This window comes from Streptomyces sp. NRRL F-2580 (assembly GCF_000720115.1).
In the GTDB taxonomy this organism is placed as follows: Bacteria; Actinomycetota; Actinomycetes; order Streptomycetales; family Streptomycetaceae; genus Streptomyces.
In genome coordinates, this window is the sequence record NZ_JOIR01000022.1 from 1 (window position 1) to 55,913 (window position 55,913).

General features: G+C 72.0%; 53 protein-coding genes and 5 pseudogenes. 34 read left to right on the forward strand and 24 right to left on the reverse strand.

Translation table 11 applies throughout. The features are described 5' to 3' along the window. The 3 genes from IF88_RS48105 to IF88_RS0123445 all read right to left on the reverse strand — a co-directional run. A partial coding sequence (locus tag IF88_RS48105; RefSeq protein ID WP_107050616.1) for a hypothetical protein occupies positions 1–324 on the reverse strand: 324 nt, incomplete at its 3' end. A gap of 38 nt (positions 325–362) precedes the next feature. After that, a complete protein-coding gene (locus IF88_RS0123440; protein WP_030715849.1) occupies positions 363–788 on the reverse strand; it encodes a DUF4259 domain-containing protein in 426 nt (141 codons plus the stop codon). A gap of 204 nt (positions 789–992) precedes the next feature. Beyond that, positions 993–1,844 (reverse strand): LysR family transcriptional regulator, encoded by an 852-nt coding sequence (locus IF88_RS0123445; RefSeq protein WP_030715860.1) that lies wholly within the window; start codon positions 1,842–1,844, stop codon positions 993–995. A gap of 95 nt (positions 1,845–1,939) precedes the next feature. On the opposite strand from IF88_RS0123445, the gene IF88_RS0123450 reads away from it, so the two are divergent. The 6 genes and pseudogenes from IF88_RS0123450 to IF88_RS40715 form a co-directional block, all read left to right on the forward strand. Beyond that, on the forward strand, positions 1,940–2,671 hold the full coding sequence (locus tag IF88_RS0123450) for an SDR family NAD(P)-dependent oxidoreductase (RefSeq protein ID WP_030715861.1): 732 nt from the start codon (positions 1,940–1,942) through the stop codon (positions 2,669–2,671). A 218-nt stretch (positions 2,672–2,889) separates the two neighbouring features. Continuing rightward, on the forward strand, positions 2,890–3,342 hold the full coding sequence (locus IF88_RS0123455; RefSeq protein WP_030715862.1) for a hypothetical protein: 453 nt from the start codon (positions 2,890–2,892) through the stop codon (positions 3,340–3,342). A 125-nt stretch (positions 3,343–3,467) separates the two neighbouring features. Continuing rightward, positions 3,468–3,746, forward strand: a complete 279-nt coding sequence (locus tag IF88_RS46640; protein ID WP_158754524.1) for a hypothetical protein — start codon at positions 3,468–3,470, stop codon at positions 3,744–3,746. Between the two features lie 186 nt (positions 3,747–3,932). After that, positions 3,933–4,568, forward strand: a complete 636-nt coding sequence (locus tag IF88_RS0123460) for a VOC family protein (RefSeq protein WP_030715863.1) — start codon at positions 3,933–3,935, stop codon at positions 4,566–4,568. Positions 4,569–4,655: 87 nt separating this feature from the next. Further along, positions 4,656–5,060: pseudogene (locus IF88_RS0123465) on the forward strand (IS5 family transposase); the annotation flags it as partial. A gap of 237 nt (positions 5,061–5,297) precedes the next feature. Further along, positions 5,298–5,954 (forward strand): annotated as a pseudogene (locus tag IF88_RS40715) (transposase); the annotation flags it as partial. Positions 5,955–6,020: 66 nt separating this feature from the next. Here IF88_RS40715 and IF88_RS0123480 read toward each other — a convergent pair. The 6 genes and pseudogenes from IF88_RS0123480 to IF88_RS49385 all read right to left on the reverse strand — a co-directional run bounded on the left by IF88_RS0123480 (position 6,021) and on the right by IF88_RS49385 (position 11,020). Then, on the reverse strand, positions 6,021–6,569 hold the full coding sequence (locus IF88_RS0123480; protein WP_030715871.1) for a GNAT family N-acetyltransferase: 549 nt from the start codon (positions 6,567–6,569) through the stop codon (positions 6,021–6,023). A 166-nt stretch (positions 6,570–6,735) separates the two neighbouring features. Further along, positions 6,736–7,519: pseudogene (locus IF88_RS40720) on the reverse strand (sigma-70 family RNA polymerase sigma factor). A gap of 228 nt (positions 7,520–7,747) precedes the next feature. Beyond that, on the reverse strand, positions 7,748–8,191 hold the full coding sequence (locus tag IF88_RS49380) for an STAS domain-containing protein (RefSeq protein WP_324617207.1): 444 nt from the start codon (positions 8,189–8,191) through the stop codon (positions 7,748–7,750). A gap of 40 nt (positions 8,192–8,231) precedes the next feature. Beyond that, entirely contained in the window at positions 8,232–9,512 is a 1,281-nt protein-coding gene (locus IF88_RS0123500) for a PP2C family protein-serine/threonine phosphatase (protein WP_030715877.1), read from the reverse strand. After that, positions 9,512–10,315 (reverse strand): alpha/beta fold hydrolase, encoded by an 804-nt coding sequence (locus IF88_RS0123505; RefSeq protein WP_030715880.1) that lies wholly within the window; start codon positions 10,313–10,315, stop codon positions 9,512–9,514. The genes IF88_RS0123500 and IF88_RS0123505 overlap by 1 nt, the downstream gene beginning before the upstream one ends. 330 nt (positions 10,316–10,645) lie before the next feature. Beyond that, positions 10,646–11,020: an AAA family ATPase gene (locus tag IF88_RS49385; protein WP_107050617.1), complete on the reverse strand. Its 375-nt coding sequence runs from the start codon at positions 11,018–11,020 to the stop codon at positions 10,646–10,648. Here IF88_RS49385 and IF88_RS49390 point away from each other — a divergent pair. The 9 genes from IF88_RS49390 to IF88_RS0123550 all read left to right on the forward strand — a co-directional run bounded on the left by IF88_RS49390 (position 10,991) and on the right by IF88_RS0123550 (position 24,883). Beyond that, on the forward strand, positions 10,991–11,503 hold the full coding sequence (locus IF88_RS49390; RefSeq protein ID WP_324617208.1) for a putative immunity protein: 513 nt from the start codon (positions 10,991–10,993) through the stop codon (positions 11,501–11,503). The two genes, IF88_RS49385 and IF88_RS49390, sit on opposite strands and share 30 nt — an antisense overlap. A gap of 89 nt (positions 11,504–11,592) precedes the next feature. Continuing rightward, on the forward strand, positions 11,593–12,186 hold the full coding sequence (locus tag IF88_RS0123515; protein WP_030715886.1) for an NAD(P)H-dependent oxidoreductase: 594 nt from the start codon (positions 11,593–11,595) through the stop codon (positions 12,184–12,186). Positions 12,187–12,506: 320 nt separating this feature from the next. Then, entirely contained in the window at positions 12,507–13,775 is a 1,269-nt protein-coding gene (locus IF88_RS0123520; RefSeq protein ID WP_030715888.1) for a phenylacetate--CoA ligase family protein, read from the forward strand. Continuing rightward, on the forward strand, positions 13,772–15,085 hold the full coding sequence (locus tag IF88_RS0123525) for an MFS transporter (protein ID WP_078893073.1): 1,314 nt from the start codon (positions 13,772–13,774) through the stop codon (positions 15,083–15,085). Before IF88_RS0123520 ends, IF88_RS0123525 begins: the two co-directional genes overlap by 4 nt. After that, positions 15,082–16,227 (forward strand): GNAT family N-acetyltransferase, encoded by a 1,146-nt coding sequence (locus IF88_RS0123530; protein ID WP_030715896.1) that lies wholly within the window; start codon positions 15,082–15,084, stop codon positions 16,225–16,227. Before IF88_RS0123525 ends, IF88_RS0123530 begins: the two co-directional genes overlap by 4 nt. 86 nt (positions 16,228–16,313) lie before the next feature. After that, positions 16,314–17,462, forward strand: coding sequence for an acyl-protein synthase (locus IF88_RS0123535; RefSeq protein WP_030715899.1), 1,149 nt, complete (start codon positions 16,314–16,316; stop codon positions 17,460–17,462). Beyond that, entirely contained in the window at positions 17,459–20,011 is a 2,553-nt protein-coding gene (locus IF88_RS0123540) for an acyl-CoA reductase (protein WP_234323667.1), read from the forward strand. The genes IF88_RS0123535 and IF88_RS0123540 overlap by 4 nt, the downstream gene beginning before the upstream one ends. 184 nt (positions 20,012–20,195) lie before the next feature. Further along, a complete protein-coding gene (locus IF88_RS0123545) occupies positions 20,196–21,881 on the forward strand; it encodes a glycosyltransferase family 2 protein (protein ID WP_030715911.1) in 1,686 nt (561 codons plus the stop codon). A 14-nt stretch (positions 21,882–21,895) separates the two neighbouring features. Continuing rightward, on the forward strand, positions 21,896–24,883 hold the full coding sequence (locus IF88_RS0123550) for an SGNH hydrolase domain-containing protein (RefSeq protein ID WP_037806807.1): 2,988 nt from the start codon (positions 21,896–21,898) through the stop codon (positions 24,881–24,883). 84 nt (positions 24,884–24,967) lie between these two features. On the opposite strand, the gene IF88_RS0123555 is transcribed toward IF88_RS0123550, so the two are convergent. Beyond that, positions 24,968–25,390: a subtilase-type protease inhibitor gene (locus IF88_RS0123555; protein WP_030715916.1), complete on the reverse strand. Its 423-nt coding sequence runs from the start codon at positions 25,388–25,390 to the stop codon at positions 24,968–24,970. Positions 25,391–25,896: 506 nt separating this feature from the next. On the opposite strand from IF88_RS0123555, the gene IF88_RS0123560 reads away from it, so the two are divergent. Beyond that, entirely contained in the window at positions 25,897–26,382 is a 486-nt protein-coding gene (locus IF88_RS0123560; RefSeq protein WP_030715918.1) for a lamin tail domain-containing protein, read from the forward strand. A 159-nt stretch (positions 26,383–26,541) separates the two neighbouring features. Here the strand turns inward: IF88_RS0123560 and IF88_RS0123565 are convergent, their stop codons facing one another. Then, positions 26,542–27,579, reverse strand: a complete 1,038-nt coding sequence (locus tag IF88_RS0123565; protein WP_420711000.1) for an alkene reductase — start codon at positions 27,577–27,579, stop codon at positions 26,542–26,544. 185 nt (positions 27,580–27,764) lie between these two features. Between IF88_RS0123565 and IF88_RS0123570 the strand changes: the two genes are divergently transcribed. From IF88_RS0123570 to IF88_RS0123585, 4 genes are all read left to right on the forward strand, one after another. Then, on the forward strand, positions 27,765–28,304 hold the full coding sequence (locus tag IF88_RS0123570; protein WP_051837440.1) for a MarR family winged helix-turn-helix transcriptional regulator: 540 nt from the start codon (positions 27,765–27,767) through the stop codon (positions 28,302–28,304). A gap of 30 nt (positions 28,305–28,334) precedes the next feature. Next, a complete protein-coding gene (locus IF88_RS0123575) occupies positions 28,335–29,069 on the forward strand; it encodes a DUF6193 family natural product biosynthesis protein (RefSeq protein ID WP_030715926.1) in 735 nt (244 codons plus the stop codon). Positions 29,070–29,078: 9 nt separating this feature from the next. After that, positions 29,079–30,299: a cytochrome P450 family protein gene (locus IF88_RS0123580; RefSeq protein WP_037806810.1), complete on the forward strand. Its 1,221-nt coding sequence runs from the start codon at positions 29,079–29,081 to the stop codon at positions 30,297–30,299. Between the two features lie 169 nt (positions 30,300–30,468). Continuing rightward, the gene (locus IF88_RS0123585; RefSeq protein WP_030715933.1) at positions 30,469–31,146 is read left to right on the forward strand and encodes a M15 family metallopeptidase; all 678 of its coding nucleotides are present in this window, start codon (positions 30,469–30,471) and stop codon (positions 31,144–31,146) included. Between the two features lie 21 nt (positions 31,147–31,167). On the opposite strand, the pseudogene IF88_RS40725 reads toward IF88_RS0123585, so the two are convergent. Beyond that, positions 31,168–31,493: pseudogene (locus IF88_RS40725) on the reverse strand (phosphotransferase); the annotation flags it as partial. Positions 31,494–31,675: 182 nt separating this feature from the next. On the opposite strand from IF88_RS40725, the gene IF88_RS47335 reads away from it, so the two are divergent. From IF88_RS47335 to IF88_RS0123610, 4 genes are all read left to right on the forward strand, one after another. Next, positions 31,676–31,831 (forward strand): DUF6131 family protein, encoded by a 156-nt coding sequence (locus IF88_RS47335; RefSeq protein WP_199808123.1) that lies wholly within the window; start codon positions 31,676–31,678, stop codon positions 31,829–31,831. A gap of 211 nt (positions 31,832–32,042) precedes the next feature. Continuing rightward, positions 32,043–33,395, forward strand: coding sequence for an LCP family protein (locus IF88_RS40730; RefSeq protein ID WP_051837443.1), 1,353 nt, complete (start codon positions 32,043–32,045; stop codon positions 33,393–33,395). Positions 33,396–33,595: 200 nt separating this feature from the next. Further along, a complete protein-coding gene (locus IF88_RS0123605; RefSeq protein WP_030715942.1) occupies positions 33,596–35,686 on the forward strand; it encodes a SpoIIE family protein phosphatase in 2,091 nt (696 codons plus the stop codon). A 140-nt stretch (positions 35,687–35,826) separates the two neighbouring features. Continuing rightward, on the forward strand, positions 35,827–36,156 hold the full coding sequence (locus IF88_RS0123610; protein ID WP_030715945.1) for a hypothetical protein: 330 nt from the start codon (positions 35,827–35,829) through the stop codon (positions 36,154–36,156). 758 nt (positions 36,157–36,914) lie between these two features. On the opposite strand, the gene IF88_RS0123615 is transcribed toward IF88_RS0123610, so the two are convergent. Then, a complete protein-coding gene (locus IF88_RS0123615; protein ID WP_030715948.1) occupies positions 36,915–37,898 on the reverse strand; it encodes an aldo/keto reductase in 984 nt (327 codons plus the stop codon). A 112-nt stretch (positions 37,899–38,010) separates the two neighbouring features. Between IF88_RS0123615 and IF88_RS0123620 the strand changes: the two genes are divergently transcribed. Then, entirely contained in the window at positions 38,011–38,628 is a 618-nt protein-coding gene (locus IF88_RS0123620; protein ID WP_030715952.1) for a TetR family transcriptional regulator, read from the forward strand. Between the two features lie 615 nt (positions 38,629–39,243). Here the strand turns inward: IF88_RS0123620 and IF88_RS0123625 are convergent. After that, positions 39,244–39,678, reverse strand: a pseudogene (locus IF88_RS0123625) (DJ-1/PfpI family protein); the annotation flags it as partial. Positions 39,679–39,774: 96 nt separating this feature from the next. Between IF88_RS0123625 and IF88_RS0123630 the strand changes: the two are divergent. Further along, positions 39,775–40,806, forward strand: coding sequence for a saccharopine dehydrogenase NADP-binding domain-containing protein (locus IF88_RS0123630; RefSeq protein ID WP_030715958.1), 1,032 nt, complete (start codon positions 39,775–39,777; stop codon positions 40,804–40,806). A 52-nt stretch (positions 40,807–40,858) separates the two neighbouring features. Here the strand turns inward: IF88_RS0123630 and IF88_RS49395 are convergent, their stop codons facing one another. Both IF88_RS49395 and IF88_RS0123640 read right to left on the reverse strand, forming a co-directional pair. After that, the gene (locus IF88_RS49395) at positions 40,859–41,068 is read right to left on the reverse strand and encodes a SpoIIE family protein phosphatase (protein WP_030715961.1); all 210 of its coding nucleotides are present in this window, start codon (positions 41,066–41,068) and stop codon (positions 40,859–40,861) included. Positions 41,069–41,081: 13 nt separating this feature from the next. Continuing rightward, a complete protein-coding gene (locus tag IF88_RS0123640; RefSeq protein ID WP_030715972.1) occupies positions 41,082–41,528 on the reverse strand; it encodes a VOC family protein in 447 nt (148 codons plus the stop codon). A gap of 181 nt (positions 41,529–41,709) precedes the next feature. Between IF88_RS0123640 and IF88_RS0123645 the strand changes: the two genes are divergently transcribed. After that, entirely contained in the window at positions 41,710–42,225 is a 516-nt protein-coding gene (locus IF88_RS0123645) for a pyridoxamine 5'-phosphate oxidase family protein (RefSeq protein WP_030715975.1), read from the forward strand. 42 nt (positions 42,226–42,267) lie between these two features. Here the strand turns inward: IF88_RS0123645 and IF88_RS0123650 are convergent, their stop codons facing one another. Next, entirely contained in the window at positions 42,268–42,930 is a 663-nt protein-coding gene (locus IF88_RS0123650; protein WP_030715978.1) for a DUF4232 domain-containing protein, read from the reverse strand. Positions 42,931–43,115: 185 nt separating this feature from the next. Here IF88_RS0123650 and IF88_RS0123655 point away from each other — a divergent pair, with 185 nt between their 5' ends. Beyond that, a complete protein-coding gene (locus IF88_RS0123655) occupies positions 43,116–43,988 on the forward strand; it encodes a hypothetical protein (protein WP_030715981.1) in 873 nt (290 codons plus the stop codon). 27 nt (positions 43,989–44,015) lie between these two features. Here the strand turns inward: IF88_RS0123655 and IF88_RS0123660 are convergent, their stop codons facing one another. From IF88_RS0123660 to IF88_RS0123675, 3 genes are all read right to left on the reverse strand, one after another. Further along, on the reverse strand, positions 44,016–45,086 hold the full coding sequence (locus IF88_RS0123660; RefSeq protein WP_030715983.1) for a serine hydrolase domain-containing protein: 1,071 nt from the start codon (positions 45,084–45,086) through the stop codon (positions 44,016–44,018). Between the two features lie 377 nt (positions 45,087–45,463). Further along, positions 45,464–46,237, reverse strand: a complete 774-nt coding sequence (locus IF88_RS0123665) for a GNAT family N-acetyltransferase (protein WP_030715986.1) — start codon at positions 46,235–46,237, stop codon at positions 45,464–45,466. A gap of 422 nt (positions 46,238–46,659) precedes the next feature. Continuing rightward, positions 46,660–47,883 carry a glycosyltransferase gene (locus IF88_RS0123675; RefSeq protein WP_030715988.1) on the reverse strand — a complete coding sequence of 408 codons (1,224 nt, stop codon included), beginning with the start codon at positions 47,881–47,883 and terminating at the stop codon, positions 46,660–46,662. Between the two features lie 305 nt (positions 47,884–48,188). Here IF88_RS0123675 and IF88_RS0123685 point away from each other — a divergent pair, with 305 nt between their 5' ends. Together IF88_RS0123685 and IF88_RS0123690 are read left to right on the forward strand one after the other, a co-directional pair. Continuing rightward, positions 48,189–48,932 carry a hypothetical protein gene (locus tag IF88_RS0123685; protein ID WP_030715990.1) on the forward strand — a complete coding sequence of 248 codons (744 nt, stop codon included), beginning with the start codon at positions 48,189–48,191 and terminating at the stop codon, positions 48,930–48,932. A gap of 174 nt (positions 48,933–49,106) precedes the next feature. Then, positions 49,107–49,445 carry a PadR family transcriptional regulator gene (locus IF88_RS0123690; protein ID WP_030715992.1) on the forward strand — a complete coding sequence of 113 codons (339 nt, stop codon included), beginning with the start codon at positions 49,107–49,109 and terminating at the stop codon, positions 49,443–49,445. Between the two features lie 83 nt (positions 49,446–49,528). On the opposite strand, the gene IF88_RS0123695 is transcribed toward IF88_RS0123690, so the two are convergent. Together IF88_RS0123695 and IF88_RS0123700 are read right to left on the reverse strand one after the other, a co-directional pair. Beyond that, positions 49,529–50,317: a class I SAM-dependent methyltransferase gene (locus tag IF88_RS0123695; protein ID WP_030715994.1), complete on the reverse strand. Its 789-nt coding sequence runs from the start codon at positions 50,315–50,317 to the stop codon at positions 49,529–49,531. Between the two features lie 135 nt (positions 50,318–50,452). Beyond that, positions 50,453–50,872 (reverse strand): hypothetical protein, encoded by a 420-nt coding sequence (locus IF88_RS0123700; protein WP_030715997.1) that lies wholly within the window; start codon positions 50,870–50,872, stop codon positions 50,453–50,455. A 177-nt stretch (positions 50,873–51,049) separates the two neighbouring features. On the opposite strand from IF88_RS0123700, the gene IF88_RS0123705 reads away from it, so the two are divergent. After that, positions 51,050–51,457, forward strand: a complete 408-nt coding sequence (locus tag IF88_RS0123705) for a RidA family protein (protein ID WP_030716000.1) — start codon at positions 51,050–51,052, stop codon at positions 51,455–51,457. A gap of 31 nt (positions 51,458–51,488) precedes the next feature. After that, positions 51,489–51,632 (forward strand): hypothetical protein, encoded by a 144-nt coding sequence (locus IF88_RS46645; protein ID WP_158754526.1) that lies wholly within the window; start codon positions 51,489–51,491, stop codon positions 51,630–51,632. On the opposite strand, the gene IF88_RS0123715 is transcribed toward IF88_RS46645, so the two are convergent. Together IF88_RS0123715 and IF88_RS0123720 are read right to left on the reverse strand one after the other, a co-directional pair. Then, entirely contained in the window at positions 51,622–52,461 is an 840-nt protein-coding gene (locus IF88_RS0123715) for a dienelactone hydrolase family protein (protein ID WP_030716003.1), read from the reverse strand. The genes IF88_RS46645 and IF88_RS0123715 overlap by 11 nt on opposite strands. Before the next feature lie 421 nt (positions 52,462–52,882). After that, a complete protein-coding gene (locus IF88_RS0123720) occupies positions 52,883–53,155 on the reverse strand; it encodes an acyltransferase domain-containing protein (RefSeq protein ID WP_078893078.1) in 273 nt (90 codons plus the stop codon). Positions 53,156–53,441: 286 nt separating this feature from the next. Between IF88_RS0123720 and IF88_RS0123730 the strand changes: the two genes are divergently transcribed. Together IF88_RS0123730 and IF88_RS0123735 are read left to right on the forward strand one after the other, a co-directional pair. Further along, positions 53,442–53,717 carry an isoamylase early set domain-containing protein gene (locus tag IF88_RS0123730; RefSeq protein WP_030716011.1) on the forward strand — a complete coding sequence of 92 codons (276 nt, stop codon included), beginning with the start codon at positions 53,442–53,444 and terminating at the stop codon, positions 53,715–53,717. Positions 53,718–54,044: 327 nt separating this feature from the next. Then, positions 54,045–55,769, forward strand: coding sequence for a PP2C family protein-serine/threonine phosphatase (locus IF88_RS0123735; RefSeq protein WP_030716014.1), 1,725 nt, complete (start codon positions 54,045–54,047; stop codon positions 55,767–55,769). The last annotated feature ends 144 nt before the right edge of the window (positions 55,770–55,913 follow it).

The window sequence follows — 55,913 nt, forward strand, 5'->3', positions numbered from 1 at the left end:
CCCCCCCCCCCGCGACAGCGGGCCCCGGAACTCCCGACATCCGGGGAAGCGAGGGTCCGTCACCGCGTCGCCGCCGGAGCCCCGGATGTGGAGCATGATCGAGTCCACCGGATCTCCCGACCCCATGTTGAGTTCGACGGACCAAGTCGGGCCGAAAAGCTCGCCCCAGGCCGGGTCCGAGAGGTCAGCTTCGGGGCAAGCCTGAGTGACAGCTGCGCGTACGTCGTCGCGCCGGCCGAGCGGGTCCGGGGTGTAGTCGGCGGGGATCTCGTGCACAGAGGTGACTTCGGCGGGCAGACGCATGAGAAGGGCGTCCCGGCTCATGTGACCTTCCGGGCAGGACGGGTGAGGGTCGGGGTGGGTCAGATCAGGCTGAGCTGTTCTCCCGATGGCTGTGGCAGGAGCACGTTCTGCAGGCGGCGGATGTTCGCGCGCCAGGGCCCGCCATCCGACTCGGCCCATAGGTCAAGCAGTTCGGACGGTTCGGTCATGGTGCGGTCGAGGGCCTGAAGGGCGAGATCGCGCAGGCCAGTGAGATCCGGGAGGGTCTCTTCCGGCCCATAAATTGGATCGGCCGGCTCACCCCCGGGGCACTGTGCCGCGACGAGCGCGGCCGCGGCTACGGCTACCTCGGATTCGGGTGCTTCGAGGTAAGCCGCGGTGTCGATCACGCGTGTGAGAGCACTGCGGACGATGCCCTCACGTTCGCCTGCAGCTACCTCATCCAGGTCACCACCAAAGTCCGCTGCGGTGTCGTTGTCGAAGGGGCCGACGTCCCAAGTGCCCATGGTCTCTCCTGATCACGATGTTGACCGGGGCATCCTGACAGAGGCCACTGACAGAAGCCGTGCAGTCCAGAGCGGGGTTTCAGCCGCATGTGACTGGTCGAGACAGGTGTCACCCGGCCTCGATATCCGTCACCCGCGTCAGCTCGGCGGGCTGCCATCATGAGCCGGGCCACGACAGGTGCAACCTGGCCAGGCATGTTGGAACTACTGGAGACGTGTCGCAGTCCGGACCAGGTCGGCGACGGCTCTGGACCGGCTGTGCGGTGGCCAGGCGATCACGGTGGTGACTGTCGGAGCGTCCAGTACGGGCACGGCGGCGAGGTCACCGTGCAGTTGGGCTCGGCACGACTCCGGTGAGACCGCGCAAGCCCGGCCGAGGGCGACGAGCTGCAGCAGCTGCGCGTGGTCGCGGACCTTCGGGCCGGGGCCGGGCGGGTAGGTGCCGGCGGGGCCGGGCCAGCGGGGCAGGGGCAGGCCCGGCAGGTCGGTGATGTCGGCCATGTGCACATGGGGTCGGGCGGTGAGCGGATGCCCGGCCGGCAGGATCGCCAGCTGGCCCTCCGTGCTGAGCACTTCGGTGTGGAACCCGGCCGTCGAGTCGAACGGCCGATGCAGCAACGCCACGTCGGCCCGGCCCTCGCGCAGGAGTCGTTCCTGCTCGGCCGGGCCGCACAGGATGACCTCGACGGGGACCGCGTCGGGTTCGGCGGCGTACGCGTCGAGCAGTTTCGCCAGCAGTTCGCTGGACGCGCTGGCTTTCGTGACCAAGACCAGGCCGGGACGGCCGGGCCCGCAAAGGGCTGCGCGGCGCGTCCGGCGTTCAGCGGCGTCGACCGCCTCCAGGGCCGCCCGGCCCTCGATCAACAGCACCGAGCCGGCCTCGGTCAGCGTGACGGTGCGGCTGGTCCGATCCAGCAGCGCTGCTCCGAGCCGGCGTTCGAGCTGCTGGATCGCCCGTGACAGCGGCGGCTGCGCTATCCCGAGCCGCTGCGCGGCGCGCCCGAAGTGCAGCTCCTCAGCGACAGCGACGAAATATCGCAGTTCCCGGGTCTCCATCCGGCCACGCTACCCCGAATCCATACCCTGACAGTATCGTTGCTTACCCAATCGATCTTGGACTGCCACTGGGGTCCGAGGGCAGCATGGTCCCCATGAGCGAACGAACGATTGCGCTGGTCACCGGCGCCAACAAGGGAATTGGCTACGAGATCGCCGTGGGCCTGGGTGCCCTCGGCTGGGGCGTCGGCGTCGGCGCCCGCGACGATCAGCGCCGTAAGGCCGCGGTGGAGCGGCTGCGCGCGGCCGGCGTCGACGCGTTCGGCGTACCACTGGACGTGACCGACGACGCGAGCGCGAGCGCCGCCGCACGGCTGATCGAGGAACAGGCCGGGCGCCTCGACGTGCTCGTCAACAACGCCGCCATCAGCGGCGGCATGCCGCAGGAGCCCACCCGGGTCGACCCCGTCACCATCAGGACGGTCGTGGAGACCAACGTGATCGGCGTCATCCGCGTCACCAACGCGATGATGCCGCTGCTGCGCCGCTCCGCCTCACCGCGGATCGTGAACATGTCCAGCAGCGTCGGCTCCCTCACTCGGCAGTCAGGACCCGCTGCTGAGCAGACGACGGGTCCGGTGGCCGTGGCGTATGCGCCGTCGAAGTCGTTCCTGAACGCCGTCACCCTCCAGTACGCGCGGGAGCTGAGCGGCACGAACATCCTGATCAACGCCGGCTGCCCCGGCTACGTCGCGACCGACCTCAACGGCTTCCGCGGTGTGCGCACCCCCCAACAGGGCGCGGCGATCGCCATCAAACTGGCGACCCTGCCCGACAACGGCCCCACCGGCCAGTTCTTCGAGGATGCCGGCGTAGTGCCCTGGTGATGTGCACGGCGGGCATCACCCGCCAGGTGAGGCCGCTTCGCCCGCGCGTCTCGAACAGGCTCATCGACTGCGGCGACCGCCCCGGCCGACGCTCTGATGCCTGGGGCAGCGCTCCGCACCGCTACTGGTTCCAACCATCGTGACCCGGGAATCCGAATCGCAAGGTCACCACACCGCCATGGTTCCAACTACCGCGTCCCGTCACACATCATGCTCAGATGGTCCACGACATAGTGTTCTTCCTCGCCGCCGACGACGAGACCGCTGCTGCGACGCGCCTGCGGGGACCTGGTGAGGCTTTTGAGTCAGTGACCTGCCGATTCCTCGAGCCGGACAGTGCCATCGGCGAATGGGACATGTACTTCGAGGAACCTTCGGCCGAGGCCCCGCCGGTTGAGCAGCTCCTTGGGTGGGCGTGGCCGGAGTGGGTCACGCCCCCCTTGAACGACGGCGTTGAGGTGTTCGCTCTGCCCCAGCGGTTGACCCGGGCGCTGGCCAACGCGAGCTCCGCCGAGCTGGAAGAGCTTGCAGCCCGCTGGACCACGCGGGTCCGGTCTGAGGACGGGGACGACATGACCGACGATGATCTACTGGCGGTGCTGCAGGGAGTTGCCCGGCTGGCGGCGTCTGCGGTGGACACGGGTGGCGGCCTCTACAGCTGGAGCTTCTGACCATTCTCCTGCGAGGGACGCTCGTTTTTGAGGCCGCTGCATGCCCAGGAGCTCGGTCCCGGTGCAGTCGAAGTGCAGGGTGAAGAATAAGATCGGTCTGCTGCGACGATGTTGCCGGCACGCAATTGCTCGTCGCGGTGCCGAGCACGGAGGATCGCAACGGTCTCGTCGTGGCCGAGGGTCGTCAGGCCGATCTTCAACGACCGTTTCAGCCTTGTCGCAGCGATGCCGACGACCGTCCACTGTGGCGACTGTCCGTCGCAGAGCACTACCTCGCCGCCGGCGGCGATGGCGTCGCGTGCTCCGGCCAGGAGGCCGAAAACCTGGCCGCCGCGGCGCTCGCGGGTCAGCAGCCTGTCCGCGACGCCGCCGACCGTCAGGGCGCAGGCGAAAAGCTGCCCTGAGCTGCGGGTCTATCGAGCAGGTCGTGGGCCTCGACGAGGCGGCAGCGCTGCTGCCTGGCTCGACCGGGCCTCTCCCGCCGGGATGACGATGATCGATCCGCTCCACGGCTGAATCCACGGCGGACGCCGCCGGGGCGGCGGGCGTGGCGTCGGGATTTGTACGGGTTGTCGGGTGATGATGGCGCAGTGCGACTTGATCACGTGTCCTATGCGGTGGCCCGCGACAGCTTCGTCTCGACCGTTCAGTGGATCGGGTCGGCCCTCGGCGCCGGGTTCGTCGACGGGGGCGTGCACCCGCGATTCGGCACCCGCAACTTTATTCTCCCGCTGAGCGGCGGCACCTACGTCGAGGTCGTCACCACACTCGACCACCCCGCCGCCGACCGCGCACCCTTCGGCCAAGCGGTCGCGCGCCGCGCCGCCGAGGGCGGCGGCTGGCTCGGTTGGGTGGTCTCCGTCGACGACATCGCCCCGGTCGAGGCCCGCCTCGGCCGCACCTCGGCCGAGGGCCACCGTGTCCGCCCCGACGGGTTCGACCTGAGGTGGAAGCAGATCGGCCTGCTGGAACTGCTTGAGGACCCGCAACTGCCCTACTTCCTACAGTGGTTGGTCCCCATCGAGGAGCGCCCGAGCACCGACCCGCGCACCTCCACCACCATCCACGGGGTCTCCATCGCCGGCGACGCCGCCTCCATCGCCGAATTCCTCGGCGAACCGGCCGACCACCCCCTCGAGCAGATCGACGTCACCTGGGTCGAGGATGAGGAGCCGGGCCTGGTCTCGGTTGAGTTCGCCACCGCCCACGGCCCGGTCACGATCTGACCAGGGCCCGACTGCCCCGCGGGAGCAGCCGGCTGGGATCTCCTGGCTAGCGCCTGTCTCTTTGATGGGTTGGTCAGTCGATCGGATGTGTCTGCCCGACCAGTGATCACTGATGCGATGTGGGGCCGGACCGAGCCGCTGATGCCGGCCGATCCGGTCCGTGGACGGCGGTGGGCTGATCACCGCCGAACGCGAGGCCATCGCGTGGAAGTACCGCACCAACTCGCCCTGGCGGGACCTGCCCGACGAGCTCGGCCCGTTCCAGACCGCCCACAAACGGCTGATCAGATGGGCCGTCGACGGAACCTGGCAGAACATCCTGACCGCCGCGCCGTCGGCCGCGGACGCCGGTGACGACATCGGCTGGACCGTCTCGGTCGACTCCACCGTCGTCCGCGCCCACCAGCATTCCGCCGGAGCACGCAAAAAGGGGCCGAAGGCCGCAGCGAGCCCGCCGATCACGCCCTCGGACGCTCACGCGGCGGCCTGAGCCTGACAGCGGTGACGACACGCCTGGCTTCCGATCCGGTTAACCGCTACTGACCTTGAAGGCGGGTTGTCGTAGGGGCTGACGATCGGTGATCGTCGCGGTATGCCGGGTGTATGAGGTATCCGGAGGGTGGGGGTCTGACCGCGGAGAGGCAAGCCTTTCGCGAGCGGATCCGGATGGAAGCAGCGGTGATGTTCGCCGCCGGGCGGGGCAGTACGGACATCGTGTGACGAGGCGGCGGTGGCCGGCTGGGAGAAGGACGTGCGGCCGCACGTGGAAACACCGCGGCGGCGCTCGGGGCCTGGATCGTCTTCGAGGACGAAGCCGGTTTCTCGATGACGCCGCCGACCTCCCGCACCCGGAGCCGGCGCGGCAGCACACCGGTCATCCGGATCCGCGGTCGTTCCCAGCGCCGCTTCTCCATCGCCGCCCTGTGCTGCTACAAACCCGGCGAACCCTCCCGCCTGATTTACCGGCCCAAACGACACACGGATCACAAGGCCCGGGGCCGCAAGAGCTTTGCCTGGACCGAGTACCGCGACCTCCTCATCGCCGCCCACCGGCAACTCGGCGCACCCGTCGTCCTGGTCCGGGACAACTTGAACGTCCACAAAGACCGCCGAATGAGGGCCTTCATCGACGCTCAGGACTGGATCACCGCCTACCACCTGCCGTCTTACGCACCCGACCTCAACCCCGTGGAAAGCATCTGGTCAATCCTTCGCCGGACGACCCAGGCCAACACGGCCTTCGCCGACTCCGACCACCTCATGCGCCGACTCCGACACGGCCTCCGCCAGATCTAATACCGCAGCGACATCATCGACGGATGCCTCACCGCTACCGGCCTCATCCTCACGTCCAGCTCCGATGGGCCATGCTGTGAGCCGCCGTAGCACGCTCCTGTGAAGCCGCGCTCAAGGAACCGGAGGCGGAACCCCGATCGGTGGTCGAGTACGCGCTCAACCAGACCGCGGGACCGAGGACCACACGCCGAACCACTGCTCGGCGCCGAACTCCTCGAACCGCTCCATCTCGGTGAACCCCAGTTTCTCCGCGACACGTACCGAGCGGTCGTTGGCCACCTGGGTGCAGAGCACCACCGGCTCGCTGGGAAACGCGTCGGCGAACCAGCCGAGCGCCGCGGCGCATGCCTCAAGAGCGTACCCACGTCCCCACGCCTCCGGCAGGAACATGTAGCTGAGCTCGGCCTCCCCGGCATCAGGACGGACGTGCCCCGGACGCCCGGCCTCCCGTCGGTCGAGCGTGACAATGCCGATCATCGCCCCGTCGTGATCGACCACGAACACGCCAGGGCGCCGCCCGGGCACGTCAGGCACTGCACTCTCAAGCTCAGCACGTGGTCGGGGGCCACCGAGGTACGTGCGCACCTCTGACGAGGCGAACAGGTCGATGTACGCCGCACGGTCCCGGGCCGCGGGCTCGCGGAGCACGAGCCGCTCGGTCCGCAACGGGACGGGCGGCCAGACCACGGGTCCAAGATCAGCCATGACAGGCAACCTACCGACTCTCCCCCGCGGCGGGAGCATCAGGCCCCGACATCACGCCTTCAACCTCAGTAACCGCTGGTCGACGGCCGCCCCCGCAACGGCCCCTCATCGCTCATACCCTTGTCGAGGACGCCGCCAAGTACTCGGGCTCGAGCGTCGAGTCGGGCTACGCGTCGCCCAGGTGGTCCGGGAGGCCGAAGAGTGGGAAGAGGCGGTCGGTGTCACGGTAGGCCGTAATGCCGCTGATCTGGGCGTCACGGAACTCGAGGACTTGGAGGGCCCAGGGCACGTAGCCGGTGCCGTCGGCGTGGGGGCGGTACTGGCCGAACGCCGGGGAGCCGTTTGCCATGGTCGGGACCAGACGTGAGCCGCGGCAGCCGATCGCGGGGCCGGTGAGCCACGCGTGGATATCGGGGACACCGCGCATCCACTTCGCGTACGGGGGCAGGCACAACGTGGCGTCGACGTGGAGGAGCATGTTCAGCTCCTCCACGTCGTAGCGGGAGAAGGCCGTGGCGTACCGCTCGGCGCTGCCTGGGCGGCAGGTGCTGCAGCGCGGCGACGAACGCCAACCGGACCGACTCGCCCGCCGTCGCGGCCGCCTCCGGGTCGCCGCCGGGGCAGGGTTCCACCCACAGGACGGACTCCTGCGGGGGCTCCGGCGGGGTGCCGCCCCCGCTCGGGCCGGACAGGTCCATCGGCAGCGCCCGCCGCTTGCCCGATGCGAGGGCGTCCAGACACACATGGGTGGCGATCCGGTACACCCACGTCCGCAGTGCTGAGCGGCCCTCGAAGCGGTCGATGTTCCGCCATGCCCGCACCAGCGCCTCCTGCACGGCGTCCTCGGCCTCGCCGTACGACCCCAACATCCGATAGCAGTACCCGGTCAGCTCCCCCCGGTACTCCTCAAGCCCCTCCGCCACTGCGCCCGGCGCCCCGGTATCCCCCATGCCGCACTCCTCCTACAAGACAGTCCCAGGCCGCTGACCTGGCTCTCCACTGTAGGAGCAGCGCCCGTGGTCAAAGCGCGGGGCTCCTCCGAAAACCTGCTTGGGAAACTGAGCACGTAGTTGGCCCGTTGTGCGTTTCACTTGGCTCCCGCACCGCTGCTGGCCAAGTGGTTCGAACCGTTCGCCGTCGAGGACCGGATCGCATGGTAGATCCTGGCCAGCAGCTCCTCACCGGCGATCAGCGAGGAGGGCATGTCCAGGCAGATCTCGCCGGGGTCCGTGATGCCCTTCTGCGAGCCTGCCGCATCGAGCAGGACCTCGACGGGCGGCGGGATGTCGTCGTGGGCATGCCCGAGGCGAGGATGCCAGCCTTGCGGTCAGGTCCCCGACTGCGGACTCGGCGTCGGGATGGAGCGGGAAGAGCTGGTCGAGTCCGATGACGCGCAGGACGCGCAGCGTGTTGGCCGGGACCGCAGCGAGTGTGAGGTCGGCTCCGGCCGACTGGGCGTGGTTGCGGGCGGCGATCAGCGCGCTGATGCCGCTGGAGTCGCAGAACTTCATGCAGGCCAGGTCCAGGACGAGGTGCCGGCCCGGCTCGAGGGGGAGGGTGGTGAAGAGGTCACGCAGGCCTGCAGAGGTGTCGTAGTCGAGTTCCCCGACGACTGCTACCACCAGGCCGGTCGGGGTGTCCGGACCTCGATGGCAAGCGGGCTCATGCCGGCTCCTGGGAACTGGGCGCAGGGACGCCGAGGGCGAGGAGGGCGGTGTCGTCGTCGAGGCCATGGCCGAAGCTGTCCAGCAGGCCAGTCAGTGCCTCCACGACCGCGGCCGGGGACCGGCCGGCGTGGTAGGTGGCGAAGGCGCGCAGGGCTTCGTCTCCGTACAGGTCGGTGCGGCCTTCGCCGGTGCGGGCTTCGGTGAGGCCGTCGGTGTAGAGCAGGAGGGTGTCGCCGGGTCCCAGGGTGGTGGTGGCGGGGGCGAAGGGCGCGGTGGGCAGGATGCCGACGAGGAGGCCGCCGGGGGTGGGCAGGAAGTCGGCTGTGCCGTCGGCGTGCAGGACGAGGGCCGGGGGGTGGCCGCCCGAGGCCAGGTGGACCGTGACCTGGCCGGTGCCCGGGTCGGGTTCGAGGGTGCCGAAGATGGCGGTGCAGTAGCGGGGGTCGCCTGTGCTGAAGCGCTCGTGAAGGACTTTGTTGAGGGTGGTGAGGGCGGAGACGGGGTCGGGGTCGTGGAGGGCTGCGGTGCGCAGGGTGTAGCGGGTGAGCGAGGTGACGGCGGCGGCTTCCGGGCCCTTGCCGCACACGTCGCCGAGGAAGAAGGCGAAGCGTGTGGCGTCGAGGGGGAAGACGTCGTAGAAGTCGCCGCCGAGCCGGTCGGGCGAGGCGGTGCGGTAGTGCGCGGCACTCTCCATGCCGGGTATGGCCGGCAGGGTGTCGGGCAGGAGCGATGACTGCAGTGCGGCGAGGGCGTCCTGGAGCCGGGCCCGGTCGGCTTCGGCCTGCCGGTGTGCTTCTTCAGCGGCTTTGCGGGCCCGCAGGAGTTCCTCTTCGTAGGCGCGGCGGTCGCGGGCGTCGAAGAGGGTGGTGCGGATCAGCAGCGGCTCGCCCATTGCCCCCTGCTTGACCACGGAGGAGACCAGCATCGGCATCCGGACGCCGTCGGCATTTTTGATCTCCAGGGCGATGCCGCCGATCTCGCCCTGCATACGCAGCAGCGGCGCGAAGTGCGTCTCGTGGTAGAGCTTGCCGCCCACGGTCAGCAGGTCGGTGAAGCGCAATCGCCCCACCACCGCCTCCCGGTTCATGCCCAGCCAGTCCAGCAGCGTCGCGTTGATCTTCGCGATGGTGCCGTCCATCAGCGTGGACAGGTACCCGCACGGTGCACGCTCGTACAGCTCCTCCGCGCTGTCCTCCAGCAGCGCGGCGAAGGCCGCATCCGAGGTCTCGTCGTCGCCGGCGTCGTGCGGGTCGGACTGCTGACCGGTACGGCACATCACCGCAGGCCGGCCAGGAAGCCGGTGATCGCTTCGTTGGTGGCTTCGGGTGCGGACATGTGCGGGCAGTGCCCGGTCGCATCCAGAGTGACCAGTGTCGAGCCGGGGATCGCCTGGTGCACGTAGGCGCCGACCTCCCGGGGGGCGATCGCGTCCTGGGTGCAGTCCAGCACCAGCGTCGGCACGCTCACCCTCTTGAGGTCGTCCCTCGAGTCGGACAGGAAGGTGGTGCGGGCGAAGACGCGCGCCATCGCCGGGTCGGTGGCACAGAAGCTGTTCGTCAGCTCCTCACCGAGCTCGGGCCGCTCGGCGTTCCCCATGATCACCGGCGCCATCGCCGCCGACCACCCCAGATAGTTCGACTCCAGCGAGTCGAGCAGCTCGTCGATGTCTTGCGCGCTGAACCCGCCCCGGTAGCCCTCGTCGTCGATGTACCGGGGAGAGGGCGCCACCATCACCAGCGCCCCGATCCGTTCCGGAGCCATCCCGGCGGCCAGCACACCGATCATCGCGGAGACCGAATGCCCCACGAACACCGCGCCTCGAAGGTCGAGCACATCGCACACGTCCACCACGTCCTGGGCGTAACCGGCGAGGGATGCGTAGCGGGCCTCGGAGAACGCCGAAGGGTCCGAGCGGCCCGAACCCACGTAGTCGAACAGCACCACCCGGTAGTCCTTGGCCAGTGCGGGGACGGTGAGGCGCCACATGTTCTGGTCGCAGCCGAACCCGTGCGCAAGGACCACCGTCGGGCCCTGGGGATTGCCGGTCACGGTGACATTGTTCCTGCGCTGGATATCCATACCGAGCAGTCTCTCAGGCCACACCCACCACTCGGGCAATCCCCCCGGATCACCCCACACGCCCCACCACGCCTTCACACGTCCCCGAGGCAGCTTTGAGGGCGCGATCCGACTGTTGCCGGCGCCGTCGGCCACCGGAATGAACTCGAACCGCGCGCAGTCGGCCACGCGGATATTGCACAGGTGCCGGTCAGCCCTTGGAAGAACGAAGCGCAGGCGCCAGGGCCATGGAGCAACGCCCCCGGGGGCGCTCGTGGTGCCTCCGGCGGCGGGTGTGCATCTCACCTGGTCCGACGACCGGACAGCGATCCGGTTTTCAGGTCGTCGTGTTCACCAGGTACGCCTCCCTGGTGGACGTCCCAAGGACACCGGGGACAAGGCCGCCTCCCCGGGGGCCCGGGCGGCGGTCGCGACGGCGTGGGCCCAGCCACCGGCGCCGAGCATCTCCAGCGCCCGCTGGTGGTCGCCGGTCCGCCACACCTCCAGCGCGGCCCGCTCCACCTCGGGCTCCTGGCGCCGGTTCTCCGTGCGGGCCTCACCGTCGACCAGGCGGTGGACCTCTCGGAGCCACCCGCCCACGCCCCCAGCCTGGAGCTGCTCGGGGTCGCCGCTCGCGGCGGGCTTCGTGCCGGTGCGGGCGGCCTCGACGACCGGCAGGATGTGCGGGTGAACCAGGTGACGATCAGCGAAGAAGACCGCCGACAGCTCGGACTCTGGGCTGCCGACTGCGCCGAGCGGGTGCTGCCCCTGTTCGAGGCCAAGGCTCCCGACGACACCCGCCCTCGCGAGGCCCTCGAGGCCCTCCGGGCCTTCACGCACACGGGGAAGCGGACAGCACGGCTGCGGGCCGCCTCCTGGGCCGGCCTCAAAGCCGCCGGCGAGGTCGACGATCCGCCCGCGGCGTCCGCCGCTCGCGCCGCGTGCTACGCGGCAGCGGCCCCGTACATCCATGCGTTGGCCACGCCTCACCAGGCGAAGCACATTCACGGGCCCGCGATATACGCCGCGCTCGCCCGCGAGCTCTCGGCGGGCGAGGACGCGGCCGTCGGTGACGAGGAACTCCGATGGGCGATCGGGCACGCACCCCCGGAAGTCCGCGCACTGATCCGGCTGATGCCGGCCTGCGAGCCCGGTCGTAGCCGACTGGCCGCGCTGCGCCACCACTTGGACTCGGCATTGCGTCGCTGACCGGCCAGGCCCGCCCGCCCCGGTGAGCGGCGACTCACGGATAATGACGATCAGCCGAGGGGCGGCTCGTGTCGACTGGGGGAAGAGTCATGCGCGTAGGGGTGTATCTCGCACATCCGCGGCCGGGAAGCTTCAATCACGCGCTGTTCGACGCGGTGGTGGAGGAGTTGCGCGGGCGCGGTTGCCAGGTGGTGGCGCACGATCTGTGCGCCGAGGAATTCGCACCGTCACTCGCTGCCCAGGAGACGGAGACGGTCCGGTCGGCGTCGCAGGCCCACGACGCGCAGGTGGCGCTCCACCGGGCCGAGGTGGGGACGCTCGACGCCATGGTGTTCGTCCACCCGAACTGGTGGGGCATGCCACCGGCCGTCCTGGCCGGCTGGGTGCAGCGCGTATTCGTACCCGGCGTCGCCTACAAGCTGGGCACCGCGGACGGGGAGCCCGCGGGGCTCCTGAAGGCCGGCCGGGCGCTCGTCCTGAACACCTCCGACACCCCCGCCGATCGCGAGGAGTCCGAGTTCGGCGACCCGCTGCACAGCATCTGGTCGGCATGCGTCCTGCCGTACGTGGGAGTCGCCGACGTGCGCCGCGTCGTCTTCCGTACCGTCACCGACTCGGCCGACGAGGACCGCGCGGCGTGGCTCGCCGAGGCACGTCGGCAGGCCGCCGCACTGTTGACCTGAACCGTGACGGATGGGGCGCCGCGCGTGTTCGCGGGTGCGCCGACGTGCGCCGACGTGCGCCTCTGCCTCCTGACGGACAGGAGGCAGAGGCGAAGATATTGGCGGATGTGGCCATGCTGGCCGGAAGTCCTCGGCCAATTTGGTGACAAGCGCACTGATGTTTCATCATTGTGACAGCACGTCAGCTCTTGACGTGCGTCGAGGAGCCGGGGGCACCGGGGGGTCCCCCGTTCACACCGGTCGAAGTCGCAGGCGAGTTCTCGTTGTCGCCGTGCGCCGCCGGGGCTCCCGTCCCATTTCCGTCACCAAGGCAAAGGCCCATGTCCGCTCAGCAACTCTCGGACCTCATACGTTTCGCCCGTCACAACTCGCCCTTCTACCGTGACCTTTACGCGTCCCTGCCGCCGCATGCCGACCGCCTCACCGACCTGCCGGTGGTCGACCAGCAGGAGTTCTGGGCGGCCAACGGCCTCCACGACAGCCGCGTGTTGACCGGCCCGCTCAGCGAGGCAACGGTCTACAAGACCGGCGGCACCACCGGTTCCCCCAAGTTCTCCGTCTACACCCGCGACGAGTGGCGCACCTTCGTCACCGCCTTCGGCCAGGGACTGGTGGACACGGGTCTGCGCCCGGGACACCGCGTCGCCGACCTCTTCTACGCGGGGGAGCTGTACGCCAGCTTCCTCTTCGTCCTGGACTCACTCGCCCACGCGCCCGTGGACAACGTCCGCCTGCCCATCGGCGGCGGCGCGCCGCTGGAGACGACGATCCCCACGCTGCGCGATCTCGCCGCCCAGGTACTGACCGGCACGCCCACCACCCTGTGCCGGCTCGCCGAGCAGGCCGTCTCGTCCGGTGTCCGCCTCGACTCCGTCGAGCTGCTGCTCTTCGGCGGCGAGGCGCTCTTCGACGACCAACGGCGCCTGCTGGCCACCGCGTTCCCCCGCGCCGAGGCCCGTTCCGTCGGATACGCCAGCGTCGACGCCGGCCTCCTCGGCTGCCCCGTGCCCGGCGCCGACGCCCGCGTGCACCGGGCCTTCACCCCGTATTCGGTCGTTGAGATCCTCGACGACTCCACCGATGAGCCCGTCACCGAACCCGGGCGGCCCGGCCGCGTCGTCGTGACCAGCCTTTTCCGCCGCCTGATGCCGATCATCCGGTACCCCGCCGGTGACCGGGCCGAGTGGACCGGCACGGGGCCCGGGCACTTCCGGATCCTCGGCCGCGCGGAGGAGGGCGTACGGGTCGGTCCCGTCTCCCTCTACACCCAGGACGCCCAGGACGCCGTGAGCGCGGCGGACACCGACGGGCGGGTGGTCGGCACGCAGCTCGTCGTCCGCCGCTGGGATGGCCGCGACGGGCTCGTCCTGCGCTTGGCGACGGCTCCCGGCGACCCCGACCACGGCCGGGAGGAACTGGCCGGGGCCGTCGTCACGGAGCTGGAGACCGTACGGCCGCTGTATCCGGACAGTGTGCGCGCCGGGTTCGTGCACCCGCTCTCCGTGGAGTGGGCGCGCCACCGCGACCTCGCCGTCAACCCGCGCTCGGGCAAGCTCGTCCGGGTCCTCGACGAGAGGCCGACCGCATGACCGCCACACCCGTGACCGCCACACCCGTGACCGAGGAGGCCGCGCGCGAGGTCGAGGCCGGAGGCCGACGCGGGCCGCTGATCCTGCGCAACCGCGCCTTCGGCGCCGTCTGGCTCGGCCAGGTCCTCACCCAGGCCGCCGTCCGCATGTTCCAGGTCGGCGTGTCCTGGTGGATCGTCGCCTACGCCGTCCGCGACGCCCGCGGCCTGGCCTCCGGGCTGTTCATGGCCCTCTGCACGCTGCCCGCCGTGGTGCTCGCTCCCGTGGTGGCCCGGACGGTGGCCGGATTCGCCCACCGTTCGGTGCTGCGGACCGCCGCCGGACTGGCCGCGGCCACCGCGGGCGTCCTCGCGGTATGGGCGCAGGGCGGCGGACCGCCGCTCGCCGGGGTGTACGCCGCCGCTCTCGCCCTCGCCACCTGCCAGGCGTTCTTCGACCCCTGCCTGACCACTTCGGTGCCCGAACTCGTCGACGACGCCGACATCGAGACGGCGACCGGTTTCGAGCTCTCCACGCAGTCCCTGGCCGGCCTCGGCGGAGCGCTGCTCGGCGCCCTGACGGTCGACCGGGCCGGGGTGGCCGGACTCGCCGCGGGCTGCGCGGCCGCTTACGCCGGCGCCGCCGTCCTGGTCGCGAGCGCCCGTTTCCGCAGCCCGGCGTCGTCCGCGCCCTCCTCGGACGAACCGCCGGCGCGGCGCCCGTTGCGCCGCATCCTCGGCGAACTGCCCTATGTGCGGCGGATCCTGGTCTGCTTCACCGCGGCGAACCTCTTCACCGCCGCCGTGTTCGTCGTCATCCCCCTCTACACCCGCTCGGTCCTGCACGGCGGTGGCGGCACGGTCGCCCTGCTGGAGGCCTCGCTGGGCGCGGGCGCCCTCGTCGGCGCCTTCACGGGTACCCGCGTGCCCGGGCGGCCCACCGTCGCAGGCGCCTGGTCCCTGGGCCTGATGGCCCTCGCGCTGGCGCTGCCCGGCCTGTTCGCCCACCGCTTGGTCATCGCGGGCTGCCTCGCCGCGGCCGGCTGGTGCGCCGGGGCCGTCAGCGTCCGCTTCGTGGCCCTGTTCCAGCGGCTGGTGCCCACCGCCGACAAGCCCGGCTTCTTCGCCGTAATGCAGGCCGTACTGGGCGCCTCCCTGCCGGTGGCGTCCCTGGTGTTCGGCTCCGCGGGCGACCTGTTCTCCCCGCAGACCCTGTGCCTGGTGCAGGGCGTCGGCCTGCTGCCCGCGGCCTGCGCGCTGGCCCTGCTGGGGTCCCGTGCGCCCGAACCCGAGCCTTCGGCGACGCCGGAAGTCCTCGGAGGCACCCGGTGAACCCCGTCATCACCCCGGCCACCTGCGCGGACATCGCCGAACTGCGCCAGCTCTACTACGCCGTCTACGGGCCGCACTACCCCGTGGCCCTCGGCACCGACCCGGCCGAGATGGCCCGGCTCATCGAGGACCCGTACTCGCTGTGGCTCGTCGGCCGCTGCGCCGGCAGCGGGGCCCTGACGTCGTCCGCCGCCGTCCGCGGTGAGCCGGGCAGCCGCATCGGCCGCCTGGAGGGCATCGCCGTCCACCCCGAGCACCGCTCGGCGGGCCTGGCCGCCACCCTGACCGAGGCGCTGTGCGCCGGGATGCTGGACACGGGGCGGCTGGACTCGGTGTACGCGACCGTACGCACCGTCAGTTCCGGTCCACAGCGCGTTGTCGCGCGCAACGGCTTCCGCCCGCTGGGCATCCTGCCCAACGCGGTGGATCTCCGCAGCCGCGAAAGCCTCGCACTCTACGCGCGTCACTCCGCGGGTGTGCTCGACCGCCGGATCCCCGTCACCGAAGTGCCCGCCCCGCTGCTGCCCTTGCTGCGCACCGCCGAGGCCGCCCTCGGTATCCGCTACCCCGGGGTCCGCGCGGAGCCCAGCCCCCTCCCGGCACCCGCGCCGCACGGGGCCGCCGAACAACTGGAGATGATCGAGGCGCCGGCCTTCGTCCGCCGCCGCTTCCGCGAGCGGTTCCCCTGCGCCCAGGGCTGGTTCTACCCGCTGCACACCCCCAACGTGCTGCTCACCCCGGAAGACGGCCGCTTCGAGGTGTACGCCTACCTCAACCGCGCCGGCGGGTACGCCTCCCTGCTGACCGCCCACCCCGATCCGGCCGCCGCGGCCGCGTACCTCGAACCCGTCACCCGGGCCCTCGCCCGTGCGGGTGCCGGCTACGTCGAGGCCCTGGTGCCGCTCGCGCACCGGGAGGCACTCTCCGCCTTCCTCGCCCAGGGGTTCGTCGCCGGGGCCCTCTACCCGGCGATGCGCGCGGACGGCGCCGGCTTCCACGACTACGCCGTGCTGTCCCGTTCCAGCGAGCGGATCGACTTCCGCGGCGTCGCCGTCGAACCGCCCCTCCAGCCCTATCTGGACTGCTACACGTCGGCCTGGGCGTCGACCCATCTGCCCACATCATCCGAGGTCGCCTCATGAATCCCACAAATCCGACGGATCCCGTGAATCCCACGAATCCGGTGGATCCCGTGAATCCCACGAATCCGGTGGACGCCACGCACCACCTGAACCCCCATCTCGCACCGGTCTCCGTACCCGACCCGGCCCTGCTGCCCCACGTACAGCGGCTGTGCGACCTGACCGATCCGTACGCCTTCGGTCCCGCCGAGGACGAACTGTTCGCCGCCGCCATGGCGGAGGCCAACGCCTGGCACACCGAGCGCTCCCCGTTCTTCCGCTCCCTGTACGAGGCCACTCCCCCGGCCGAGCCGTACCGCACGCCGCTCGTCCACGCGAACTTCTTCAAGCGCCACGAGGTGCTCTCCATCCCGCGCGAGGACGTCGAGCTGCACCTGACCTCCTCCGGCACCACGGGCCAGAAGTCGCAGATGTTCTTCGACCAGTGGACGATCCGCTCGGCCCAGCGCATGGTCGCCCGGATCTTCGAGCGCAACGGCTGGATCACCCCCGAGCAGGAGGTCAACTACCTCCTCTACAGCTACGAGCCGGCCCCGTCGCTGAACCTGGGGACCGCCTTCACCGACAACTACCTGTGCGACTTCGCCCCGGCCCGCAGCGTCGCGTACGCACTGCGCAACACCGGCGGCGACCACGAGTTCGACCCCTTCGGCTGCATCGCCGCGCTGCGCCGCTTCGAGCGCGAGGACGCCCCGGTCCGCATCCTCGGCTTCCCGGCCTTCCTCTTCTTCACGCTGGAACGGATGCGGGCCATGGGGCTGCCTCCGCTGCGCCTGCCCGAGGGCTCCCTCGTCGTCCTCGGCGGCGGGTGGAAGGGGCACGCCGACCGGCGCATCGGCAAGGAGGAGCTGTACGCCCGCGTCACCGAGCAGCTGGGCATCCCGGGTGAGCGGATCCGGGACACCTTCGGGTCGGTGGAGCACTGCATCCCGTACATCGAGTGCGACCACCACCGGCTGCACGCCCCCGTCTGGTCCCGGGTGACGATCCGGTCCACGCGCACGCTCGAACCGCTGCCGTACGGGGAGCCCGGCTATCTGCACCTCGTGTCGCCGTACATCACCTCGGTGCCGGCGCAGAGCGTGCTCATGGGCGACCTCGCCTCCCTCCGGCCGGGTGACGCCTGCGGGTGCGAGCTGAAGACCCCCTGGTTCACCGTGCACGGCCGTGCCGGGGTGAGCCGCAACCGCAGCTGCGCGGTGGCCGCAGCCGAACTGATGAAGGGCATGGCGTGACCGTGACGCAGACCAAGGCCGCGTACGAGCAGCACGGCGACGGCGCCGCGCACCACTACTGGCAGGGCGCCTTCGTCGGCGACGAGGAGGCCGGGCGCCGCCTCGCCGGTCTGCCGGCCGTCGTGGAGGCCGCGCTGGCCGAGGGGTTGGAGACCGAGACGGTGCTGGCCGCCTGCGACGCGCTCTCCGGCGCCCTGTGCGACCCCGCCCACCCGGTACACGCCCGGCTCGCCCCGCACCTGCCCGAAGGTGAGGACCCGGCCGTCCTGGCCGAGCTGGGTGTCCTCCTCGGCCGGCGGGAGCTGACCCGCAAGCTGCGCCGGGAGCTCGGCAGCGCGGCTCCCGGCCGGCTGAACCGGGCCGATCCGCGCGAGACGGTCTACGAGGCCTGGGCGCCCGTCGGCCTGGTCGCGCACATCGCCCCGGGCAACGCCTCGACGGTCGCGCCGCTGAGCATCGTCGAGGGCCTGCTCGCCGGGAACGTCAACGTGCTGAAGACCAGCAGCGCCGACACCCTCCTCACCCAGCACCTGATGGCCGAGCTCGCGGCCCTGGACCCGAGCGGTGCGCTGGCCGCGCGGATCGTCGTGCTGCGCTTCCCGTCGTCCCGGCAGGAGTGGCTGCGCCTGATGTGCGCGCCCGCGGACGCCGTCGCCGTATGGGGCGGGGAGGGCGCCGTCGAGGGGGTGGCCGCCCATGTGCCGGCCGGCTGCCGGCTGGTGGAGTGGGGGCACCGGATCTCCTTCGCGTACCTGACGGGCGACGCCTGGTCGGACGCCGGGACGCTCGACGCCCTCGCGGACGACGTGTGCCTGCACGAGCAGCAGGCGTGTTCCAGCCCCCAGGTGGTCTACCTCGACACCGAGGACGAGGGTGAGGTGTTCGCGTTCGCCGAGCGCTTCGCCGCGGTGCTCGCGGCCCGGCCGCCGGCCGTGACCGCCGCCTCGGCGGGCGGGCCGGATCCCGCCGAGGAGGCCGAGCTGACCACCACCGAGCTGATGGCGCGGCTGGAGGAACACCTGGGCCTGACAAGGGTGTTCGCCGCGCCCGACGGTTCGTGGCGGGTCATGGCCGACACCCGCTCCCCGCTCACCGCCTCGCCGCTGCACCGCAGCGTGTGGGTCAAGCCGCTGCCCCGCAAGCGGCTGATCGCCACCCTGCGCCCGATGCGCCGCTACCTGCAGACCGCGGGCCTCGCGGGCAGCCCGGCCGACATCGCCGAGCTCTCCCGCACCGCCCTGGCGGCGGGCGTCACCCGTGTCACGCCGGTCGGCTCCATGCTGGACAGCTACGCGGGCGAGCCGCACGACGGCGTCTACGCCCTGCAGCGCTACAGCCGCCGCGTCGCGGTCCAGGCCGACCCGGTCCGCTTCGCCACCACCGCCTGCCTGGACGACCTGGCCCGGCCCGTCGTCCTGCCGCGGCCGGCGGGCCCGCTGCTGGGCAAGGAGGACGTGCGGGAACCGGGCTCGCGGGTGGCGCGGGCCGATGCCGAGCTGTACTTCCGCAGCGGCGGCAGCACCGGTGCGCCCGCGCTGTCGATCTTCAGTTACGACGACTACGACATCCAGATGCACGCCGCCGCCCGGGGCCTGCTCGCCGCCGGCTACGACCCGGTGGGGGACCGCACCGCCAACCTCTTCTACTGCGGCGCCATGTACGGCAGTTTCATCAGCTTCTTCTCCGTCCTGGAGCGGCTCGGCGGAGTGCAACTGCCGTTGTCCGCGGGGCCGGACCACCGGGCGACGGCGCAGGCCCTGATCGACCTCGGGGCCGACACCCTCTTCGGGATGCCCTCCTACCTGTGGCAGCTGCTGCACGCGGAAGCGGACGCGCTGCGCGCGTACGGCGGCCTGCGCAAGGTCTTCTACGGCGGCGAGCACTTCACCGAGGAGCAACAGCGCACGCTGAAGGAGACGTTCGGGATCGAGACCGTCCGCTCCATCACCTACGGCAGCACCGACCTCGGGCCGCTGGGCTACCAGTGCACCGAGAGCTCCGGCGGTGTCCACCACCTGCACGCCGACCTCCACACGATGGAGATCCTGGAGCTGGCCGAGGACCGGCCGGTGGGCCCTGGCGAGACGGGCCGGCTGGTCTTCACCACGCACGCCCGGCGCGGCCAGCACCTGGGCCGGTACGTGATCGGCGACCTCGGCCGGGAGGTGCCGGGCCGCTGCCCGTGCGGCCGGCACGCGCCCCGCTTCGAGCTGCGGGGGCGCACCGGTGACGTGATGCGGGTGGCGACGCACTTCCTCAACCACCGCCGCTTCCTGGACCTGGCGGAGGAACAGGGCGGGCACCGGGGCGAGTTGCAGATCCGGCTCGACGCCGCGGACGCGCGCGAGCTGCTGACCGTACGGGTGGAGCGGGCCGGGGCGACGGACCCGGACCGGCTGCGGGAGGTGTTCCTGGCCGGTTACCCGGAGCTCCGCTCGGCGGTGACGGAGCGGCTGCTGGACCTGGTGGTCGAGGCGGTGGACGGCGCGTCGCTGGACCGGAGCCCGACCAGCGGCAAGCTCCTCGCGGTGGTGGACGCGCGCCACTAGGCCCCGTTCGGGCGGCCTGTCCGCCACGCCTGCCGTCGGCCCCGGTCCGCGACCGGGGCCGACGGTGCTGGGCGGCAACAGCCTTGAGTTCCAGGACTGTTCATTCCCCCGTGACAGTGGTCTATACCTTTAACACTAGGCTGGGTCACCTGAAACACGCACATGCACAGCCGTGGGGGGCTTTATGACCTTTCCTCATCTTCCGCAACCACCGTCCGACGAAGAGCTCTACTGGTACTTCGGACCGCAACGCCGCTGGGTCCTGATCGCCACCTCGCTCGCCTTCGTGTTCACGGCGGCGACCATGTTCACCTTCGCCCTGCGCACACCCGCCCTGTGGGCCTTCCTAGCCGTCCTCGGCCTCAACGTCGTGGCCCTGGCGCTCTCTTCCGTCAACAGCCTGCGCCAGCGCCGGCTCACCCGGCAGTCGCACGAGGTGCTCGTCCACGCCTGGCGGCCCGCCGCCCTGCCCGGCGTCGATCTGTATCTGCCGACCTGCGGCGAGCCGCTCCCCGTCCTGGACAACGCCTACCGCGCGGTGGCGGCCGTCGACTGGCCGGGCGACGCGCTGAACGTCTGGGTCCTGGACGACGCCGACCGGCCCGAAGTCGCCGCGCTGGCCGCCTCGTACGGCTACGCGTACGTGGTGCGCCCCGACCGCGGGCACCTGAAGAAGGCCGGCAACCTCAACCACGCGCTCACCCTGAGCGGCGCCGAGTTCATCGCGATCCTCGACGCGGACTTCGCGCCCAGGCCGGACTTCCTGCGCCACCTCGTCCCGTACCTGGCCGACCCCGCCGTCGGCATCGTGCAGAGCCCGCAGTGCTTCGACACCGACGAGACCATGGGCTGGATCCAGCGCGCCGCCGGCTCCGCCCAGGAGTGGTTCTTCCGGTGGATCCAGCCGTCCCGGGACGCGAGCGACGCCGCCATCTGCTGCGGCAGCAACGCCGTCTACCGGCGCAGCGCGATCGATCTCGCCGGCGGTTTCGCCCGGCTCGACCACAGCGAGGACCTCTACACCGGACTCGCCCTCCACGAGCAGGGGTTCCGCACCCTGTACGTACCGGTGCTGGTCGCCAAGGGCACCTCGCCCGACCACGTCACCTCCTTCGTCAACCAGCAGTACCGGTGGGCGATGGGCAACCTCCACCTGCTCGGCACGCCCGTACTGGGGCGGATGCGCGCCCCCTGGCGGATGCGGCTGTGCTTCTACGAGGGGATCGTCGGCTACCTGACCACGGCGGTGAACACCTTCGCGGCGCCGTTGCCGCCGCTGGTGATGATGTTCTGGTACCCGGACCACATCCGGCCCTGGCACGTGCTGCCGCTGCTCGCCCCGCTGTGGCTCTGGCACGTGCTGCTGCCGCGGATCAGCCGGACCCGCTGGCGGGTCGAGGTGATCCGGGCGAACGTCCTGACGAGCGTGGCCGCCGCGACGGCGTTCCTGCACACGCTGCGGGGTCGCAGCGCCGCCTGGGTGCCCACCGGCACGCGGAGTGCGGCGGCTCCTGGCGGCATGGCCCGGCGGGTGGTGGCCGTCTCGCTGGTCTGGCTCGTCCTCTCCAACGGCGCGGCCGCCGCGGGACTCGCGCTGGCCGTGTCCCACAACGGCTGGGAGCCCAACTGGGGGCTGCTCCTCTACCTCCTGGTGCAGTGCCAGATCAACGTCCCGCTGATCCGGGACCTGCTGGCCGAGCTGTACCCGGCCGCCGGACCGCTGCGCGCCCGCGTACGGGCCGCCCTGCGCCCCCGCACCGGTATGTTGCCCCGCCGCTGGCCCGAGACCGTCGCCGCCTCCGCAGTGCTCCTGCTCACCGGTCTGCTGGCCTCGGGGTGGGTCGACCCGATGCTTCCCTGGCTGAGCTGAAAGGCGCCGTCACCATGTCCTTCCTCCTCACACCCGGCCGGCGGGGCCCCGCCGCGCCGCCGTCCGGATCAGGTTCCGGCGCCGAGTCCGGGCCCAGCCCGCACCGGTCCGCCTTCCGGCCCGACATCGAAGGGCTGCGCGCGGTCGCCGTCCTCGCGGTCCTCGCCTTCCACGCCGGGGTTCCGTGGGCGACCGGCGGTTTCGTCGGCGTGGACGTCTTCTTCGTGATCTCGGGCTACCTGATCACCGGCCTGCTGGTCCGCGAGGCGATCACGACCGGCCGGATCCGGCTCGGGGACTTCTTCTCCCGGCGGGCCCGACGGCTGCTGCCCTCGGCCGCCGTGGTGCTCGGCGCGGTGGCGGTGGCCGGCGCATGGCTGACCGTACCGCTGCGCCGCACCGACGTGGAGCACGACGTCGTCGCGGCGGCGCTGTCCGTCGCCAACTGGCGGTTCGTGTCGCAGCGGACCGACTACCTCGCCGCCGGGCACGACCAGAGCCCGCTGCTCCACTTCTGGTCCCTCGCCGTCGAGGAGCAGTTCTACCTGTTCTGGGCCCCGCTGCTGGCGGTGCTCGTGCTCTGCGCGGCCCGGGCGGTCCGCCGGGGCCGGGCCGTTCGCTACGTCGTGGTGCTGATCGCCGCGCCGCTGACCCTCGCGTCGTTCGCCCTGGCCCTGTACTGGACGCGTCACTCCGTGTCCCTCGCGTACCTCGGAACGCCCTCGCGCGTCTGGCAGTTCGGGGTCGGTGCGCTGCTCGCCCTGCTGCCCTGGCACCTGATGCGCGGGCCGCGACCGCTGCGGTTGCTGTGCGGCTGGGCCGGGGCCGCGGCGATCGGCTGGTGCGTGGTGTCGTACGACGCCGCGACCCCCTACCCCGGTTACGCGGCGCTCGTGCCGACCCTGGCCACCGTCGCCGTGATCCTGGCCGCGATCCCGGGCCGGGGCGAGCGGAACGCCCCGGGCGTCTACGAGGTCGCACGGCTGCTGGCGGGGCGGGCGCCCCGGGCCGTCGGGCGGCTCTCCTACAACCTGTACCTGTGGCACTGGCCGGTGCTCGTGCTCGCCGAGGCCCGGACCGGTCCGCTCGGCTGGCCCGCGAAGACCGCGCTGACGCTGGCGGCCGTACTGCCTGCGCTCGCCACCCTGCGCTGGGTCGAGCAGCCGCTGCGCCGCAGCCGTACGGTCTCCGAACTCCCCCGCCGCGGCCTGTCGGTGGGCGTCACGGCCATCGCGCTGCCGGTCGTCCTCGCCCTGGTGGTGGGGACCACGGCCCTGCACCTGCTGGGCCCGGCCGCCCCGGTGGACCCGAAGGGGCTGCCGCCGGGCGCCGCCTCGGGTCCCACGCTGCTCGCCCGGACGGCCGGTACCCCGCTCGCGAGCGGTCCGGTGGTGCCGAGCCCCGTCCAGGCGCGCGCGGACTTCCCGCCGGACGGGGCCTGCGAGGTCGCCCCGGCCGAAACCCGCAGCCCGGACTGTCTGTTCGGCGCGGTGGACAGCCCAGACCGGATCGTGCTGCTCGGCGACTCGCACGCCGGGCAGTGGTTCTCCCCGATGCTGGCGCTGGCCGCCGGCCGGGGCTGGGCGTTGCAGGAGCTGGTGAAGCAGGGCTGCCCGCTGCCGGAGCTGGCGGTGGACAGCCCCCAGCTCGGCCGCGCCTACCGGGAATGCGACACCTGGCGGGCCGGCACCCTGGAGAGGCTGAGGCGGCAGCCGAAGCCGCGGCTCATCGTGATCGCCTCCCTCAACCGCTACACCACCGACGCGGGGCTCCTGGCCGAGGGCTGGGAGAAGACGCTGCGGCAGCTCAGGGCGCTGGGGGCGCCCCTCGTCTACGTCGAGGACACCCCCGTACCCGGTACGGACGTACCGGCGTGCGTCTCGGGTCGTCCCGAGTCGGCGGGCGCCTGCGCGTTCAGGCGGGCGGAGGCCCTGCGTCCCGATCCGCTGGCGGCGCGGATCGCGTCCGGTGTGCTGCCCGGCGTACGGAGCGTCAGCGTGAACCCGGTCCTGTGCCCGGGGGACGGGCCGACCTGCCCGGCCGTGCTCGACCGGATCCTGCTCTACCGGGACGACGCGCACCTGACCAATGTGGCGGCCGTCGTCCTGACCAACCGGCTGGAGCGGCTGCTCACGGACGTCGGGGCCCTGACCACTCCGGCCGCGGGGCCGGCCGGTGCGGACGGGTGGAGGCAGCTGCTGCGGGACGACTTCGACGGCCCGGCAGGCAGTCCCCCGTCGGCCGCCCACTGGGTCCACGACCTCGGCACCTGTTATCCGGGCTGCCCGGCTCCGCAGTGGGGCACGGGCGAGGTCGAGACCATGACGGACTCGACCGACAACGTCCGTCTCGACGGGAGGGGCGCGCTGGAGATCGTGCCCACCCGGAAGGACGGGGAGTGGAGTTCGGGGCGGATCGAGACGCGCCGCTCCGACTTCGCGCCCCCGCCCGGCGGGATCCTGCGGATCGAGGCGTCGATCGCCCTGCCGGAGGTGACCGGCGAGAAGGCGGCGGGGTACTGGCCGGCGTTCTGGACCCTGGGGGCACCGCTGCGCGACGGCTACACGGGCTGGCCGGGGGTCGGTGAGCTCGATGTCATGGAGTCCGTGAACGGGCGGGACACCGTCTTCGGCACGATGCACTGCGGGGTCCTCGAAGGCGGCCCGTGCGAGGAGCCGGTGGGGCTGGGCTCCGGGCCGCAGTCGTGCTCCGGCTGCCGGACGGACTTCCACGCGTACGCCGTCGAGGTCGATCTCGCTCCCGGCGCGGAGGAGGTGCGCTGGTATCTGGACGGCCGTGTGTACCACCGGGTGGCGGCCGCCCGGATGGACGCCGGGACGTGGCAGCGGGCCGTGGACCACGGGCTGTTCCTGATCCTCAACGTGGCCGTCGGGGGCAGCCTCCCGCTCGCCGACGGCAGGGCCGTCGGGCCGGCCACCGAACCGGGCCACGCGATGCGCGTCGACCACGTCACGGTGTCGGCCCGGGAGAGGACCGCCTAGGCGGCCCGGCGCGTGCCGGTGCCCCGCCCGCTGGTCGGCGGGCGGGGCACCGGGGGCGCGCGGCGGAGCCGCTGCGGCGGAGGGTCAGAACGCGAAGACGGCGTTGCCGTTGAGGGTCGCGTTCATGACGCAGCTGTTGGAGAAGGTGTGCTTCCAGGTGACGCGGCTGCCCTGCCACACGCCGTCCGCCGTCACGGTGACCGGGGCGTAGTGCATCGGGCACGCCCGGTCCGGGGCCGGGGAGGCGAGCAGGTGGTCGAGCGACCCGCCGGTGGAGTCGAGGGCCGCGCAGGCGGAGCGCGGGTCGGGGTGGGTGCCCAGGGCGGTCGGCGCGCAGCTGAGGGTGGTTGCCCGGACGACGGTGGACGCGTCGTCGTCGCCCTGCGCGATGGTGAACACCATGGCGGACGGGGCGTACAGGCTGGCGGGCTGAGCCGCCGCGATACCGGTGGCTCCGATCAGGCTGAGGACTGCAGCGGCCGAGGCAGCTGCGATGCGGTGACGCACGACGAGACTCACTTTCGATTCGAAGGTTGAACGCGATATTTCCTTTCGATCGCGTCCCGATGAAGCCCAGACTGTCCGACATGTGAGCGCGCCGCATATCGATGACCGATTTACGGACAGAGCATGCGCATACGCGCGACCGAATGGTCGTTCGGGCAGCTCAGAGGGGGCGCGTCGACGCCTCGGCCGGACACGAACACGGGCGGCGCCGGTCACGACGTGCATCCTTGCCCCCGCTGACCTGCCGTCGGCCGCGCGCGGTTCACCGAACGGCCATGCAGCTTGACCGGATACACACCCTCACCGCGCCGACACGGCTCCCACCCTGGTCGATTACACGGGAGAGTCGTAGATATATCCGAATTGAGCAACACGAGCCTTAATTGCGGTGATTCGTGGTGCACGGGGGCCAAAGTATGGCTCCTCGGCAGGACGCCGGGAACCGCACGGAGCCCGACCGGCTCGTACCACGCAGGTCCGGGCCGACTGTTGAAGGGGTCATCTTCATGTCTGCTTCTCTCGCCACCCGCCGCGCCCTCTCGGCGGCGCTGGCCGCCGTCGCCCTGGTCGGCGCCGCGGCCCTGCCGGCCGCGGCCGACGACCACCGGCGCGACCGGAACGCGCATTCCTCGATCGTCATCGGCGACGTCCAGTACGACAGCCCCGCCCGCAACGACCGCTCCAACCGCGCGCTGAACCGGGAATGGGTCGAGGTGAAGAACACCGGCCGGGGCGCCGTCAACCTGCGCGGCTTCACCCTCACCGACCAGCAGGGCAACCGCTACCGCTTCCGCGACAACTTCCGTCTGGACGGCCGCTCCAGCGTCAAGGTGCACACCGGGCAGGGTCGCGACACCCGCCGCGACGTCTACCAGGACCGCCGCCACCAGATCTGGAACGAGCGTGACACCGCCACCCTGCGCGACAACCGCGGCAACGTCCTGGACACCGAGTCCTGGGGCGGCCGCGGGCACCACCAGCCCCGCCGCTGACCCCCACCGGCAGCCACACCACGGCGAACCGTGAACTGCCGGCACACGTGAACGGCGTGCCACGGCGAACCCGCCGCGGCACGCCGCACCCATATCCCACCGCACGACGAACACGACGGGCCTGACACGCACATGGGCTCATGGGCTCGTCAGGGGCTCCTAGCGGGTCGGGTAGTCCGTGTACCCGCGGGCGTCGCCCCCGAAGAAGGTGGTCGGGTCAGGGGTGTTGTACGGACCCTCGGTGCGCAGGCGGTCCGGCAGGTCGGGGTTGGCCAGGAAGAGGGCGCCGAAGGCCAGGACGTCGGCGGTGCCGTCCTCGATCAGGGTGAGGGCCCGGTGGTCGGTGGGGCCCTCGGTCGCCGGGTTCAGCACGAGGAGCCCGGAGAACTGCTTGCGCAGGGCGAGGGTGGTCGCACGGGCCTCGGGGGCGTGCTCCAGGACGTGCAGGTAGGCCAGGCCGAGCCCGTCGATCTCCTTGACCAGCGCCTCGTAGACGGGCTGCGGGTCCGGCTCGGTGATGTCGTTGTACGTGTTCCCGGGCGAGATGCGCAGAGCCGTCCGCTCGGCGCCGATCGCGGCGGCGACCGCCTTGACCACCTCCACCGCGAAGCGGATGCGGTTCTCGGCCGGGCCGCCCCACTCGTCGGTGCGCCGGTTCGTGCCGGGGGCCAGGAACTGGTGGATCAGGTAGCCGTTGGCCCCGTGCAGCTCCACCCCGTCGAAGCCGGCCTCCACCGCGTTGCGGGCGGCCTCGGCGTAGTCGGCGACGGTCGCGCGCACCTCGGCTCCGGTCAGCTCCTGCGGGGTCACGAAGTCCTTCATGCCCTCGCCGGTGAACAGCTGCCCCTGGGCGGCGACCGCCGAGGGAGCCACCGGGACCAGACCGTCGGGCAGCAGCGACGGGTGACCGATCCGTCCGGAGTGCATCAGCTGGGCGAAGATCCGGCCGCCGGCCGCGTGCACGGAGTCGGTGACCTCGCGCCACGCCGCGACCTGCTCGGTGCTGTGCAGGCCGGGGGTGAAGGGGTAGCCCTGGCCGACGACGGAGGGCTGGATCCCCTCGCTGATGATCAGACCGGCCGAGGCGCGCTGGGTGTAGTACTCGGCGACGAGGGCGGTCGCGATGCCGCCCTCGGCCGCGCGGCTGCGGGTCATCGGCGCCAGGGCGATCCGGTTGGAGAGGGTGGAGCCGGCGATGCGAACCGGTTCGAACGCGCTGGTCATATTCGCCTCACAGAGATAATTGGTCGGCCAAGGATTGGCTTCGGGATGGAGCGTACCTCATTACTTGGTCGGCCAAGGTAAAATCTGGAGGGAGGGTAGGATCCACCCTCGGGACCACCATCAGGACCTGCCGCACCCGACCCGGGAGGAGCGCCGCCATGGCCGCGGAGACCGCTCAGGAACCGCGCACCGCCTCGCAGTGCCCGGCGGTGCCCAGCGCCGTGCTGGACGGGCCGGTGAGCCATGCGATCAGCCGGGTCGCCCGCCTCCACCGGATCGCGGCCGGCCGCGCTCTGCGCGACCTGGGGCTGCATCCGGGGCAGGAGTTCCTGATGATGCACCTGTGGGACAGCGGGGCCGTGCGCCAGTCCGAACTGATCAAGGCGGTCGGCCTCGACCCGTCCACCGTGACCAAGATGCTCCAGCGCCTCGAACAGTCCGGCCACGTACGGCGCCGCCCCGACCCGTCGGACCGGCGCGCCTCCCTCGTCGAGGCGACGGACGCCAGTTGCGGGCTCCTGGTCGAGGTCCGCAGGGCGTGGGGCGAGCTGGAACACCAGACCCTGGAGGGTCTGGAGGACGCCGAACGTACCGAACTGGCCCGCCTGCTGGGCAAGGTGGAGGCCTCCCTGTGCACGGAGCTCACCCGGAGCGCCGCCGAGTGCGAGGCGACGTACAAGGGGCCGGGCGCCTGCTAGCACCTTTCCCGGCGGTGGCAGACTCGGCCCATGCCCGAGGAACTCACCGAAGCAGAGCCGGAGGAACCGCTGCGCGCGTACGCGGAGTTCTACCCCGAGATCGTCCGGGCCGGATCCCTGCGGCACGCGCTGCAGGCGGCGGCGGACCGTGCGGGTCTCGGACTCACGATCGGACTGATGCCACCGCCGGGCTGGCGGCACGTCGTCGCGCGCGCCCGGAGCGGAGACCGGTCCGTGATCGTCTCGATGACCCTCGGCCGACGGAGTTTCTCCGTCAACTGCCGCGACGACGGCGCCCGCATGGCCCATGGCAGCACCACGGACCTGTCCGAGGCCGTCGGCGCGACGTACTCCTGGCTGCGGGGGCAGGGTGCGTCCGGCCTCGTCACCCAGTGGCCCTTCCTCGGATCCGGGGAGCCTTCCGGGGCCGATGAGCCCGGCGACGCGGTCTCCGTCAGGTGGCGACAGCTGCGTACGTCGGCTGCCGCCCCGCCGTACGCCTCGCTGTACGAGCTCGTCGAAGCCGCGTTCACCGAACCGCGCCTGCGGGCCCTGTCCCCGCGCACCAGCCACGACTGGCTCCGCTTCAGCCGTCGCGCCGCCGCTCCCCTCTGCGCCGACCTTCCGATGGTCCGGGCGAGCGGGAACGGCCGCTATCGCGTGCGGACACCCGAGGGGCTGCTGCACGACACCACGGGCACGACCGAAACCATCGCCCTCATCCTCGACCACCTGCCCGGCGACGACCGGCCACTCAGCACGTAGGGAATGCGCATGACCCGGACCCCGACCTCACAAGACGTCACCCTGCCCCAGCCGTTCGGAGAGTCGTTCTCGCGCGACCCCCACGCGGTCTACGCGGGCCTGCGCGCCGAAGGGTCGGTGCACAGGGTGGCACTGCCCGACGGTTCGCCGGTGTGGCTGGTGACCCACGAGGCGGACGTGCGCGCGGGACTGTCCGACCAGCGCCTCTCGGTCAACAAGAGGCATTCATCGACGGGATTCAGCGGCTTCTCGCTCCCGCCCGCGCTCGACCGCAATCTGCTGAACATCGACCCGGACGACCACCTGCGCCTTCGCCGGCTGGTCGCGCAGGGGTTCACCCCCCGGCACGTCGAATCGCTCCGCGCCGGCGTCGGGGCAGCCGTCGACGGGCTGGTCGCGCAGCTCACCGCGGAGATCGCGAGCAGCGGCGAGGCCGATCTGGTCGCCGGATTCGCCAAGCCGCTGCCGGTACGGGTCATCGCCGCCCTGCTCGACATCCCGGCCGCCGACCAGGAGCGCTTCTCCGGCTGGGTCGCGACGATGCTCAGCCCGCGCTCCCGCGAGGGTCTCGTCCAGGCCATCGGTGACATCCACCGGTTCCTCGTCGACCTCGTAACCCTGCGGCGCGCCGCCCCCGGTGAAGACATGCTGTCGAGCCTGATCTCGGCGCGCGACGACGAGGACCGGCTCACCGAGGACGAACTCGTCTCGCTCGCCTTCCTGATCCTCGGGGCCGCCGGCGAGAACGTCCAGCACGTCATCAGCGCCGGCGCGCTCACGCTCATCGAGCACCCGGAGCAGCTGGCCGAGCTGCGGGCCCGGCCCGCGCGCGTGGCGGACGCGGTCGAGGAAATCCTGCGGTACACCAGCCCCAACCAGACCGCGATCCGCCGCTTCCCCACCGAAGCCGTCGAGATCGGCGGCGTACGGATACCGGCCGGGGGCACCGTCCTGTTCGGCCTGGCGTCCGCACACCGGGACCCGGCCCGCTACCCGGACCCCGACCGGTTCGACCTCGACCGCGCCGACAAGGCCCACCTCGCCCTCGGCCACGGCATGCACTACTGCCTCGGAGCTCCGCTGGCCCGGCTCCAGCTCACCCTGGCCCTCGGCGCGCTCGTCGAACGGCTCCCCCACCTCAGGCTCGCCCGGCCTGCGGACCCGCTCCGCTGGCACAGCACCTTCCGATTCCGCGCCCTGCAGGAGCTGCCGGTCACCACCCTCCCCTGACCGCGGCTCGGGCGGTCGGTGGGGCAGCCGGGGCCGGGGCGACCGGGTGTGGCCCGGGCAGTCGGGTGGCCCGGGCAGTCGGGTGTGGCCCGGGCGGCCGGAATCCGTGCGCCGCCCGACCGCCACGCCCGGCATGCCCGCCTGCGGCGATCGCCGTAACGTGTGACCCGTGCGCCACACCACCGCGGCCGCGGCCGTGACGGCCACCTTGTGCGTGGCCGCGCTGGCCTGCTCCACCCAAGCCGGTGCGCCGCGCCTCCAGGCCCGGCCGGCCGAGCCTCCGGCCCGGCTCGCCGCACGGGTCACGGCCGTACCGGCGGAGAAGCTGGGCGCCTCCTACCGCGAAGGCTGCCCGGTCCCGCCCGAGCGGCTGAGACTGATCCGGATGAACCACTGGGGTTTCGACGGCCGGACCCACGCGGGCGAGATGGTCGTCCACGAGAACGCCGTCCGCCCCGTCCTCCGCGTCTTCCAACGGGCCTTCGACGCGCACTTCCCGATCCGCCGGATGCGGGTGATGGCCGAGTACCGCGACGACTCCGAGGCCATGGCCGACGACAACACGTCCGCCTTCAACTGTCGCCCGGTCACCGGCGACCCCCGGCGCCTGTCGCAGCACGCCTGGGGCGACGCGGTGGACATCAACCCCGCCGAGAACCCGTACGTCGACATCCACGGCGTCGTCCACCCGCCGCAGGCACGTCCTCATCTACGGCGGTCCCTGACCCGCCCGGGCCAGATCCACCCGGGCGATGCCGTTACGGCGGCGTTCCGCGAGGTCGGCTGGCGCTGGGGCGGCCGCTGGTCCAACCGGGACTACCAGCACTTCTCCGCCAACGGCGAGTGAGCGGGAGGCGCCGGTGCGCTGTCAGTCCCGGCCGAACCAGTGGTCGGCGAGGCAGTCAGCCTCGCGTCCGACGGCGCACCCAGTTCCCGCAGGTACCAGGACAGGTTGCTGTACACGTGCAGCAGCGCGTAGGCGAGCAGTTCGGCGCCGACGAAGTCGTACGCCCGGTGGCCGATCATGGCCGGCTCGAAGTCGAAGATTCCGGTCAGCCGCCAGCCGCCGGGGTCCACCAGGAGGTGCTGCCGCATCACCTCGGTGTGCAGCAGGGCGCGCCGGGGTGCGCGCGGGAACGGGACGGAGGCCAGGAAGTCGAAGATCTGCTCCAGCCACGCGTCGGCCAGTCCGTGGCCTGCCGGGGACGGCCCCCACCACCGGATTTCCTGCTCGGCGAACACCCGAACCACAGCATGTTTGCGCTGGTGGAAATCGGTGAGACGCCTTGTGCGCCGCGTTCCGGTAGGACCCGCCGTCGTGCACGCATCGCGCGCCCGGCACGGGCAAGAGGCGGCAAGGGAGATGGGAGACCCTCATGATCGTGCTCGGAATCATCCTCCTGATCGTCGGGTGGCTGCTCGGCATCTCGATCCTCTGGACGATCGGCATCATCCTGCTCGTCATCGGTGCCGTGCTGTGGATCCTCGGGGCCGTCGGGCACGAGGTCGGCGGAAGGCGCCACTACTGGTAGGGCTTCGAGCCCGACCGTCATCCGTTGATCCGTAGCGCCGGCCGACGGCACGTGAACGCGTGCCGCCGGCCGGCGCCTCGTCGCAGGAACGTCCCGCCGTCGCAGGAACGTCCCGCCGCAGGGGTGAAAGCGGCGCGTACAGGCCCGTCGGGCGAGCGGAGGCCACATAGAGTCGCAGTTTGAGCCGGTTCGTCCTATTTCGGGGATGTGCATGCGTCGTCTCACTGTTGCTCTCGCGCTGCTGACCGCCCTTTCCTGCGGCTCCCTCCTGGGCCCCCAGGCCGTCTCGGCGGCCGTCTCCGGGAGCGGTCCCGCGGGCAGCGGAAGCCGGGGTACGAACATCCTGATCGTCGGCATCGACAGCCGCGCCGGTCTCTCCGCCGCCGAGAAGAACCGGCTCCACGTGGGCGGCAAGGCGTGCAACTGCACGGACGTCATGATGCTCGTGCACCTCTCCGGGAACCGGCAGCGGGCGAGCGTGGTCTCCATCCCGCGCGACTCCTACGTCGAATACGCCGGCGACACCACCACCGCCCGCAGCGGCAAGATCAACGGCGCGTACGCCCTCGGCGGCGGGGGTCTCACGGTGGCCACCGTCGAGAAGGCCACCGGCCTCCACGTCGACCACTACCTGGAGACCGATTTCCGGGGCTTCGAGCGGACGATCGACAACCTCGGCGGCGCGACCGTGTGCACGGACCGGCCACTCACGGACGAGAACTCCGGCCTCGACATCGGCGCCGGCCGCCACCGCACCAACGGCAACGAAACACTGCGTTACGTCCGGGCCCGGCACGTCAACCTCCGGCCCGGCGACCTCGGCCGCGTCCGCCGCCAGCAGCGCGTGGTCAACGACCTGCTGGCCCGCCTCACCTTCGAGGGCGCCCTCGCCAGTCCCCTGCGCACGGCGCGGACCGTGCACACGCTGCTGAAGACGGTACGCACCGACGCGCGGACCGGGCCGGGCGACCTGATCCGCATCGCGTGGGCGCTCGGCCGCCTCCGGGCGGACCGGACCGAGTTCGCGACCGTCCCCATCCGGCTCTTCGACCACCGCGTACCCGGGGTGGGCTCCAGCCTGGTGTGGGACGAGGCCCGCTCCGCCGCGTTGTGGGCGGCCCTGGGCGCGGACCGCCCCATCACCGGGGACACCCGCATCCAGCCCGTCGCGGAGACCCCGGCGCCGGCCGATCCCGCCGGGATCGCGGTCCGCGTGGACGACGCCGCCGTCGCCGCGGCCCTGCGCCGCAACGGGTTCGCCGTCGTAGACACCTCGTCGTCCGCACCGGCCGAACGCCCCGGCGGTCCCCCGGTCATCCGGTTCACCGCCGGCCAGGAGGAGAAGGCGGCCACTCTCGCGGCCGCGCTGCCCGGCTCCCGCCTGGAGCCCGGACCGGATCACGGCGTGTTCTTCGACGTCGCCGTCGGCACGCGGCCCGTCCTGGTCAAGACCGTCACCTACGACCGCAACATCGCCGATGGCGCCCCGGTGACCGCCGACCGCCTCCGCTGCGCCGACGGGCCCGCGCCCGCGGCGGCCGACGCGACCTCCGTTCGGCCGTAGGACCGCAGCGGCCGGGGGGCGGTGCGGAGCCGCCAGGGCGACGATAAGGAGTGTGGACGAAGCGCAGCCGCGGCAGGCACCGGGCGAGTGCCCGCAGGAGCTGACCGTGGCGCCCTTCGCGTCCGTGGGCGGCGGTGGCGCCTGCCGCTGTCCGAGGCACCCCTTGGGGACCGGGGCCTCGCCGGAGGAACGGGTACACGATGCATGAGGAGATGCCGTTCGAGGACCTGATCAGCGGCGCCGCCCAGGACGCCGGGGGATGGCTGGGCGCGCTGCCGGTGGCGCTGGTTGCCACCAGCAGCGACGGGGTGGTCGTGCGCTGGAACCACGGCGCGCAGGAACTGCTCGGCTACACCCCGCCCCAGGTGCTCGGCCGGCACATCGCCGATCTGCTGCATCCGGGGGCCGACCGCAGCCTGGGCCGCTCCCTGTGGGAGACGGCCGCCACCGGGCGCGGGGTGATGGGTACGGTCACCGCCTGGCACCGCAGCGGGCATCCGCTGGAGCTGGAGATCTGGGCCTGCCCCGTCCCCGACCGGCGTCACGGCGCCTCGGCCGTTCTGGTCTTCGCCGCGGACGCCCACGCCGCCCGCCGCATCCGGGGGTCCTCCGCGGTGTGGGACGGCTTGTTCGCCCGCTCCCCCGTCGGCATCGCCGTACTCGACACACAGCTGCGGTTCCTGCAGGTCAACCCGGCGCTCGAGGAGATGAACGGGCTCGCGGAATCCGCCCACGTCGGCCGGCGCCTGGCGGAGATCCTGCCCGAGGTGAACGCCGACGAGATGGAGGAGGCGATGCGCCAGGTCCTGGACACGGGTGAACCGGTCCTCGACCGGCGCCGCACCGGCCGGACCCCGGCCGACCCGGAGCACGACCACGTGTGGTCGTGCTCGTACGTGCGCGTGGAGGACCCCGGTGGCCGGCCGATCGGCGTCATCGCCTCCCTGCTCGACATCACCAGGCAGCAGCGCGATCAGACCGAGGTCGAGGCGGGCCGCCGCAGGCTCGCGCTGCTGAGCGAGGCCAGCGCCCGCATCGGTGGCAGCCTCGACCTGGAGCGAACGGCGCAGGAGCTGGCCGACCTCGCCGTCCCGCACCTCGCCAACGCCGTCACCGTCGACGTCCTCGACTCCCTCGCGAGCGGCAACGAGCCGGGCCCGGGGCTCGCGGGGGGCGTTGCCCTGCGGCGCCTGGGCAAGGCCCCGCTGACCGGCTCCGCCGTCACCCAGATCCTGGCGCCGCTCGGCCGCACGCTCACCTTCCCCGCGGCCGCCCCGTACACCCAGGCCCTCGCGGCCCGGCAGCCCTTCCTGATCGCCCACCTCGACGAACGGGTCGCCGCCACGGCCGCCCGCCACACGCCCAAACCGGCCCAACTGCTCGAAGCGGGCGTGCACTCGTTCATGATGATCCCGCTCGTCGCGCGGGACGTGGTCCTCGGCGTCGCCACCTTCTACCGCGCCCGGCCCGGCGGGGCCTCCTTCGGGTCCGACGACGTCACGCTCGCCGCCGAACTGGCCGCCCGGGCCGCCATCAGCATCGACAACGCACGCCTGTACCACCACGAGCACGAGACCGCCGTCGTTCTCCAGCGCAGCATGCTCCCCCAGCACGTCACGCCTCCCCCGGGCATCGAGATCGCCCACCGCTACCTGGCGGCCAGCGACGTCAACGAGGTCGGCGGCGACTGGTACGACGTCCTCCCCCTCACGGGAGGCCGGGCCGCCCTGCTCATCGGGGACGTCATGGGCCACGGCATCGCGGCCGCCGCGGTCATGGGGCGCCTCTCCGCGACCGTACGCGCCCTCGCGCGCCTCGACATGTCCCCGACGGCGCTGCTGCACCAGTTGGAGGCCACCCTCGCCGACCTCGCCGAACCGATGCTCGCCACTTTCCTCTACGTGGTCTGCGACCCCGCCACCGGCCACTGCACCGTCACGCGCGCCGGACACCCGCCACCGGCCGTGGCGGAACCCGACGGCACCGTGTACCTGGTCAAGACCCCGCCCGGCGTCCCGTTGGGCGTCGGCGGCATCACCTTCACCACCACCGACATCACCCTGCCCCCGGGCAGCCTGCTCGTCCTCTACACCGACGGCCTGATCGAGGCCCGCAGCCGCGACATCGACGAACGCCTCAACGAACTCACCAGCCTGCTCACCGAGCCGGAGCAGCCCCTGGACCACCTTTGCGACACCCTCATCACCCACCTGGTACCGGCGTCCGCGGACGACGACATCGCCCTCCTCGCCGCCCGCATCGGCACGAACCCCCACCGCCCGCGCCCCTGACGATCCGGCGGGCCGGGTTCCCCGGGCGGCCGGACGGCCCGCATCGCCTACGCTCGCTCCCGTGCACTCCCGCTACACGACCGCCTTCGCCATGGCCGCCTTCGCCACGAGCGCGGCGACGATCACAAAGGCCCGATGCAATGAGGACGCGCAAACTGACCTTCGGCCTGTACGCGGACGAACAGGGGCTGGCGTGGGTCAGGACGCTCGTCGAGGCCGCTGCGGGCTCGCGGAACGCCCGGATCGTCAGCGAGACCGTCACGACCGCTGACGGGTACGACTACCTGGCGCAACAGTGGGCCGTGGAACATCCCGCGCAGAGCAGCGGCGCACGGCAAGTGTTCGAGCTGCGCGTCCGCTTGACGTGTTCCCTGCGGTCGTGGCGGGCGACCCGAAAGACGCTGATCGAGACCCTGTGCCCGGAGGGCACGGCTCCCCACACCTGCCGTGTCCCCTGGTCGGCCGCCTGAACCAACAGGCCGGAGGCCTCGGACACCACCCTGGGGCACGCCCTGTTCCGTCACCACCGCGAGTGCACCAGAAGACTCACGCGGAGCTCCCCAGGGGCGACCCGAGGTGGTCCGGGTTGGTCCGGGTTGGGTTCGAAGCGCGCCAGTTCCTCGCGTACGAGATCGTCGGCGACCCGCTCCACCCCCTGGCGGGCGCCCCCCGGGACGGCGGGCGGCCCGTGCCACGGTCAGCGGTTGCTCGGAGACCACGCTGAGCAGCTGCCAGCGGGACTGCGTCTGCCGCCGCACCAGGTTCGGGCGCCGTGTGGAGCGAGACCTCGGCACCGTCGTCAAAGCCCATCGGGACGGCCGTGCCGGCCGTGTCGGCGCTGTCGCGCGGGAAGAGCCCGTCCAGTCCGACACCGTCCATGGGCGGCTCGGCACCGAGGTGCACCAAGGACGAGATGGCCGGCTCGCGTACGGAGAGACGGTCGATCCCCGGACTCGACGGCGAAACGCCTCGACCGCCCGAAGGTAAGCCGCCTCGATCCCACCGTGATCACTGACGCCGCTGTCCCCGCCCGCGAACTCGGTCCCTCGACGCCGGGGACCGCCCGGCCCGCGTGGCCCGCGCGCGTCGTGACCGGAGGGGGCGGCTCGGCTCGTGGGCGGTGGGCGGCTATACGAAGCCGGGCTGTCCGGTCTCGTGGAAGCGGTGGACCGAGCGTCGCAGGAGGTCGAGGAACTCGGCGAGGTCGTTCGCGACCCGGTTCAGCCGTTCAGCCGTTCAGCGACTGCATCAGCTCCGGGGCGTAGCGGTCGCCCGAGGCCACGCCGTGGGGGGCCACGGCGTCGATGGCGGCCAGGTCCGCGTCGGTGATCGTCACCGTGGTGGCGGCGATGTTCTCCTCCAGGTAGCGGCGGCGCTTGGTGCCCGGGATCGGCACCGCGCCCTGGCGCAGGGTCCAGGCCAGCGCGAGCTGCGAAGGCGTGACGCCCTTCTCGGCGGCGAGACGGCGCACCTGGTCGACGACGGCCAGGTTGCGGTCGAAGTTCTCGCCCTGGAAGCGGGGGTCGGTGCGGCGGAAGTCGTCGGCGGCGAAGTCGTCCGGGCTGGTGATCGCGCCGGAGAGGAATCCCCGGCCGAGCGGGGAGTACGCGACGAGTCCGATGCCGAGCTCGCGCAGGGTGTGGAGGACCCCGTCGTGCTCGATGCCGCGCTCGAAGAGGCTGTACTCGGTCTGCACGGCGGCCAGCGGGTGGATGGCGTGTGCGCGGGCGATGGTGGAGGGCGCGGCCTCGCAGAGGCCGATGTGGCGGACCTTGCCGGCGGCGACGAGCTCGGCCAGGGCGCCGACGCTCTCCTCGACGGGCACGTTCGGGTCGATGCGGTGCAGGTAGTAGAGGTCGATGTGGTCGGTGCCCAGGTGGCGCAGGGAGCGGTCGGCCGAGCGGCGGATGTACTCGGGGGTCGCGTTGTGGCCGAGGAAGGCACCCTCGTCGGTGAACTCGACGCCGGTCTTCGTGGCGATCACGGCGGCTTCGCGGCGGCCGGCGAGGGCCTTGCCGAGGAGCTGCTCGTTGATGAAGGGGCCGTAGCCTTCGGCGGTGTCGAGCAGGGTGACGCCGAGTTCCAGGGCGCGGTCGATCGTGGCCAGCGATTCGGTCTCGTCCGTGGCTCCGTAGTGGGCGCTCATCCCCATCAGGCCGAGGCCCTCGGCGCCGACCTCCAGGCCCTGGCCGCCCAGTGCGCAGGTCTCCATCGCGGTGTCCATCGTGCTGCTCCTCGGTAAGTAACTAACTGGATAGATAGACAATGCACCACACGCGCGCCAGATGTCAATAACCAGATAGTTACTTGCTACGCTGCGGGGCATGGCAAGGGACTCCAGCGCGACCAAGGCACGCCTGCTCGACGCGGCCTTCTCCGAGTTCGCGACGCACGGCATCGCCGGGGCGCGGATCGACCGCATCGCCGAGACCGCACAGGCGAACAAGCGGCTGATCTACGTCTACTACGGCAACAAGGAGCAGCTCTTCGACGCCGTGCTCCAGCGGGCGCTGGAGACGGGCTCGGAGTCCGTGCCCTTCGACGTCGACGACCTGCCCGGCTACGCGGGCGCCGTCTTCGACCACCTCGTCGAGCGGCCGTCGCTGATGCGTCTGGTGCTGTGGAAGCAGCTGGAACGTCCGGGGAGCACGGACACCGAGGCGGCGTCCTACCAGGGCAAGATCGCAGCCGTCCGGCAGGCGCAGGAGGCGGGCCGGATCGACGCCGGGATGGACGCCGCCGACGTACTGACGCTGGTGGTGGCCCTTTCGCAGGCGTGGTTCGGCGCGGTCGGCGGCCCGGCGGCGGGCGGCACGGCCCCCGGGAGCACCGCAGCAGGCGAGGCCGGTGCCGACTGGGCACCCGCCCGGATCGCCCGACACCGGGCGGCCGTGGTGGAGGCCGTACGCCGGATCACCGCACCCCACCGGGACGGGAGTTGAAACCCCGGCGCGTCAGGTCGACTCGGGCCGGAGGCGGATGGGGTCGCACGGTGAGTCGGCCAGGGCCTCGATCATGTGAGGGCGGCCGGCGCGCGCCGCTGAGAGCGGACCGGGGGCTGGGTGTCCGCGCCGAATCCCGGGGCTCTCAGGGGGGCGGTGGACTGTGCGCCCTGTGAGACCCCGGACGGGCACCCGATGCTCGCCGGCCTGTATCACCCTGCGCACCGGCGCACCCCGGACCAGGTCCTACGGGAGGAGGCACACCGCTGGTCGCGTCCGCTGACCGGGCCGGTGCCGAACACCTCAAGGCGCACGTGGTCGCGATCAGGGTGGCCCTGCCGCTCACCGCGGCGGCGAGCCGGCTCCGGGTGAGCCTGGACGCGCCCGTGCGCGTCGAGCGGCCGGTCTTCGACAAGTCGCTGCCGGGCAGTTGGCTGGTGGACCTGTCTTCCGTCACCCTCGACGAGCGCCTGGCCTCCCCGTTCACCCCCGACGGCCGGCCGCCGGTGGGCGCGGCCTGGTACACGACCCCGACCCTCGCCTGCGCCGTGGAACTGGGTTTTCCCGTTCGGCCCGTCGAGGCGTACGTCCGTTCCGCGGGCGGCGCCTATCTGGGAGCACGTCCGGGTCGACGACGGCCAGCGGGTGACGTGTGCTCAACTCCTCGGCGTGCGCCCAGTGGGTGGTGGCCCGCCGCCCGTCCAGCAGACCCGCGGCGCCGAGTACGAAGGCTCCGGTGCACAGGGAGGCGACCCGGGCGCCCGCCGCGTGGGCCGCGCGCACGGCCTCGACGAGCTCCGGCGGCGGCGGTTCGTCGATGTCGGCGCAGGCGGGCACGATCACGGTGTCCGCCTCGGCCAGGCGCTCCAGCCCGTGGTCGGGCTCGACCGTGAACGGGCCGACCCGCACCGGCCCGGGCCCGGGCCCGCACAGCAGTACGTCGTACCAGCCGCCGGTGGACTCTCGCGGGGGATTGCCGAAGATCTCGTAGGCCACGGCCAGTTCGAAGTGCAGCAGGTGACCGGCGGCCGGCAGCCCGACAGTGGGCATGTCCGAAAGTGTACGCATGATGTCGTTCCGGACCATCACGGTGGGGCGGCGCCCGCACCGAGACTGAATTCACCAGGACATCGAGAGCGGGGAACGATGAGCGCGACAGCAGCAGTGGTGGTTTTCGGGGCGACGGGGCACACCGGCCGGTTCGTCGTCGCAGAACTGCGGAGGCGTGGTTTGGCCGCCGTCGTCTCCGGCCGTGACGCGGCCCGGTTGGAGGCGCTGGCCGCCGAGTGGGGGGACGTGGAGGTGCGGCCGGCCACCGTGGACGACGCGGGCTCGCTGGACCGGGCCCTCGCCGGAGCGGCGGCCGTCATCAACTGCGCGGGGCCGTTCGCGGTGACGGCGGGCCCGGTCGTCGAGGCGGCCCTGCGCGCGGGGATCCCGTACGTCGACGTCGCGGCGGAGATCGAGGCGAACGCGTCGATGTTCGCCGACCGTGCGGAGGCGGCGCGCGCGGCGGACACGCCCGTGGTGCCGGCGATGGCGTTCTACGGTGGGCTGGGCGACCTGTTGGTGACCGCGGCGATGGCCGAGTGGACCGCCGCGGACGCGGTGCACGTCGCGTACGGACTCAACGGCTGGCATCCCACGCCGGGCACCCGGGTGGCGGGCCGCGTGTCCCATGAGCGGCGCGCCGGCCGCCGGGTGCGGTTCGCGGAGGGCGCGCTGCAGTACCACGACGACAAGCCGTGGGAGCAGGACTGGGTCTTCCCGGAGCCCGTGGGCCGGCGGGCGGTGATCGCGGAGTTCACGATGGCCGATGTGGTCACCGTCCCCAGCCATGTGGCCGTGCCCGAGGTCCGCACCTACATGACGGTCGAGGCCGCGCGGGACCTCGCCGAGGAGGACACGCCGGCCCCGGAGCCGGTCGACGCCCTGGGGCGGTCGGACCAGACCTTCGTCGTCGAGGTCGTGGTGAGCGCGGGTGGCGTGGAGCGCCGGGCCTCGGCTCGTGGCCGGGACATCTACGCGGTGACCGCTCCGCTGGCGGTGGAGGCCGTCGAGCGCATCCTGGCTGGGCAGGCGCGGACGACGGGCGTGGCCTCGGCCGGCGCGATGTTCGACGCGGCGGACTTCCTCCGGGCGTTGTCCCCGTACGTGTCGGTCGAGCTTCCGCACTGACCGGCGAGGGCCCCGCGGCACGGCGAGGGGCGGGGGTGGCGGCCGGCCTGCGTCAGAGGCGGAGGATGACCGGCGCCGCGTCGTCGGTGACTCCGACGGGCGGGATCAGATCGGCCAGCAGGGTGTCCGCGGGGGTCTCGGGGTCGGCGGCGCGGTGTCGTGCGCGGGCGTCGGCGAGCCGTTGGAGGCCGATGTCGACGTCCTCGCGGCGGCGTTCGGTGAGGCCGTCGGTGAAAGCCCCGGCGAGCTGGACGTTCCGCATGGAGATCGCCTTCTCAGGTGCGGTCCGCTGCCTCGATCGCGACGAGTTCGACCTCGAAGCCGTCCTCGTTCTCCAGGTAGGCGGCATGGTGCCGGGCACCGCCCGCGTGCGGATGCCGGTCGGGGAACATCAGCCGCCAGCCGTGCCGGGTCGCTTCCCGTGCCAGCCGCTCGACCTCGGTGTCGTCCTCGACGTGAAAGGCCAGATGGTTCAGTCCGGGCCGGCACCGGTCGTGCTCGTCGGCGGTGAGGGCCGGAGACTCCTCGATGACCAGGTAGGTCGGCCCGAGCCGCCAACTGCGTCCGTTGCTCCAGTGCTGATGGGGCGTGTATCCCAGTGCCTCAAGGAGCCAGCCGAACGAGGCGACCGCACGGTCGAGGTCCGGGACCCACAGCTCGACGTGGTGCAACGTGCCGTGGGTGGGCCGGACGGGGGCGGCGTCGTCGTGGGATGCGTTCACAGGCCGATCATCGTCCGAAGCCACTCCTCGGGACCATCCCTCCCACATGATTGCGCGGCGGCTGGCGGCCGCCGCCGGTCCGCGCCCGCCGCCCGCGCCCGCGCGACCGATCGGGTGACGTCCGAAGGCACGGGCATGTCTGCCGTGCACTCCCGGCGCCCGCGGTCGAGGCTGGAGACCCATGAACACGTCACCCATGCCCCACACCCGGTTGGACGAGCGCTACAGCGACGAGGAGGCGGCCGCCGTCCCCTGGCCGACGGCCGTGGCGGAGCTGACCGCGGCCGAGCTGTACTGGCTCACGACCGTACGTCCTGACGCCCGCCCGCACGTCACGCCGCTCATCGGCGTCTGGGCGGACGGCGCACTGCACTTCTGCACGGGTGCGCACGAGCGCAAGGCCGAGAACCTCCGCGGCAATCCGAGCGTCGTGCTCACCACCGGCAGCAACTCCCTCCACGGGGGCCTCGACCTGGTCGTCGAGGGCGAGGCGGTGCGGGTGACCGACGCCGGGCGGCTGCGCGCGCTCGCCGCGGCGTGGGAGGCGAAGTACGGCGCGGAATGGCACTTCGACGTCGGCGACGGCGTCTTCGCCAACCCCGGCGCCGGGGAGGCGGTGGTCTTCGCGGTCGCCCCGCGCACGGTCTTCGGCTTCGGCAAGGCCCCGTACAGCCAGACCCGCTGGCGCTTCGCCTGAGGTTCGGCGCCGGGCGGGTCCAGTGCACGTGCGATACGGCGACTAGAGACTGAGGGCGTCCTCGGCGTTGTCCATCCAGGCCGTCACGGAGTTCTTGTCGGGCGAGACGTACAGACCGGGAGTCGACGCCTTCAACGGGGTCTGCTCCAGGTCCGACTCCGTGTTCATGGTCAGCCCGATCGAGTTGACGGTCTTGCCCTTGCCGTCGTTGGCGCCGCCCATCAGCCCGGCGTACGCCGACTCCCCCGGGTCGAGCCTGATCGCGTCCTCGATTCCGGGAGCCGTGCCGCGCTCGGTGGCCTGACCGTCCAGGTCCCCGAAGGTCACGATCGGATGCCCCAGTGCCCTGCACGCCTTGGTGCCCTTGTTGGTGATCTTCAGCAGGTAGCTGCTCGTCGTGGGCTCCGCCAGGGTCGCGGTGAACTTCACGTCGAAGGTGCTGCACGGGAAGACGTCAAAGTCGGGGTCGGTGGAGGGCTTCGTCGGCTTCGGCAGCTTCGTCGGCTTCGAGGTCGTCGACGGCTTGGCCGACGCGACCGGCTTGGACGGCGTCGGCGGTGCGGCCGGCGTCGCGGACTTCGCCGGGCTCGCGGTCGACCCGCCGGCCCCGCCCCCCGCGGTGTCCTCGGTGGGCCCGCAGGCAGTCAGGGCGGCCAGTGCGGATACGGCGGCGAGGACGACTGCGGCTCTGCGTACGGTGCTCATGGTGTGGTTCCCCCCGATGAGAAGCGCGAAGTGCGCCGCTGGGCTGGGTTGTGGGCTGGGCGTGAGGAGCTCAGCTGAGCACCAGCGTCCCGCAGAACCTTCACAGCTTGGTGACGGTGTCTTGCCGAGTCCACCACGATCGCCTCGGCGCGCCTCGCCTGCGGCGCGGGCTAGCATCTGCGTCCATGGTGAGACCCGAGGAGAACGGCCGTCCCCCAGGGGCGGCTTCCGGCGCCTGGCGCGTGACGGTGCTGAAGCAGGAGCGGCGCAAGGCGGCCCCGTCACCGTACGAGGCGTCGCACCGCCAGGGTCAGCCGCTCGCCCACCGGGACGACCTCCGCGTCCACGGCACCGCAGGAAAGATCAGCTGCATCGACGCCTCGGGCCGCACCCGCTGGACCACACCCTGTTCCGGCAAGCCCAACGCCGCCCACATATCCCGCGGCCGGGTCCTGGTCACCACGGACTCCCTCGCGTACACCGCCTGGGGCAACCTCGGCCCCGCCCTGCTGCTCGACCTCGCGGACGGCACCCTCATCACCGAGCTGCGCGGGGAACGCGGCGCGGCCTTGGGCGGCGGCCGTTTCCTCCTCGGCCTGGAGGGCTACGACGCCTTCGACACCTGGGAGTACGACCGCGACGGCACCCTGGTCGACTCCTGGCGCAGCTACGGCCACTACGTCATCGGTACGGGCATCCGCGTCGTCGAGACCGACCGCCGCCTGCCCACCCACAGCCGGGTGGTCCGGCTCCTGCCGGGCGGCACCGTCGAGCGCGGACCGCTGCTCACCGACCCGCTGACCCCGCGGCCGCTCGTCCTGCCGGACGGCACCATCCTGGTCCTCGACTCCGGGGTGCTACGGGCCGTCAGCCGACGGCTGGAGGACACCGTCCTCGCCGAACTGCTGCCCGTGGCCCCCGAAGAGATGTGGCGCTACCACGGCCGGCTCCACCAGGCCGGTGACAAGCTCACGGTGTCCCTCACCGAACGACACCCCGACCGCCCCGGCAAGCACACGGTCCACAGCTGGACCCTCGTCCTCCACCCGCCTCGGTGACGAGTTACGGTCCCCAGGAGAGGCCGTTCAGCGGCAGAGGGCCGTGTCCACGACGCTCTCGAGATGCCGGGTGGTCGCCCCGTCGGTCGGGACGGCGGTCACCGCGATGCTGACGGCACGCCCGTCTTCGGTGACCCCGCCCCGGGACTCGTACCCCGGGATGTCACCGCCGTGGCCCCAGTAGACACCGCCGCACGACAGCGGCCTGCTCATGAGCCCCAGTCCGTAGCCGGCGCCGGTGTCCCCGATGGGGACGGTGGTACGCATCTGGGCCAGCTGGGCCTCCGGGAGGAGGCGCCCTTCGAGGAGCTCGGTGAGGAACCGGTTGAGGTCGGAGTTGGTGGAGATCATCTGGCCTGCCGCCCAGGCCACGGAGGGGTCGATTTCCGTCATGTCGCGCAGCGGGGCGCCTGCCGAATCCCGGTGGTAGCCCTTGGGATGGGCTTCTCGGATGGACATGTCGCCGGAGGCGGGGAAGTAGGTGTGGCGCAGCCCGATGGGCTTGATGATGCGCTGGTCGATCACCTCGGCGAGGGGTCGGCCGGTGACCTTCTGGATGATCAGGCCGGCCACGACGTAGTTCGTGTTGCTGTACGCCCACTTCGCGCCGGGGTCGAAGGCGGACGCCTGCCGGAAGGCGATGTCGAGGAGGTCGCGGGGTTCGAAGTACCGGTGCTGGAGGATGTCGTCGTCGACGAGGTGTTCGTACTCGGGAAGTCCGCTGGTGTGCTGGAGGAGTTGGCGGACCTTGATGCGGCTCCCGTCGATGCCCTCTCCACGGACCACCCCCGGCAGGTACGTGTCGACCGTGGCATCGAGGTCGATCTTCCCTTCGCCGACCAGTTGCAGCGCGACCACGGCGGTGAACGTCTTGGTGCTGCTGCCGATCCGCACCTGACCGTCCCGGGGCACCTTCGCACCCGTGGCGAGATCGCCCACCCCTGCCGTGTAGGTGCGGGTGCGGCCCTCACGGTCCTTGACGCTCGCCAGCGCGGCGGGCAGGCCGTCGGAGTGCACCAGCGCGTTCAGACCCTGCTGGACGGTGTCCGGCCCGGCGGCGGCGGAGGCCGCGGGCGGCACCAGCACACCGATCGTCATGACACCGACGACCATCGCGGCCGCGACGGCTCTGCGCCGGCCGCTCCGCTGCCGGCCGGAAGAACCAAACCTTCGCCTTGATGCCTCGTGCACGAGTCAACTCCTACGGAATCGTTGGGAACCAGTGGTGTCTACCGGTCCCAGCTTGTCCGGGTGCGGACACCCAAGACGATCCCGCTACCCGCCCGGCCCCTGGTAGGGCTAACCCCCGGTGCGCCGGGAGTCGGGTCATCCTGCCGGCCTTTGGAACTCCCGAATCTTTTCGGCGGCGGAGAATACCTGTTGCCCGCCCGAGTCAAGCCATCAGGTCATCCCGGACGGGGCTCCGACCATTCCGGCCACGCGTCGGCCGGCCGGACGGCCGGGCCGTTTCGCGCTCAGCCGCGTTCGAACCCGTGCGAGTGGCCGATCACGGAAAAGCCCCGACGCTCGTACCAGTGGCGCGGCCAGTCCGACGCGTCGGCGGTCAGGAAGCGGGTGGCGCAGCCCTGGTCGGCGGCGAGGCGCAGGGCGGTGCTGAGGACGGCGTCGGCGTGGCCTTGCCCGAGGTGGGCCTCCGAGGTCATCAGGTCCTCGATCTGGGCCGTGCCGGTCGTCGTGTCGAGGTAGAGGTCGGCCCATGAGGCGACCTCGCCGTCCGCCGCGCGGGCGCCGATGAAGTGGACTCCGTCGGCCCCGCGGCGGCGCACCTCGCGTCGGTCGACGAGGTGGAGCAGGACCTCGTCGTCGACGGTCGGGAGGAAACCCCGCCAGCGCCGGGTGAGCGGGATGCGCAGGGCGTCGAGGTCCACTTCCTCCGCGGTGCCGCCGACGGGTGGCACCGGGCCGGTGTGCAGCATGACCAGGTACGTGGAGTGCGTGTACCCGGCCCGGATCAGCGGCTCGGCACACGCCCTTCCGGCAGCGTCGTCCAGGACGGAGACCAGCCGGTGCGGCAGGTGCCCCAGGGCCTCCTCCGCGATGGCGGGCAGCGCCTCGGGATCGACCTCGCCGACGGGCGCGTCGATGACGACCTGGTTGTTCGCACGGAAGTGCGCGAGGGCCTCGTCGTACACGGCGAACCCGCCGGGCAGCTCGACGGAGCGTGCCGCTTGGCGACGGGCGAAGCCCGCCAGGAACGTGTTGATCTGCTGAAGTTCTGATCCGGGCATGAGGGGAGCCTACGCATCCGCAGGCCGGGCCCGCCTTCGAATACCCCGGGCCGGGCGTGGACGGATGAACTGGCCCCTGTGAGGCTCCTGTGAGCGCTGCCGGGATGGACCTCGCTCCCTCATCGCCATCCACGACACCCCCGCCTGCGAGGAACAAGTCGCCGCGCCGTGACCCGTCTCTTACCGGTCATCTCTCACCGGTCATCGGATCGCCGGCCACCCCGCCGGGAGCGCTCAGTCGACCCGCTCGCGTACGGAGGACTCGGTGAGGACCTCGCAGTCACCGCCCCGCCCGCCGAACCGTCCGAGGTGGCTCCGCCGACGACCCCGCCGCACGGCCCCGGCCACCGCCACAAGGGGGTTCCGGAACCGGACCAGTTCCACCCGTTCTGGTCGGTGCCGGAGGCGCCCCCGGCCGGCGGCTAGAGCTTCCCCCGGCCGGCCGCGTCGATGAGCAGTTTCGCGGCCGCCATCGCCCCGTCGGGACGGATCGTGCCGGCCACGGCGCTCGCCCGCGCTGCCGTCTGCGGGCTCAGGGCCGTGGCGAGCGCGGCGGACACGGAGTCGAAGGTCGGCGTCGGGCCGTAGTGCGCCGCGCCGATGCCGAGCTCGGCCACCCGCGCGGCCCAGTAGGGCTGGTCCGCGATCCGGGGGACCACCACCTGGGGCGCGCCCGCCCGGGCCGCCGCCGTCGTGGTGCCCGCGCCGCCGTGGTGCACCACGGCGGCCACCCGGGGGAACAACGCCTGCTGGTTGACCTCGCCGACGACGAAGCAGTCGTCGCCGTCGTCGATCGGGGCCAGGCCCGCCCAGCCGCGGGCGAGCAGAACGCGGCGGCCTTGCGCGCGGCTCGCTTCGGTGGCCACGCGGGCGATGTCCTTCGGGGCGTGCGCGGCCATGCTGCCGAAGCCCACGTACACCGGCGGTGTGCCCGCGTCCAGGAACGCCTCCAGCTCGTCCGGGAGCGGGCGGTCGTCGGGCAGGATCCACGCCCCGGTCTGCACCAGGTCGAGATCCGTCATGCCCTGCGAGGGGCACAGCGTCGCGTCGGCCGCCAGCCACGGCTGGTCGGTGAAGACGTGGTCGCGGACACCGTTCACCGGCGGCAGGCCGATCGCCGCCCGGTGGCCGGCCAGCGCCTCCCCGTACAACGCGTCCACCCTCCGGGCGTCCTGTTCCCACAGCACCCGGTTGTCGGTCTCGCCCTGCGGGGACGGATCGCCCGGCCGCGCCCCCGGCGGGAAGTGCCGCGACGGCAGTCCGAAGATGTGGAAGCACGCGAAGACGTACGGGATGCCCAGTTTCTCGGCCACGTCCCGTGCGCCGGCCGGCATCAGACCGGTTGCGAGCAGCACGTCACATCCCTCGGCTGCCGCGGTGAGCGTGTCGAACCGGGCCGCGACCAGCTCGGGGGCGAGCCGGAACGCGTCCTGCGCCGTGGGTGGCTTCGCACCGGCAACCACCGAGTGCACCGTCGGGCCGAGCGGCACCAGCGGTACGCCGACGCGTGCCAGCAGTGTCGCGAACTCCTCGTCCGGCGGCGCGCACACCACCGCCTCCGCGCCGAGTTCCCGCACGGCCACCGCCAGTCCCGCCAGCGGTTCCACGTCCCCTCGCGACCCCCAGGTCGACAACAACACGCGCACTTCGCACTCCCCGTTTCCGCCGGTTCCGGCTGTGAGCCGCCGATTCTGCGGTACGACCCGGGTCTTGCCGCAAGCCCCCCAGTGCGCTATAAGTTGAGAGTGGCAAGGAGAGCGCTCTCCTTGCCTTTCGTCTTTTCTCCCCCGCGCAGGGTCCCTACGCCGGCTCCGCCGTGCCTTCGGACTGCTCGAGTTCGAGCACCGCGAGGTCTGCGACCGCGCAGTCTGTCCGGTCAGGTCCGGTCCGTCGGGCGGCCGCGGCGCGTGTGATCATGTCCGTCCGCACATACGCACCTCATGGGGGGACCATGCGCACCCGCACCACCACGGCCACGACCGGCCTCGTCGCCGCGTTCACGGCGCTGCTCGTCCTGGGCGGCTGCACCGCGCCGAAGGAGCACCGGGGCACGGCGGTGGACTCCGCGGCCCCCGTCCCCTCGCAGAGCAGCGCGCCCGGGTCCGCGGCCGGGTCGGGCACGGGGGCGGGGGCCGGGTTCGAGGGGCCCCGGCCGCAGGATCAGAACCTCCTGGCCTGGACCGGCGATCCCAACGACGCGGGTCACGTCACCGCCCAGTCGGCCGCCGGGATCGGCGGGCGGATCACCCTGGTACGGATCGTCCTGCGCGAGCAGATCACCTGGTCGAACATCTGGCTCGGCCTGGCCGGCATCGACCCGAACGCGCAGCTCTCCAACTGCTACCTCGGCGTGTACGACGCCACCGGCAAGCTCGTCGCGGCCACCCCGGACATCTCGCCCCAGCTGATGACCGACGCCATCGCCAAGCCGCTGGCCCTCGGCAAGCCGTTCACCGCCGCGCCCGGGACCTATTTCATCGCTCTCCTCCTCAACGGGAACTGGGCGACCAACGCCCTCACCCTGAAGTCCACGGGCGCCGGCATCTCGGTCAATGCCGGTCTGACACCGCCCAGCCTCCGGTACAGCACCCTCCTGACCGGTCAGACCTCACTGCCGCCCGCCGTGAACCTCGCCGAGCAGTCCACGAGCACCATCAACACCGGCTGGGCCAGCCAGTGGTACGCGATCTCCTGAACCCTCGGCGTGACGACGTCAGGCGAGACCGATCGCGAGCGGGCACGGAGGGAGCCGGGTCGCGGCGACCGCCTTCCTACTACATCGCGACGGTGGACGGGCCGCCTGCCTGATGGTCCCGGTGTCCGTGCAGCCGTAGGCGGTATAGGCCGGTGGGTGACCTACGATGCCGGCATGAGCGATCGTGCGATGCAGGAACCGACCCTCCTCCTCCTGACCGCGCTCGCGGACGAGCCCCGCCACGGGTACGCGATCGCGCGCGAGGTGGAGTCGATCTCGGGCGGCCGCGTCACGATGCGGACGGGCACTCTGTACGGGGCCTTGGAGCGGCTCCTCGGCCAAGGCCTGATCGAAGTCCGCGAGGAGCAGATCGTCGACAGCCGGCTCCGGCGCACCTACGGCCTCACCCCCGCCGGGCGGGAGGGGCTGGCCGCCGAGGTGGAGCGGATCGCCGCCACCGCGCACGAGGCCGCCCGCCGCCTGGGCGTCTCCGGCAAGGCGGCCACGGCGTGAGCCGTCTCCCGCCGCGCCTGTACCCCGCCGGTTTCGGCCGGCCCTTCGGCGACGAGACCTGAGCCGTGCCCGTGCGGCGGCCGTCAGGCGTCGATCGTGCTCACGTTGACGCGGATCTTGGACTGACCGTGGCCGAGTTCCTCCCAGTCGTCCATGAAGCGTGCCGCCAGCCCGTGCCGGGCGGCGAGGTCGACGAGGGTCTGGGTGCGGTAGTAGAAGTCCTCGCGCAGCACCTGGTGTTCGACGCCGGTGGTGCGGTCGAAGGTGAAGTCGAAGTGGCCCCCGGGCGCCAGGACGCGGCCCACGTGGGCGAGGCATTCGTCGATGACGTCGATCGGTGAGTGCGAGAACACGCTGTGGGCGTGGACGACGTCGAAGTACCCCTCGGGCAGGAAGTCCAGCGTCAGGTTCTTGGTGATCGTCAGGTGCGGAAGCTTGGCCTGGAGCCCGCGTTCGGTCACGGTGCGCTTCGCCGCGATGAGGATGTCCGGCGAGATGTCGATGCCGTAGTAGTGGCCCGCGTCGAGGTAGTCGATGAAGCGCCAGCCGGCGCGGAGGTTTCCGCAGCCGATGTCCAGCATGCGCGATCCGGGCTTCAGGCCGTGCCCGAGCAGGTAGTCGAACTGCATCTGCCCGAGTGCGAGCCAGCGTTCGTGGGTCTGGCTGCCGACGGCCGCCTCCGGGTTGCGCCGGGTGTCCGAGGCCATCACGGCCCGGTAGTAGCTCACGTGGTCGGGGTGTTTGAAGGCCAGCCACCGGTCCCGGGCGGCCCGCTTCAGGTACGGCGCGATGCGGTGGGGGCGGCTCGCGGCGTAGCGGACCTTGTGGACGAGGGACTCCCGGTTGGCGGTGAGGTTCTTCCTGGTGGCCATGAGCACTCCGTATCCGTCGCGGGGCGGACTCCCGACGGGGGCAGGCGCAGCCCTCCGCCGGAAGGATCTTCGGGTTCGGTCCCCGAACATATGTCGGTGACCGACATATGCAAACCATCTGACTGCCGTGTGCCGTCAGGGGGAGAGGATCGCCGAGGCCGTGGTCCGCCACCCGGCGACCGTCCTGGCCGCGAGGTACAGCACGCGCACGCGCTGGAATTCGCGTCCGCCCCTGTCGTTGCGCGCCCAGGTCACCTCGATGAGGGCCGACCGCTCGTTCAGCGCCCGGACTTGGGGATCGAGCGCCGTACTGCCGCCGTAGTCGGCGTCGCGCAGCATCTGCAACTCGTTGGTGAGCGCGGCCGCGAGCGTGTCGTCGGAGGCGAGCACCACGTGGACGGCGTCGGTGGTCATGGTGATCGGTACGGCGAAGTAGTCGAGCAGCGGCGCCGGGTCGGTACCGCCGGCGGCGGCCACGCCGATGAAGGTGCTGACGTACTGGTCGAACCAGGTCCTGGCGTCCGCCTCGACTGCGGAGAGATCCGTGTGCGGCATGACTTCCTTGCTCTCGTACAGGACCGGGTGCGGAGGGTCCGAAAGTGTGGGGATTTTTACGATATCGACCAGATTGCCACCGGGCGCGCCGTCGACCTACGCGCCGCGCCCACCGGCCGCAGGCCCCCACCCAAGGGCCTCACTCGTCGTCAGTCGCCCTTCGGGCACCATGATGAGATGGCTCATGTGCGTCAGACGGTCGGCTCGGGGTCTCCCCTGGAGCCGCAGATCGGGTTCTCCCGCGCGGTGCGGTCGGGGTCGTACGTGGCCGTCGCCGGCACGGCCCCCATCGGGGACGACGGCTCCACCGTCGGGCCGGGCGATGTGTACGCCCAGACGGTGCGGTGTCTGGACATCGCGGAGAGGGCACTGCGGGGGGCGGGGGCGTCTCTCGCGGACGTCGTGCGGACCCGCATCATGCTCACCGACGTGACCCGGTGGAAGGAGGCCGCACGCGCGCACGGCGAGCGGTTCGCCTCCGTCCGGCCCGCCACCACCTTCGTGGAGGTGTCCCGGTTCATCGATCCCGAGTGGCTCGTCGAGGTGGAGGTCGACGCGGTGACGGCTGTTCAAGAGGCGGGGTGAGAGGTGCCGTTGCTGCGAGGGGAGGGCGCCGATGACGTGGAGCACGTTCCGGATCGGCGGGGCCTGGACGTACGCAGGCTCGGTCGGCGCCCTGGAACTCCCGGCGGGCCCCGGCACCGCCGCCCGCGAGGCCTCTCTTGAGGTCGCGCGCCGAGCGGTCGAGCTCACTTCGTGACAGCGGGCTCCTCACCGAGCAGGCGGGTGCGGAACAGGTCGAGGACGGTGTCGAGCGCCTGCCGTGTGGGCTGTCCCGGCTCGTCGACGAGGTGCTCCGTCAGGACGGAGTGCGGCGGCAGGGCGCTGTCGCGGTTCGCGGCGCCGTCTTCGAGTTCGACGGCCACGAAGGCGTCACCGAGCTCGCGCCGCAGGTACGCGAAGCGGTCGCCGGGGACCAGCCGGTCCCCGCGGAAGCGCAGGCCCAGCACCTGGAGCCCGTCGCGCTCGCAGCGTCCGCGGACGACCGCGAGCTCCTCGGGGCTGATGTCGATGGAGCCGGCACGGCTCGCGGTGCACGCCAGCGGGAGCGAGGGCTGGGACAGCACCGGGGCGACCAACCGCTCGTCCGTGGCCATGGCCAGGGCGAATCCGCCGGTCAGGCACATGCCGACGGCGCCGACCCCCGGGCCGCCACAGCGCTCGTGCTCGGCGGCGGCCAGGGCGCGCAGCCACCGTACGACGCGCGAACTGCGTCCCGTGGCCAGCACGGTGAACTCACGGCTCACGCACACCTGCCAGAGCGACGACGCCATGGCGCGGCCCACGGTCGGCCAGCCTGCGGCGCCGGGGCTCGCCTCACGGCCTGGCACGCCGAACAGGACGGGAAGTACGGCCGTGCAGCCGGTCGCCGCCACGCGTTCGGCGAACTCGATGACCTTGGGGGTGATGCCCGGGATCTCCGCCATGATGATCACCGCAGGGCCCGCGCCCTTGCGCAGGACCCGGCGGGTGGCGCCGTCGTGGGTGAACGTGGACGGTGTGAAACCGGTCAGGTCGTGGTCTGGCACGTGCCTGCTCCTTCGGTCGACTCTCCTGGGCCACCTTGAAGTTACCGATAGGTAGAGGCGGTTGGTCAACTGGTGGCGGCTCCTCTGGCCGTGCGTGCCGGAATCGGCGCTGACAGGTCAGGACGAGAAGGGTGTGCGTTCCCCGGCGGCGAGTTTTCCGTGGCCGGGTTGCGCCCGTACAGGGGCCGCTTCGGGGCACGGCCCGCCGCCCATGTCACGGTCGCCATCGGTGCGGACGACCCGAAGGCCTCCGCCCATGACCGTGCTGCGGTCGGCAGCCTGCTGCCTCTGCGCCGCGTGCGGCCGCGGTCCGGCTGGTGGTGCTGACGGAGGAAGGCCGGCGACCGCGGTTCATCGCGCGGCTCGGCGGCCCGGACGGCCGGTGAACACCGCCCGCCAGTCCCCCTGGCCCTGACCACAGTTAGAGGCTCGTGTGGCCGTTCGCGCTGAGCGTCGTCTGCACGGGGTGGGCCAGTACGGGGTGGGGCCCGGTCTCGACGAACAGGCGGTGCCCGTCCTCGACCGCGGCCCGCACCGCGTCGGCGAAGCGCACCAGCCGCCGCAGGTTGTCCGACCAGTAGGCGGCGTCGAAGGCGGCGCGGTAGCGCGGGTCGTCGGTGACGGTGCTGTAGAAGACGGCTGTCGGCCGCCGGCCGGTCACGGCGGCGAGCGCGCCGGCAAGGTCGGGCTGGATGGGCCATGTGGGCGGCGTGCGAGGCCACGTCCACCTCGATCACGCGGATGCCCACCCCGCGAGCGTCCCAGTCCTCGGCGGGTGGCGGATGCGGTCTTCGACGAGCGGGGCCTGCGACCCCTCTCCGCCGGCCAGTGGGCCGGCCGACCCGCCGCGGACCGCAGGCCGGCTCGCGGCCACCCGGGTGACCCCGCACCTGCCTACGGCCAGGTACCGCTGCGCCGCGTGCATGCCGCGCCAGGATGCACGGGCCGGTTCCCCGTTCCTTCGCGGCTGGAGTCTTTCAGTGCTCGAACGCAAGCAGCTCAAGAGCCGTACCCAGGTCACTTTCATCCTCCCCCATGACGCTCCGGAGGGTCCCGTCAGCGTCGTCGGAGACTTCAACCACTGGAACCCGGCCGCCCACCCCTTGGAGCCCCGCGGCGACGGCACCCGGGCCGCAACAGTCACCCTCCCCGCCCACACCTCACACTCGTTCCGCTACCTCGCAGCCGGTGACCACTGGTTCGACGACGAAGACGCCGACAGCCACGACGGCACCAACGGCCGCCTCCACACCTGACCACGGCCTGCCGGTATCAGCCTGGATCAGCTCTGGCGCAGGGCTGGCGCAGGGCTGGTCGCCGGACGCCGGCGAGCAGGAGGGGACGTACGCAGCCGGGGCGCAGCCGGGTACACCGCGCTCAAGGAGTTCCCCCTCCGACGTTCACGTTCACCTCACCGCCAGAAGGGCGGATCGGCTGAAGTACCGAAATCTCGTCGCCCGGCCGGCTGAGGCCTCTTCGGCACTCGCACCTCCTGACCGCGTCCTGACCAGACTGTGCACGGGCACGCTCGCCGCGTAAAGCCGCGGCGCCGCCCGTGCCCGCTACCCTGCCGGTGATGACATATGAGCCCGTTGATCCCCCAGGACCCCGAGACGCTCAAGCAGCACCTCGCACGTGAGGTGAGAGCCTTGCGGGAGGCCGCCCGTCACGGGGCCGGCGTCCGGCTCGACGAAGGCCCCGCACCGGCCGGGGCGGTCCCGGCGGTCGAGGGCGAGCCGTTCTGCTCGTGCGGTACGGGAGGGCCCGAGCACGGCTGTGGTGACGAAGGCGAAGGGCACGACCCGTGGGAGTGCGTCTGCGCGACCCTGCCCGCCATCCCGGTGTCGGCCGCGCTGCTCACGCCGGTGCGCGACGAGGCTGGGCGGACGGTCGACTTCACGGTCAAGGCCGGCAACCACGTCCGCGCGGTCGAGTGGCTGGAGGCTCCCGACCGCCAGATCGGCCGACGGCTGCTCGAAGTCCAGCCCGGGGCCGCGGTCGGCGGGCTCGTCGAAGCCCTGGACTCCGTCCTGAGCACCGGCCGCGCCCTCAAGGGGCACGCCCTGGACTACACGGAGCAGCGCAGCGACGGTCTGCACCGCACGAAACTGCTGTACGACGCCTCGTCCTGCGGCGGCAAGGTCCTGGCGACGTGGCGGGCGGCCCACAACCGCATGGAACTGCTTTCGCTCGACGCGCAGTACATCGCGTCCATGGGCTGGGGTACGTGGGACCTGCTGTCCGGCGAGGTCGCCTGGTCGGAAGGGCTGTCCTCGATCTTCCGCAACGATCCGTCCCGGCCCCTGTCGCTCGCCGAACTGTGCGACACGGTCCTCCTGGACGACGTACCGCGCTTCGGAAGGTTCCTGCTCGCCCTGGTCGACGGAGAGGAGCCGTCGGGGACCGAGATCCGTTTCAGCGTGCTCGGGGAGGTGCGCACCCTTCATCTGGTGGGGCACCCCGTGATCGCGACCGACGGGCTTCCCTGGTCGCTGCACGTCATCGCGCGCGATCTGACGTCCCAGGTACGGAGCCGGCAGCGGCTCGCCGCGACCAGGAGGCAGTCGGACCGGCTGCGGGAGGAGGCGACCGCCGAGCGACGGGTCGCCGCTGCCCTGCGGGAGGCCCTGCTCCCCACACACTCCGCCGAGCTCGCCCAGGCGGGCCTGTCCGTGGCGGCCGCGTACCTGCCGGCGGAGACGGACGCGGCGGTGGGCGGGGACTGGTACAAGTGCCGCCTGCTGCCGGACGGACGGATCCTGCTCGCCATCGGCGACGCCTGCGGCCACGGACTGAGCGCGGTCGCCCGGATGGCGCAGCAGCGGCACGCCCTCGCCGGCCTCGCCCACGCCCCGGAGACCCATGCCGGCCAACTGACCACCTGGCTCAACGAGCTGCTGTGCGCCGACCCGGCCGCCGAGACCGCGACCGCGATCATCGGGCACATCGACCAGGAGCGGCGGTTCCGCTGGGCGTGTGCGGGCCATCCGGCGCCGCTGCTGCTGCGCGAGGGAGCGGCGTCGGTGCTGGACACGGAGCACCGCGGCCCCCTCTTCGGGCTGCTGCCCGGGCACGAGTACGAGACCACGACCACGGACCTCCTCCCCGGCGATCTCCTCGTGCTCTACACGGACGGCATGGTCGAGCGCCGGGGCGAGGACATCACCGACAGCATCGACGTCCTGCGCAAGGTGCTGATGGGCTGCAGCGGGCTCGGCCCCCAGGACACGCTCGACCGAATCATGGACGCATACGCGCCCGAGGAGCATGAGGACGACACCTGCCTGGTAGCTCTGGGCATCAGCTGATGCCCGGGAGCGCATGACGCGTGGAAGGCGCTCGCGGCGGCGTGCGCACCCGTCCTGCCGGTCCGTCGGCGAGCAACGGGCCGAGACCGCGTGCGGCACCAGCCCCCCGCCCCCCGTCAACGACCGGGGGGCGCCCCCGTGACG

What these genes read in the sequence shown, in the direction of transcription:
- IF88_RS0123440 (WP_030715849.1), bottom strand. Translation starts at nt 788, where the DNA reads ATGGGCACTTGGGACGTCGGCCCCTTCGACAACGACACCGCAGCGGAC.
- IF88_RS0123445 (WP_030715860.1), bottom strand. Translation starts at nt 1,844, where the DNA reads ATGGAGACCCGGGAACTGCGATATTTCGTCGCTGTCGCTGAGGAGCTG.
- IF88_RS0123450 (WP_030715861.1), top strand. Translation starts at nt 1,940, where the DNA reads ATGAGCGAACGAACGATTGCGCTGGTCACCGGCGCCAACAAGGGAATT.
- IF88_RS0123455 (WP_030715862.1), top strand. Translation starts at nt 2,890, where the DNA reads ATGGTCCACGACATAGTGTTCTTCCTCGCCGCCGACGACGAGACCGCT.
- IF88_RS0123480 (WP_030715871.1), bottom strand. Translation starts at nt 6,569, where the DNA reads ATGGCTGATCTTGGACCCGTGGTCTGGCCGCCCGTCCCGTTGCGGACC.
- IF88_RS0123500 (WP_030715877.1), bottom strand. Translation starts at nt 9,512, where the DNA reads ATGTGCCGTACCGGTCAGCAGTCCGACCCGCACGACGCCGGCGACGAC.
- IF88_RS0123505 (WP_030715880.1), bottom strand. Translation starts at nt 10,315, where the DNA reads ATGGATATCCAGCGCAGGAACAATGTCACCGTGACCGGCAATCCCCAG.
- IF88_RS0123515 (WP_030715886.1), top strand. Translation starts at nt 11,593, where the DNA reads ATGCGCGTAGGGGTGTATCTCGCACATCCGCGGCCGGGAAGCTTCAAT.
- IF88_RS0123520 (WP_030715888.1), top strand. Translation starts at nt 12,507, where the DNA reads ATGTCCGCTCAGCAACTCTCGGACCTCATACGTTTCGCCCGTCACAAC.
- IF88_RS0123525 (WP_078893073.1), top strand. Translation starts at nt 13,772, where the DNA reads ATGACCGCCACACCCGTGACCGCCACACCCGTGACCGAGGAGGCCGCG.
- IF88_RS0123545 (WP_030715911.1), top strand. Translation starts at nt 20,196, where the DNA reads ATGACCTTTCCTCATCTTCCGCAACCACCGTCCGACGAAGAGCTCTAC.
- IF88_RS0123550 (WP_037806807.1), top strand. Translation starts at nt 21,896, where the DNA reads ATGTCCTTCCTCCTCACACCCGGCCGGCGGGGCCCCGCCGCGCCGCCG.
- IF88_RS0123560 (WP_030715918.1), top strand. Translation starts at nt 25,897, where the DNA reads ATGTCTGCTTCTCTCGCCACCCGCCGCGCCCTCTCGGCGGCGCTGGCC.
- IF88_RS0123570 (WP_051837440.1), top strand. Translation starts at nt 27,765, where the DNA reads ATGGCCGCGGAGACCGCTCAGGAACCGCGCACCGCCTCGCAGTGCCCG.
- IF88_RS0123575 (WP_030715926.1), top strand. Translation starts at nt 28,335, where the DNA reads ATGCCCGAGGAACTCACCGAAGCAGAGCCGGAGGAACCGCTGCGCGCG.
- IF88_RS0123580 (WP_037806810.1), top strand. Translation starts at nt 29,079, where the DNA reads ATGACCCGGACCCCGACCTCACAAGACGTCACCCTGCCCCAGCCGTTC.
- IF88_RS47335 (WP_199808123.1), top strand. Translation starts at nt 31,676, where the DNA reads ATGATCGTGCTCGGAATCATCCTCCTGATCGTCGGGTGGCTGCTCGGC.
- IF88_RS40730 (WP_051837443.1), top strand. Translation starts at nt 32,043, where the DNA reads ATGCGTCGTCTCACTGTTGCTCTCGCGCTGCTGACCGCCCTTTCCTGC.
- IF88_RS0123605 (WP_030715942.1), top strand. Translation starts at nt 33,596, where the DNA reads ATGCATGAGGAGATGCCGTTCGAGGACCTGATCAGCGGCGCCGCCCAG.
- IF88_RS0123610 (WP_030715945.1), top strand. Translation starts at nt 35,827, where the DNA reads ATGAGGACGCGCAAACTGACCTTCGGCCTGTACGCGGACGAACAGGGG.
- IF88_RS0123615 (WP_030715948.1), bottom strand. Translation starts at nt 37,898, where the DNA reads ATGGAGACCTGCGCACTGGGCGGCCAGGGCCTGGAGGTCGGCGCCGAG.
- IF88_RS0123620 (WP_030715952.1), top strand. Translation starts at nt 38,011, where the DNA reads ATGGCAAGGGACTCCAGCGCGACCAAGGCACGCCTGCTCGACGCGGCC.
- IF88_RS0123630 (WP_030715958.1), top strand. Translation starts at nt 39,775, where the DNA reads ATGAGCGCGACAGCAGCAGTGGTGGTTTTCGGGGCGACGGGGCACACC.
- IF88_RS49395 (WP_030715961.1), bottom strand. Translation starts at nt 41,068, where the DNA reads ATGCGGAACGTCCAGCTCGCCGGGGCTTTCACCGACGGCCTCACCGAA.
- IF88_RS0123645 (WP_030715975.1), top strand. Translation starts at nt 41,710, where the DNA reads ATGAACACGTCACCCATGCCCCACACCCGGTTGGACGAGCGCTACAGC.
- IF88_RS0123650 (WP_030715978.1), bottom strand. Translation starts at nt 42,930, where the DNA reads ATGAGCACCGTACGCAGAGCCGCAGTCGTCCTCGCCGCCGTATCCGCA.
- IF88_RS0123655 (WP_030715981.1), top strand. Translation starts at nt 43,116, where the DNA reads ATGGTGAGACCCGAGGAGAACGGCCGTCCCCCAGGGGCGGCTTCCGGC.
- IF88_RS0123660 (WP_030715983.1), bottom strand. Translation starts at nt 45,086, where the DNA reads ATGACGATCGGTGTGCTGGTGCCGCCCGCGGCCTCCGCCGCCGCCGGG.
- IF88_RS0123665 (WP_030715986.1), bottom strand. Translation starts at nt 46,237, where the DNA reads ATGCCCGGATCAGAACTTCAGCAGATCAACACGTTCCTGGCGGGCTTC.
- IF88_RS0123685 (WP_030715990.1), top strand. Translation starts at nt 48,189, where the DNA reads ATGCGCACCCGCACCACCACGGCCACGACCGGCCTCGTCGCCGCGTTC.
- IF88_RS0123690 (WP_030715992.1), top strand. Translation starts at nt 49,107, where the DNA reads ATGAGCGATCGTGCGATGCAGGAACCGACCCTCCTCCTCCTGACCGCG.
- IF88_RS0123695 (WP_030715994.1), bottom strand. Translation starts at nt 50,317, where the DNA reads ATGGCCACCAGGAAGAACCTCACCGCCAACCGGGAGTCCCTCGTCCAC.
- IF88_RS0123700 (WP_030715997.1), bottom strand. Translation starts at nt 50,872, where the DNA reads ATGCCGCACACGGATCTCTCCGCAGTCGAGGCGGACGCCAGGACCTGG.
- IF88_RS0123705 (WP_030716000.1), top strand. Translation starts at nt 51,050, where the DNA reads ATGGCTCATGTGCGTCAGACGGTCGGCTCGGGGTCTCCCCTGGAGCCG.
- IF88_RS46645 (WP_158754526.1), top strand. Translation starts at nt 51,489, where the DNA reads ATGACGTGGAGCACGTTCCGGATCGGCGGGGCCTGGACGTACGCAGGC.
- IF88_RS0123735 (WP_030716014.1), top strand. Translation starts at nt 54,045, where the DNA reads ATGAGCCCGTTGATCCCCCAGGACCCCGAGACGCTCAAGCAGCACCTC.